This window comes from Clostridium magnum DSM 2767 (genome assembly GCF_001623875.1).
Taxonomy (GTDB): domain Bacteria; phylum Bacillota; class Clostridia; order Clostridiales; family Clostridiaceae; genus Clostridium_AM; species Clostridium_AM magnum.
This window is the reverse complement of record NZ_LWAE01000008.1, coordinates 230,687-288,357: the sequence shown is the minus strand read 5'-3', so window position 1 is coordinate 288,357 and position 57,671 is coordinate 230,687. Positions and strand designations below refer to the sequence as shown.

Annotated in this window: 50 protein-coding genes, 2 pseudogenes and 1 riboswitch (2 of these 53 running past the window's edge); of the genes and pseudogenes, 16 read left to right on the top strand and 36 right to left on the bottom strand. The window is 32.7% G+C overall.

Features of this window, described 5'->3' with window-relative positions; translation table 11 throughout:
• The 5 genes and pseudogenes from CLMAG_RS32010 to CLMAG_RS24785 form a co-directional block, all read left to right on the top strand.
• Positions 1-572, top strand: a pseudogene (locus CLMAG_RS32010) (tyrosine-type recombinase/integrase); its annotated part reaches 366 nt to the left of the window's first position; the annotation flags it as partial.
• A 1-nt stretch (position 573) separates the two neighbouring features.
• Complete coding sequence (locus tag CLMAG_RS24800) at positions 574-2,523, top strand: tyrosine-type recombinase/integrase (RefSeq protein WP_066622931.1); 1,950 nt, start codon at positions 574-576, stop codon at positions 2,521-2,523.
• The gene (locus CLMAG_RS24795) at positions 2,523-2,897 is read left to right on the top strand and encodes a DUF6262 family protein (RefSeq protein WP_066622928.1); all 375 of its coding nucleotides are present in this window, start codon (positions 2,523-2,525) and stop codon (positions 2,895-2,897) included. Before CLMAG_RS24800 ends, CLMAG_RS24795 begins: the two co-directional genes overlap by 1 nt.
• Positions 2,898-3,019: 122 nt before the next feature.
• A complete protein-coding gene (locus CLMAG_RS24790) occupies positions 3,020-3,394 on the top strand; it encodes a helix-turn-helix domain-containing protein (RefSeq protein ID WP_066629032.1) in 375 nt (124 codons plus the stop codon).
• Positions 3,395-3,417: 23 nt separating this feature from the next.
• A complete protein-coding gene (locus tag CLMAG_RS24785; protein ID WP_066629029.1) occupies positions 3,418-4,992 on the top strand; it encodes a recombinase family protein in 1,575 nt (524 codons plus the stop codon).
• A gap of 38 nt (positions 4,993-5,030) precedes the next feature.
• On the opposite strand, the pseudogene CLMAG_RS24780 reads toward CLMAG_RS24785, so the two are convergent.
• From CLMAG_RS24780 to CLMAG_RS24735, 11 genes and pseudogenes are all read right to left on the bottom strand, one after another.
• Positions 5,031-5,351: pseudogene (locus CLMAG_RS24780) on the bottom strand (hypothetical protein); the annotation flags it as partial.
• Between the two features lie 54 nt (positions 5,352-5,405).
• Positions 5,406-5,487, bottom strand: a riboswitch (ZMP/ZTP riboswitch).
• A 65-nt stretch (positions 5,488-5,552) separates the two neighbouring features.
• Positions 5,553-6,560: a hydrogenase expression/formation protein HypE gene (gene hypE / locus CLMAG_RS24775; protein WP_066629026.1), complete on the bottom strand. Its 1,008-nt coding sequence runs from the start codon at positions 6,558-6,560 to the stop codon at positions 5,553-5,555.
• A 110-nt stretch (positions 6,561-6,670) separates the two neighbouring features.
• Positions 6,671-7,792: a hydrogenase formation protein HypD gene (gene hypD, locus CLMAG_RS24770; RefSeq protein ID WP_066629023.1), complete on the bottom strand. Its 1,122-nt coding sequence runs from the start codon at positions 7,790-7,792 to the stop codon at positions 6,671-6,673.
• Entirely contained in the window at positions 7,779-8,003 is a 225-nt protein-coding gene (locus CLMAG_RS24765) for a HypC/HybG/HupF family hydrogenase formation chaperone (protein ID WP_066629020.1), read from the bottom strand. The genes hypD and CLMAG_RS24765 overlap by 14 nt, the downstream gene beginning before the upstream one ends.
• The gene (locus CLMAG_RS31130) at positions 7,994-8,305 is read right to left on the bottom strand and encodes a twin-arginine translocase subunit TatC (protein ID WP_278331611.1); all 312 of its coding nucleotides are present in this window, start codon (positions 8,303-8,305) and stop codon (positions 7,994-7,996) included. The genes CLMAG_RS24765 and CLMAG_RS31130 overlap by 10 nt, the downstream gene beginning before the upstream one ends.
• 16 nt (positions 8,306-8,321) lie before the next feature.
• Entirely contained in the window at positions 8,322-10,604 is a 2,283-nt protein-coding gene (gene hypF / locus CLMAG_RS24760; protein ID WP_066629017.1) for a carbamoyltransferase HypF, read from the bottom strand.
• 252 nt (positions 10,605-10,856) lie between these two features.
• Positions 10,857-12,851 carry a methyl-accepting chemotaxis protein gene (locus CLMAG_RS24755; RefSeq protein WP_066629014.1) on the bottom strand — a complete coding sequence of 665 codons (1,995 nt, stop codon included), beginning with the start codon at positions 12,849-12,851 and terminating at the stop codon, positions 10,857-10,859.
• A 583-nt stretch (positions 12,852-13,434) separates the two neighbouring features.
• A complete protein-coding gene (locus CLMAG_RS24750) occupies positions 13,435-15,432 on the bottom strand; it encodes a methyl-accepting chemotaxis protein (RefSeq protein ID WP_066629011.1) in 1,998 nt (665 codons plus the stop codon).
• Between the two features lie 303 nt (positions 15,433-15,735).
• On the bottom strand, positions 15,736-16,410 hold the full coding sequence (locus tag CLMAG_RS24745) for a nitrite/sulfite reductase domain-containing protein (protein ID WP_066629006.1): 675 nt from the start codon (positions 16,408-16,410) through the stop codon (positions 15,736-15,738).
• Between the two features lie 219 nt (positions 16,411-16,629).
• Positions 16,630-17,568: an AEC family transporter gene (locus CLMAG_RS24740; RefSeq protein ID WP_066629002.1), complete on the bottom strand. Its 939-nt coding sequence runs from the start codon at positions 17,566-17,568 to the stop codon at positions 16,630-16,632.
• A gap of 1,061 nt (positions 17,569-18,629) precedes the next feature.
• Complete coding sequence (locus CLMAG_RS24735) at positions 18,630-19,118, bottom strand: ketopantoate reductase family protein (protein ID WP_066629000.1); 489 nt, start codon at positions 19,116-19,118, stop codon at positions 18,630-18,632.
• A gap of 304 nt (positions 19,119-19,422) precedes the next feature.
• On the opposite strand from CLMAG_RS24735, the gene CLMAG_RS24730 reads away from it, so the two are divergent.
• Complete coding sequence (locus CLMAG_RS24730) at positions 19,423-19,890, top strand: MarR family winged helix-turn-helix transcriptional regulator (RefSeq protein ID WP_066628997.1); 468 nt, start codon at positions 19,423-19,425, stop codon at positions 19,888-19,890.
• 69 nt (positions 19,891-19,959) lie between these two features.
• Here CLMAG_RS24730 and CLMAG_RS24725 read toward each other — a convergent pair whose 3' ends face one another.
• The 4 genes from CLMAG_RS24725 to CLMAG_RS24710 all read right to left on the bottom strand — a co-directional run bounded on the left by CLMAG_RS24725 (position 19,960) and on the right by CLMAG_RS24710 (position 23,768).
• Entirely contained in the window at positions 19,960-20,448 is a 489-nt protein-coding gene (locus CLMAG_RS24725; protein WP_066628994.1) for a MarR family transcriptional regulator, read from the bottom strand.
• Positions 20,414-22,003 (bottom strand): DHA2 family efflux MFS transporter permease subunit, encoded by a 1,590-nt coding sequence (locus CLMAG_RS24720; protein ID WP_066629072.1) that lies wholly within the window; start codon positions 22,001-22,003, stop codon positions 20,414-20,416. Before CLMAG_RS24720 ends, CLMAG_RS24725 begins: the two co-directional genes overlap by 35 nt.
• 14 nt (positions 22,004-22,017) lie before the next feature.
• Positions 22,018-22,671, bottom strand: a complete 654-nt coding sequence (locus CLMAG_RS24715) for an HlyD family secretion protein (RefSeq protein ID WP_066628991.1) — start codon at positions 22,669-22,671, stop codon at positions 22,018-22,020.
• Positions 22,672-22,787: 116 nt separating this feature from the next.
• Positions 22,788-23,768 carry an efflux RND transporter periplasmic adaptor subunit gene (locus CLMAG_RS24710; RefSeq protein ID WP_066628989.1) on the bottom strand — a complete coding sequence of 327 codons (981 nt, stop codon included), beginning with the start codon at positions 23,766-23,768 and terminating at the stop codon, positions 22,788-22,790.
• 237 nt (positions 23,769-24,005) lie between these two features.
• On the opposite strand from CLMAG_RS24710, the gene CLMAG_RS24705 reads away from it, so the two are divergent.
• On the top strand, positions 24,006-24,440 hold the full coding sequence (locus CLMAG_RS24705; RefSeq protein WP_066628986.1) for a hypothetical protein: 435 nt from the start codon (positions 24,006-24,008) through the stop codon (positions 24,438-24,440).
• Between the two features lie 199 nt (positions 24,441-24,639).
• Here the strand turns inward: CLMAG_RS24705 and CLMAG_RS24700 are convergent, their stop codons facing one another.
• The 14 genes from CLMAG_RS24700 to CLMAG_RS24635 all read right to left on the bottom strand — a co-directional run bounded on the left by CLMAG_RS24700 (position 24,640) and on the right by CLMAG_RS24635 (position 40,045).
• The gene (locus CLMAG_RS24700; protein WP_066628983.1) at positions 24,640-25,713 is read right to left on the bottom strand and encodes a 2,3-butanediol dehydrogenase; all 1,074 of its coding nucleotides are present in this window, start codon (positions 25,711-25,713) and stop codon (positions 24,640-24,642) included.
• Positions 25,714-25,936: 223 nt separating this feature from the next.
• Positions 25,937-27,034 (bottom strand): glycerol dehydrogenase, encoded by a 1,098-nt coding sequence (locus CLMAG_RS24695; RefSeq protein WP_066628980.1) that lies wholly within the window; start codon positions 27,032-27,034, stop codon positions 25,937-25,939.
• 154 nt (positions 27,035-27,188) lie between these two features.
• Positions 27,189-28,076 carry a lipoyl synthase gene (gene lipA, locus CLMAG_RS24690; protein WP_066628977.1) on the bottom strand — a complete coding sequence of 296 codons (888 nt, stop codon included), beginning with the start codon at positions 28,074-28,076 and terminating at the stop codon, positions 27,189-27,191.
• On the bottom strand, positions 28,073-28,744 hold the full coding sequence (gene lipB / locus CLMAG_RS24685) for a lipoyl(octanoyl) transferase LipB (protein WP_066628974.1): 672 nt from the start codon (positions 28,742-28,744) through the stop codon (positions 28,073-28,075). Before lipB ends, lipA begins: the two co-directional genes overlap by 4 nt.
• Before the next feature lie 40 nt (positions 28,745-28,784).
• Positions 28,785-28,985 (bottom strand): hypothetical protein, encoded by a 201-nt coding sequence (locus CLMAG_RS24680; protein WP_066628971.1) that lies wholly within the window; start codon positions 28,983-28,985, stop codon positions 28,785-28,787.
• A gap of 68 nt (positions 28,986-29,053) precedes the next feature.
• A complete protein-coding gene (gene lpdA, locus CLMAG_RS24675) occupies positions 29,054-30,790 on the bottom strand; it encodes a dihydrolipoyl dehydrogenase (RefSeq protein WP_066628968.1) in 1,737 nt (578 codons plus the stop codon).
• Between the two features lie 15 nt (positions 30,791-30,805).
• A complete protein-coding gene (locus tag CLMAG_RS24670; protein ID WP_066628960.1) occupies positions 30,806-32,137 on the bottom strand; it encodes a dihydrolipoamide acetyltransferase family protein in 1,332 nt (443 codons plus the stop codon).
• A gap of 30 nt (positions 32,138-32,167) precedes the next feature.
• A complete protein-coding gene (locus CLMAG_RS24665) occupies positions 32,168-33,166 on the bottom strand; it encodes an ATP-NAD kinase family protein (protein ID WP_066628957.1) in 999 nt (332 codons plus the stop codon).
• 44 nt (positions 33,167-33,210) lie between these two features.
• Positions 33,211-34,182, bottom strand: a complete 972-nt coding sequence (locus CLMAG_RS24660) for an alpha-ketoacid dehydrogenase subunit beta (RefSeq protein ID WP_066628954.1) — start codon at positions 34,180-34,182, stop codon at positions 33,211-33,213.
• Position 34,183: 1 nt separating this feature from the next.
• A complete protein-coding gene (locus CLMAG_RS24655; RefSeq protein WP_066629070.1) occupies positions 34,184-35,134 on the bottom strand; it encodes a thiamine pyrophosphate-dependent dehydrogenase E1 component subunit alpha in 951 nt (316 codons plus the stop codon).
• 51 nt (positions 35,135-35,185) lie between these two features.
• Positions 35,186-35,551, bottom strand: coding sequence for a Lin0512 family protein (locus tag CLMAG_RS24650; protein WP_139264122.1), 366 nt, complete (start codon positions 35,549-35,551; stop codon positions 35,186-35,188).
• A 135-nt stretch (positions 35,552-35,686) separates the two neighbouring features.
• Positions 35,687-37,642, bottom strand: a complete 1,956-nt coding sequence (locus CLMAG_RS24645) for a sigma-54-dependent Fis family transcriptional regulator (RefSeq protein ID WP_066628952.1) — start codon at positions 37,640-37,642, stop codon at positions 35,687-35,689.
• 200 nt (positions 37,643-37,842) lie between these two features.
• Positions 37,843-38,376 (bottom strand): GNAT family N-acetyltransferase, encoded by a 534-nt coding sequence (locus CLMAG_RS24640; RefSeq protein WP_066628950.1) that lies wholly within the window; start codon positions 38,374-38,376, stop codon positions 37,843-37,845.
• A 472-nt stretch (positions 38,377-38,848) separates the two neighbouring features.
• Complete coding sequence (locus tag CLMAG_RS24635; protein ID WP_066628948.1) at positions 38,849-40,045, bottom strand: cation diffusion facilitator family transporter; 1,197 nt, start codon at positions 40,043-40,045, stop codon at positions 38,849-38,851.
• A 344-nt stretch (positions 40,046-40,389) separates the two neighbouring features.
• Here CLMAG_RS24635 and motA point away from each other — a divergent pair, with 344 nt between their 5' ends.
• The 7 genes from motA to CLMAG_RS33095 all read left to right on the top strand — a co-directional run bounded on the left by motA (position 40,390) and on the right by CLMAG_RS33095 (position 47,521).
• Positions 40,390-41,175, top strand: a complete 786-nt coding sequence (gene motA, locus CLMAG_RS24630) for a flagellar motor stator protein MotA (protein WP_066628946.1) — start codon at positions 40,390-40,392, stop codon at positions 41,173-41,175.
• A gap of 2 nt (positions 41,176-41,177) precedes the next feature.
• Positions 41,178-41,927 carry a flagellar motor protein MotB gene (locus CLMAG_RS24625; protein WP_066628943.1) on the top strand — a complete coding sequence of 250 codons (750 nt, stop codon included), beginning with the start codon at positions 41,178-41,180 and terminating at the stop codon, positions 41,925-41,927.
• 180 nt (positions 41,928-42,107) lie between these two features.
• On the top strand, positions 42,108-43,844 hold the full coding sequence (locus tag CLMAG_RS24620) for a spore germination protein (RefSeq protein WP_066628940.1): 1,737 nt from the start codon (positions 42,108-42,110) through the stop codon (positions 43,842-43,844).
• On the top strand, positions 43,837-44,937 hold the full coding sequence (locus tag CLMAG_RS24615) for a GerAB/ArcD/ProY family transporter (RefSeq protein WP_066628937.1): 1,101 nt from the start codon (positions 43,837-43,839) through the stop codon (positions 44,935-44,937). The genes CLMAG_RS24620 and CLMAG_RS24615 overlap by 8 nt, the downstream gene beginning before the upstream one ends.
• A 35-nt stretch (positions 44,938-44,972) precedes the next feature.
• Positions 44,973-46,073: a GerAB/ArcD/ProY family transporter gene (locus CLMAG_RS24610; RefSeq protein WP_066628934.1), complete on the top strand. Its 1,101-nt coding sequence runs from the start codon at positions 44,973-44,975 to the stop codon at positions 46,071-46,073.
• Positions 46,066-47,337, top strand: coding sequence for a Ger(x)C family spore germination protein (locus tag CLMAG_RS24605; RefSeq protein WP_066628930.1), 1,272 nt, complete (start codon positions 46,066-46,068; stop codon positions 47,335-47,337). Before CLMAG_RS24610 ends, CLMAG_RS24605 begins: the two co-directional genes overlap by 8 nt.
• Positions 47,338-47,353: 16 nt before the next feature.
• A complete protein-coding gene (locus CLMAG_RS33095) occupies positions 47,354-47,521 on the top strand; it encodes a hypothetical protein (RefSeq protein WP_169809818.1) in 168 nt (55 codons plus the stop codon).
• A 115-nt stretch (positions 47,522-47,636) separates the two neighbouring features.
• Here CLMAG_RS33095 and CLMAG_RS24600 read toward each other — a convergent pair whose 3' ends face one another.
• Together CLMAG_RS24600 and CLMAG_RS24595 are read right to left on the bottom strand one after the other, a co-directional pair.
• Positions 47,637-49,334 carry a methyl-accepting chemotaxis protein gene (locus CLMAG_RS24600; RefSeq protein WP_066628927.1) on the bottom strand — a complete coding sequence of 566 codons (1,698 nt, stop codon included), beginning with the start codon at positions 49,332-49,334 and terminating at the stop codon, positions 47,637-47,639.
• A gap of 225 nt (positions 49,335-49,559) precedes the next feature.
• Complete coding sequence (locus CLMAG_RS24595; protein WP_066628925.1) at positions 49,560-50,744, bottom strand: MFS transporter; 1,185 nt, start codon at positions 50,742-50,744, stop codon at positions 49,560-49,562.
• 279 nt (positions 50,745-51,023) lie between these two features.
• Here CLMAG_RS24595 and CLMAG_RS32665 point away from each other — a divergent pair, with 279 nt between their 5' ends.
• Both CLMAG_RS32665 and CLMAG_RS32005 read left to right on the top strand, forming a co-directional pair.
• Positions 51,024-51,272, top strand: coding sequence for a hypothetical protein (locus CLMAG_RS32665; RefSeq protein ID WP_066628923.1), 249 nt, complete (start codon positions 51,024-51,026; stop codon positions 51,270-51,272).
• Positions 51,273-51,567: 295 nt separating this feature from the next.
• On the top strand, positions 51,568-51,783 hold the full coding sequence (locus CLMAG_RS32005) for a hypothetical protein (RefSeq protein ID WP_139264120.1): 216 nt from the start codon (positions 51,568-51,570) through the stop codon (positions 51,781-51,783).
• A gap of 129 nt (positions 51,784-51,912) precedes the next feature.
• Here the strand turns inward: CLMAG_RS32005 and CLMAG_RS24580 are convergent, their stop codons facing one another.
• From CLMAG_RS24580 to CLMAG_RS24560, 5 genes are all read right to left on the bottom strand, one after another.
• The gene (locus CLMAG_RS24580; protein WP_066628917.1) at positions 51,913-52,632 is read right to left on the bottom strand and encodes a putative ABC transporter permease; all 720 of its coding nucleotides are present in this window, start codon (positions 52,630-52,632) and stop codon (positions 51,913-51,915) included.
• A gap of 431 nt (positions 52,633-53,063) precedes the next feature.
• Positions 53,064-54,929, bottom strand: a complete 1,866-nt coding sequence (locus CLMAG_RS24575; protein WP_066628914.1) for an APC family permease — start codon at positions 54,927-54,929, stop codon at positions 53,064-53,066.
• A gap of 596 nt (positions 54,930-55,525) precedes the next feature.
• The gene (locus CLMAG_RS24570; RefSeq protein WP_066628911.1) at positions 55,526-56,542 is read right to left on the bottom strand and encodes a bifunctional glycosyltransferase family 2/GtrA family protein; all 1,017 of its coding nucleotides are present in this window, start codon (positions 56,540-56,542) and stop codon (positions 55,526-55,528) included.
• Between the two features lie 33 nt (positions 56,543-56,575).
• Positions 56,576-57,271, bottom strand: coding sequence for a DUF4956 domain-containing protein (locus CLMAG_RS24565; protein ID WP_066628902.1), 696 nt, complete (start codon positions 57,269-57,271; stop codon positions 56,576-56,578).
• Positions 57,211-57,671, bottom strand: partial view of a polyphosphate polymerase domain-containing protein gene (locus CLMAG_RS24560; RefSeq protein WP_066628899.1) — the 3' portion only. The gene runs 337 nt beyond the window's last position; the window shows 461 of its 798 coding nt (coding positions 338-798); the start codon falls outside the window, past its right edge; its stop codon occupies positions 57,211-57,213. The genes CLMAG_RS24565 and CLMAG_RS24560 overlap by 61 nt, the downstream gene beginning before the upstream one ends.

Here is a 57,671-nt window from a genome sequence, read left to right as displayed (position 1 = left end):
GTAGCAATCTAAGAGATAAGTTTTTGTTATCGTTGCTTTATGAAACTGGAAATGAGAATAGGCGAAACCTTGTCATTGGTGGATCGAAGATATTGATATAAGCGATATGGTTATTGATTTAAAAGACAGAGGACAACTTGAAAATAATGCTGAGATTAAAAACGGTATCAAGTCCTAGAAGAATAGATATATCACAAAATTTGGCTGACATGTTTATGGAATATATAGCTGAATACCATAATGAAGAAGTTGAAACTAATCATATTTTCATAAAGATAAGTGGTAATAACAAAAACAAAGCTATGCACTATGTTGATGTAGATAATTTATTTAGAAGTCTTAAAAAGAAAACAGGAATATATGTTACACCACATATGTTCAGACATAGCTCATTAACAGTACTTAGAATGGCAGGATGGCAACCAGAACTTCTTAGAGTGAGAGCAGGTCATAAAAATATTTATACCACTATGAACACTTATATTCACCCCTCAGATGAAGATATAACAAGGGAGTTTGAGAAAACTCAACCTAATTTGGACTTGGATATTTATAACGAGGGGGAAGAATAAAGTGGATAATTTACAACTGATAAAAAGTAATCAACAAAGCAAGTATGAAGAAATAATTGAGTATCTTAGTCAGGATAATGGATATTGGTTAGAGAATGATATATGGGATGCTATAGAAACATTCTTTATAGGAGAAAAAATATCTAATATGCGATATATAGATTTTTCAAATATTAAAAATGATAATTTAAAAAATGAAATTAAATATTTTTTTCTTTACAAACATAAAGAAAAATTACTGACTAACAAAGGTATTCTTAGATTAAATGTGTCGCTAAAACATTTCTCTGAATTTTATACTGGAAAGTCTTTATTAGAATTAGATAGAGAAAAGACATTTATAAAATGGAAAATATTTTTAATAGATAGAGGTATTAAATTTGATATAAATGAAAAAAGTTATTTTTGGTTTTCAAATTACTTGTTAGATTTTATTAAAGATTTATATGATGATAGAGAAGAAACTGAAAAAGATATATGGTATTCAAAGAATATTAAAGGTGCTAAAAAGAGTGCTACATCAGATAGATTAGCTACATCTATAAATTTTTCAGATATCCCTATTTATTATAAAGATATGGTTAAAAGATATTTTAAAACTATTATAACTAAAAAAAGTTGGGGGCATTGTTTTAATATACTAAAACATTTAAAAGTGTTTTTTAACTATTTTTATAATAACGGATATAAAGACGGTTTTATTGAAAATTTAAACAGAGAAGATATTGAAAATTATTTGTTTTTTATAGGTAATGAAAGAAAAGATAAAAACCTTACAGAAACAAGTAAATATATATCTTATGTAAGAACATTCTTAGAGTATATTCAAATAGCTCAATATGATAAAGCTCCTAAAAAGGAAGTGTCATTTTTAATTTTCCAAGATGATATTCCGAGAAGAGAATTTGTGCAAGACGAAATGAGAAGGGTTAAATTTGTTCCAGAGCCTATATTGAAACAATTAGATAACAATATTATGGATTTAGATAGACCACAGTATATACCTATCTATATTCTCCTAAGAGAAACAGGATGGCGTGGTACTGATATATTAAATCTTAGATATGATAATTGCCTAGATCAGATATGGAATAGTAAAGAGGAAAGATATAATTATTACCTTTGTGGTGAAATAACTAAGACTGGCATTGCAGAACTTAAAATCCCGATTAGGGATAAGGCTGCTGAAATGGTTCAGAAAGCTATTGATAAAGCTAAAGAGTTAAGTACAGAGGAAAACAACCCTAAAAAGTATTTATTTAATACTTATGAAGGTAAATTAAAAGGAAGACCATTGAATAAAGCATCTTTATTATATACAATTCAAAGACTTATTGAACAAAAAGATATTAGAGATGTTAATAGTGAGTTATATCATTTTAGGCTTCATTCACTAAGGCATACAAGAGCTAAAGAATATGTAGAACAAGGTATGGGTATTAGCATTATACAACAGATATTAGGTCATCAGAGCCTTCAAATGACAGTCCATTATGCAACAGTAACAGAAAACACTCTCTACGAGAAATGGAAGAATACTGAGGATTTAGACTTATTTAGAGTTAATACTGAAACCAATAAACTTGAACAAATAGATCTAAATTCTGATGATGGTGAAAATCTTATACGATACGAATATGTTAAAAAGAATTTAGATGCTGTAAGAGTACCTTTCGGTGTATGTTTTAAACCTTCAAAACTACCATGTAAGCAACAAATGAACCATTGTTTAACTTGTGCAAGTTTCTGTACTACAGTTGAAAATATTCCTGAATATGAAGATGAAATTGAACATACTAAAAAACAAATTGATATTGCTGAAAGATGTGGAAGAGAATTGTGGGCAGAGAAGAATAAAACATACTTAAAATTGCTGGAAGATACGCTCGAAAGAGTTAGGGAACAAAAGATACTACATAAAAATGGAGCTTCAAGGGAGGATATTCAATAATGGCTGGAAGTACAAAGGGATTAAAGAAATATGCAGAGGAAAAAACAAAGATTACTTTAGAAAAGGTTGATAAAGCTATTAGAGAACTTTCTCTTAGTGAAGAAAAGATTAATTTCAATAGCGTGGCGATAGCCAGTGGAGTATCTAAAACTTTTCTTTATAATAATGAAGAAGTTAAAAATAGAATTGAAGAATTAAGACAGCAACAAGTAAGTATGGAAATGAATCAAAGAGCCAAATATGATAAGACAGCTAAATCTAAAGATATTATCATAATGGCTAAAGATAAAAAGATTAAAGAATTAGAAGAAGAAAATAAGAAACTAAAAGAGCAATTAGAAATTTTAAGGGGTAAATTATATGAGAAATTATAATTAATTTATCCACAATGATAACAAATCATAGACTACATTAATTATATGTAGTCTATGTGTAAAGTGAGTAAAATTAATCAGTGTATAGAGATATACACTAGATATTGAAAGGATTTGAAAAAATGAGTAATGTTAATGATTTTGGAATTAGAATGAAGTCAAGAAGACAACAACTTGATATGACTTTGAGAGAATTAGCTGCAAAATGTGGAACTACTGGACCATCTTATTTTAGTGAAGTAGAACAAGGCAAGACTATACCATCTATTCAAAAAGCTATGGATATAGCAAATGCTTTAAATGTATCTGTTTCTTGGCTATTAGGTGAAACTGAAGATTCTGAGGCTGATAAGGGTTTAGCTAATATCGGTGCCGATGGAATGTTTTATAACTTATTACTTACTACACATGTATTCCCAAATGGTTTAACCTATGCGCAAATGGAAGAAAAATTGAAAAAGCTAGACAAAATGGAAAAATTATTTAAAGAAGACTAAATAAACAAAAGGAGTATGGAAAGATGAGAATTGCCATATACAGCAGAAAAAGTAGATTTGTTGAAGGCTCCGAATCTATTGAAAATCAAATTGAAATGTGTAAGGAATATATAAAAAGAAATTTTAAAAATGTTGAAGATATTCTTGTTTATGAAGATGAAGGATTTTCCGGTAAAAATACGGACCGACCAAAATTTTTGCAAATGCTTGAAGATGCTGAAAATAGTTTGTTTAATGTGTTGATATGCTATAGATTAGATAGAATATCCCGTAACATAGGAGATTTTGCAAAAATCATAGATGAACTTCAAAATTTAAATATAGATTTTATATCTATTAAAGAACAATTTGACACATCTTCACCTATGGGCCGGGCAATGATGTACATATCCAGTGTGTTTGCTCAACTCGAAAGAGAAACTATTGCCGAAAGAATTAAAGATAATATGATGGAACTTGCTAAAACCGGGAAATGGCTTGGTGGGAAAGAACCTCTTGGATATGTAAAAACAGGCATAGGAAAAGATGCTTGTTTGAAATTAGATAAAAATTATAATGTAGTTGTAACAATATTTAAAAAATATATTGAACTTAATTCTTTGCGAAAACTACAAAGATATACAATTAAAGAAAAAATACTCAGTAAAAAGGGCGATTTTTTTAATATAAATTCTCTTAAGAAAATATTAAGTAACCCTTGTTATGTTATTGCTAATGAGGATTTTTATAATTATGCAAAAAATAAACGTATGATTATTTGTAATGCTATAGAAGAATTTAAAAACAACAAAGATCACTTGGGAATTATGAGTTATAACAAATATGACCAGACTAAAAAATTACGTGAAACTACAGAATGGATAATTACTATCGGAAAGCATAAAGGCATTATAGATTTTGACACTTGGATATATGTTCAAAATCTAATTCAAGAAAACTCCTTAAAAGCCCCAAACTCTGGAAAAGCAATGGATGCTTTACTGTCAGGAATTATAAAATGCGGTGATTGTGGCAGTAGTTTAAGAGTTGTCGCATCTTATTATAAAGGTAAAAGAAGTCATCACTATTACAAATGTAGTGCTAAGGCTACGTCTGGTTGCCTTTTATGCGATATCAAAAATGCGAATGGGTATGAAGCAGATAAAATAATTATGGATTATATAAAAAAACTAAACAGAGACAACGAATTGGTCGATGAATTATTTGAGAAAAATAAAAAAGAATTAGATATCGATGATTCAATGGAAGGATTAAAAAGCTTGGAAAAACTTGCTTCTAAATATGAAAATGATATAGAAAAATTAACTGAAAAATTAATTGAAGCTGAAGGTTCTGTAGCTAGTAAATACATTGTTACAAAAATAGAAAAATTAGATTTTGAATTAAAAGAAATTAATAAAAAAATAACTGATTTAAAGAGTAAGCAGAAACAAAATAGCATTAATAAGATTAATATAAAAATGTTTAAAGATCATTTGAATTACGCTGCAAATAATATAGATAAGCTAGAATTAGAAGAACAAAAGAAACTTGTAAAAAACATATTTAAAGAAGTTATTTGGGATGGTGAAAATATAAACGCAACTCCTAGAATATAAAAAGGGTAATCAATTCCTTTCTATAGCTGTTTGTAACACCTTGCTCTTGCATAAGCCGCTGCTACAGGTGTCAATTCTATATCTTCAACAGAATATGATTTCTTTAATACGTCACTTAAAGGAACTCCAACTGCTGCACCTGCTGGGCTCACATGTTTAAAGGAAGCTGCTGCTGGTAATCCTGTTACTTGTTTTAATTCCTTTACAAGCTGCCATGAATTGAAAGCATCCATAAAATTAATATAACCTGGAGTACCATTTAAAATTTTAAAAGGTATTGATTTATCTTTAGTATAAATCCTTGCTGGTTTTTGATGTGGGTTACATCCATACTTAAGTATAATTTCTGCATTTTCCATAAATAAAACCTCCAAATAATAAATTTTAAAGCAAAAAACCACCTGGATAAATATATTATTTACCCAGGCGGTCGATAGCATTCTTAAATCATGCTCCCTATGGTAATCTCCATTTCCGCCAGTTACATGATTATTTTTATTTACTTTTGTTAAAGTATAGCTTATTTGCAATGTTAAGTCAAGTATGGATAACTTTTTATATTAACATATTCTAGGCAATTGCTGTCCTGAAGGCATATCTACTATTCTTTTGCCACCTATAATAGTTTTTAAATAAACCTTCTGAGACACCTTTTCAACAACCCTGCCAATAATTGCAGCATTAGAGCCTAAGGGATGTTTTCTCATGGCTTCTAATACTTCAGCGGCATAATTTTCTGGCACAAAACAACACAACTTTCCTTCATTAGCAATATATAGAGGGTCTAAGCCTAAAAGCTCACAGCACCCTTTTACTTCTTCACTTATAGGAATTGAACTTTCTTCTAATTCAATAGACACTCCGCTTATATCTGCAATTTCATTTAAAACTGCTGCAACTCCTCCTCTTGTGGCATCTCTTAACACATGGATATCAGGGCACACTTCCAGCATAGAGTCTACAAGAGAATTTAAAGCTGCGCAATCGCTTTTCAACTCTCCCTCTATGTCTATTCCACTTCTTTGGCACATAATAGTCATACCATGGTCACCTAAGGTTCCATTTACAATAACCATATCACCAACCTGAGCATTATTTGCTTTAATATTTACATTTTCGTAAATGGTACCTACTCCAGAAGTATTAATAAATATTCCGTCCAATCCACCTTTTTCAACTACCTTTGTATCACCTGCTATAATTTGAACTCCTACTTCCTTGGCAGCATCAGCCATGGATTTTACAATAGTCTCCAGCTTTTCTACTGGAAAGCCTTCTTCTATAATAAACGCACTAGTCAGGTACCGCGGTTTAGCACCACTCATAGCTAAATCATTTACAGTACCGCAGACTGCTAACTTTCCAATATCCCCACCTTTGAAAAATATAGGATTAACTACAAAGGAATCTGTAGTTAAGGCAATTTTGCTGCTGTCTAATTTAAGTTGAGCTGAATCATTTAATTCATTTATTATTTCATTATTAAAATATTTTAGGAATAAATCACTTATTAAACTGTTTGTTTGTTTTCCACCGCTGCCATGACTTAGTAATATTTTTTCTTCCATATCTTACCTCCTATGTGTACTTTAAGAGTTATCCGATGACTACCCGCTCTAATACTCCCATCTTCTTCAAAGTGGGAGTAAAGAGCGGCTACATCCCTGGATTCGTTCAACTAAGAATCAGATGGAGTTGAAACTCCATCTGATTCAAGTTTCACTTCATACCTGTAATAAGCTGCACAAGTACCTTCCGAGGATACCATGCAGGAACCTACAGGATTTTCTGGTGTGCAGGCCTTTTTGAATAAAGGACATTCATATGGAGTTATCTTTCCTTTAAGTATGTCCCCGCATCTACATCCTGGACAGCCATCGTATTCTCTATAATCTATATTAAAATGCTTTATAGCGTCATAATTTTCATACTCTTTTTTAAGCTCATATCCACTATTTGGTACTGAGCCAATTCCACGCCAAGTACTAGCTGATATGTCAAAGACCTTATTTAGGTATTCTATTGCCTTTTCGTTACCGTTATCTCTTACTATTCTCTTATAATCATTGGCTATTGTAAAATCCTTATTATTTATCATATTAATAAGTGTATTAAACCCTTGAAGTAAATCTAAAGGCTCAAAACCAGTTACAACTCCAGGGATTTTATATTCAGAACTCAAAAATCCGTAAGCTTTTTCTCCTATTACAGCACTTACATGTCCTGGAAGCAGGAAACCATCAATGTTGACCTCCTCATCCTCCATAAGAGCACCCATAACTGGTGGAACAAGTTTATGAGCTGTAAGAAAAAACAAGTTATTCATATTTTGTTTTTTAGCCTCTAAAATTGTTACCGCAGTCATTGGAGCTGTAGTTTCAAAACCTACTGAAAGAAATACTACTTTTTTTGTAGGATTCTTCTGTGCAAGGATCATAGTATCCATGGGAGAATATACCATTCTAATATCAGCGCCCTCTGCCTTCCTTTTCATTAGAGATGACTTTCTGCCTGGCACTCTCATCATATCTCCGAAAGTTGTTATTATTACATTCTCAAGGCCAGATAGCTCCAAAGCAGTATCTATGTAACTTTGAGGAGTAACACAAACTGGACAACCAGGACCAGATATAAGCTTTATATTATCCGGAAGTATGTCCCTTATTCCATATCTAAATATAGCCATAGTATGAGAACCACATACCTCCATAATATTTATTTTTTTATCAGTAATATTCTGTATGGACTTTACAAGACCTTTTGCATAAGCTTCGTTTCTGAACTCATCAATGAATTTCATCCTCTGCTAACTCCTTTATCAGTTCTAATGTTATTTTAGCTTCTTCTTCATCAATGGTCTGCATTGCACAACCAGCATGAACAAGTACATAATCCCCTACCTTAGCATCTGGAAGAAGGTGCATAAATACTTCTCTTCTCATGTTTCCTATTTCTATAACACCCTTATTATTTTCTATACTCAAAACCTTTCCTGGCACTGCTAAACACATATAAAACCCTCCAAACTATATTTAGTGTATACACCTTTATACACTGATTTAAAAAATATAATACCTATAAAAAAGCAGAAAATTCCTATAAAACTGAAGTATATACTCCCCGAAAGCAATGGTGTCATATACTCTTGTCCATAGAATATAAGAAAACTTAAAACATAGGGTAATATTAATATATATCCAAAAATCATACCAAATAGAAACAATATGGATGAAATAAATATGTTCTTATAAAGAAACTTTTTTTCTTTATTATTTAATTCAGAATTAATAAAGGCTGCTGCTAGTACAGTAATTATAGATCATATATAACTACTTATTATCTAAGATTTCATTTGCTATAACGATTTGTCCTAAAGCTACTCCTCCATCATTTGTAGGTATTAATTTATTTGCATAAACAACAAAGTCTTCCCTCTTCAATTCATTAGTTAAGTTCTTTAGCAAATAGGAATTCTGAAATACTCCACCACTTAATGCCACTTCGTTAACACCTGTATCTTTTCTAATCAGTTTACATATGTCTTTAGAAAAGTTCACAATAGTATTGTGAAACTTATCTGAAATAACACTATCCTGTTCCTTTAAAAATTTATCTTTTAGGATACCAATAATAATTTTTTCTGGCTTCACAATATAGCCATCTGCCTGAACTATATCGTAATCATAGGAATCTAAACTTTTTTCACAAGCAATGGCCTCAAGTTCTATTGCAGCTTGACCTTCATAGGTAACACTATCTCTAAGTCCCATCAAACTAGCTGCGGCATCAAAAAATCGCCCCATGCTGGAGGTTTTATGGCAGTTGATATCTGACTCAATCATAGATACAATATTAATAGCTCTATTTCCATATAGTTTAATTAATATTTTTCTAAGCTGTCTTTCTGTGCTGCATTCCTTCCATTTATTTGACTTAAACACCTTGTAAATATAAGAAACAGCCATCCTCCAAGGTTCCTTAACAGCTTTTTCACCGCCAGGCATTTTTACATAATCTAATTGTCCCAGCCTTTCAAATTCCTTATTGTCACAAAGTAAAAACTCTCCACCCCATATCCTTCCGTCAGTTCCGTAACCTGTTCCATCATAAGCGATTCCAATAACTTTTCTAGTTACATTATTCTCTGCTAAACAACTCACAATATGGGCATGATGATGCTGAACCTCAATTCTAGGTAAGCTTGTATTATAGGCATATTCGCTGGAGACATAACCGGGATGCATATCACAAGCTATATACTTTGGTGTAAAATAGAATATCTTTTCATAATGCTCTATGTTATTTTTATAGTGTTCTATTGTTTCTATATTCTCCAAATCCCCATTATGCTGGCTTAAAAACAGGAAATTTTCCCTTGCTACACAAAAGGTATTCTTCATATTAGAACCACAGGCTAAAATTTCCTTTGTGTTTTCTTTCTTTATAGGCTCTGGAGCATATCCTCTTGCCCTTCTTACCATTCGAGCTTCACCATCTACTACTTTTACTACTGAATCATCTATTGGTACATAAATGTCTCTATTATGCTGTAAAAAGTAATCTGCCACATTTCTAAGGCTTTCAACAGCACTTTCATTTTTATATTCAAGCGGCAGTCCATGAACATTTGCACTGGTCATTATTAAAGCTTCTATATCATTTTCAAATAACAAGTAATGGAGAGGTGTATATGAAAGCATCACTCCTAAGGTTTTCTGCTTTGGAGCTATAGCTTGAGGTAAATCATATTGGCTAGATTGATTTAGTATTACTATAGGCTTCCTAGCTCCTGTCAATATCTCCTCTTCTTCCATATTTACGCTGCAGTATTTTCTAACAGTTTTTATGTCCTTCATCATAACAGCAAAGGGTTTATGTGGTCTATTTTTTCTGATTCTCAATAGTTCTACTGCTTCCTCATTTAGAGCATTACAAACTAAATGAAATCCTCCAAGGCCTTTAATTGCAAAAATTTTGCCTTCCTTAAGCTTTTGTCTTGTCCACTCTAATACGTCATTAACTTCTATTTTTACCCCTTTACAATCTTCAATCCAAATATGTGGTCCGCAATCACTGCAGGCATTAGGCTGTGCATGAAATCTTCTATCAGTTGGATCAGTATATTCTTCATTGCAATTTCTACACATCTTAAATTTCTTCATTGTTGTCTTTTCTCTATCGTATGGGATAGATTTTATTATTGAAAATCTAGGGCCACAGTTTGTACAATTGGTAAAGGGATATCTATATCTTTTATTTGATGGATCTGTAATATCCCCAGTACATTCTTCACAGGTAGCCATATCCGGAGAAATAAGGGTGATTTTTTTGTCTTTTCTTTTGCTCTCCTTAATTTGAAAAGTCTTATAATTTACAGATTCCTTTTCTTCTATAATTATGCTTTCTATTCTAGCTAAGGTCGGATGTTTATGTTTTAAACTATAGATAAAGCTATTTAACTCTTCTTCCTGTCCTTCAATATCAATATGTACTCCTTCTGAATTATTGTTAACCCACCCTTTTAGATTAAGAGAAACTGCTTGATTATAAACAAAAGGTCTAAAGCCTACCCCTTGTACAATTCCCTCTATCTTTAAAAACAATCTTTTCATAACAACACCTACCATTAATAAGCTTGAATACATAATATTATAAATCATACAATTGGACATACTTGATAATAATTATCATCATCAGATGTGTTATATACAATAATAAATAAAATTTCAATATTTTTATTTTATAACCATGTAAAAGTACTCTCTTAATTATTATGCCAACTAATTTGTTTAATATTAGTGTTTTTCATAAAAATTAATGGGACCCCTTTCAAAGAAGTCCCATTAAAAAAATATTATTATAAACTAAATTTTAAATTTATTTACTTCCTCAAGCATTTCCTTAGTCATAGTACTAAGTATTTGTGCTGATGATGATACTTCTTCTGTAGAAGCATTCATTTCTTCGGAAGATGCGGAAATTTCTTCAGAAGATGCTGAAACTTCAATTGAAACTGAGGATACATCATTTACTCTGGCTAAAATGGTATTCTTATCCCTATCTATACCTTCCGCAGAGTTTTTAACTGTTTCAATTTTAGGAATCACTTCATTTACTGCTTCTATAATTTTTTGGAAGGATGTTATTGAACTATTTATAATCTCAACTTGATTTATTAATTCATTATCCATATCAACAGAATCTTGAACTATAACATCAGTATTTTTAGATATTCCATTGATCAGTCTACTAATGTTTTCCGATGATACTTTTGATTGCTCAGCAAGTTTTCTTATTTCATCCGCCACTACTGCAAAGCCTTTGCCCAATTCTCCTGCTCTGGCAGCTTCAATAGCGGCATTTAATGCTAATAAATTTGTTTGCTCTGCAATGCTATTTATTATATTAGTAATTTCATTTATTTCATTTATGTCCTTTCCAAGTCCAACTATTTTCCCATTAAATGTTTTAAATGAATTGCTAACTTTTGTTACAGATCCATTTAATTCACTCATTTCACTACTGCTCTCTTCTGCCATTAAACTAATTTCCCTGGCATTTGAATCCATAACCTGTATTTCACTAACCATTTTAGATAAATTATTACTAAAATGATTAAGAATATCTGTTACATTTACTAAATCCTCCGATTGAGAACTGGTGCCTTTTGCAATCTCATTTATTGCCTCTGTAACATTTTGTGAGGAACTTGCTATTTCCTCTGCAACAGCGGATAAACTTTCTGATTGCATATCAATATTGGCAGAATTTTCTTTTATTCGATTAATCATTCCTCTTAATGATTCCTGCATCACTTTCATCGAATTGGTCATATGGCCAACTTCATCCCTTAGTTGCAGATATTTAGGAGAAACTTCTTCGGACAGATTTCCTTGTGCCAGTAATTCCAAATGTTTTGAAGTAGATTTTATTCCTTTAGATATACTATTAGCAATAATATAAACTATTGCGGCTCCAATTAATATAAATAATATAGAAAATCCTGCAACAGAAACCCTTAGACTATCCAATTCTGAAAGTATCTCACCTTTTAACACTATAACTCCCACAGACCATTCAGTCCCTTTCACGGGAGCATACCCTACATATTTATGTACTCCATTATAATAGTATTCACCTATTCCGATTTCCCCAGCACCCATTTTTTTCTCAATATCTGCTAAAGCCTGTAGTTTGGTATCTTTTTTTGCTTCTTCAATTGGATTATACATATTCATAACTAAATCCTTATTGATACTAGCTATGTTTGTCCCATCTTTTTTTATCATAAATGCATAACCTGTCTGCCCAACCTTAACTTGATTGGTTAATTCACTTAATTTATTACCATCTGCTGTTTCAATTAATACTCCTACAACTTCATTATTATGTTTAACAGGAACGGCATAAACAACTACTATAGTTCCTCCAGTTTTACTTACAAATGGGTCTGACACATTGCTTTTACCAGATAATGCATTTTGAAAGTATGTCCGCTCCTTAACATTAACAAGTGTTCCATCCGGCTTTCTAATATCTCCATTTTTTTCTACAAATTCCAGCCTAACGCTTCCAATTCTTTTACCTTCCTCTAAAAGGATTGACACTTTGTTTTCAGATGAATTATTAGGATCCATTACTTCAGGTCTTGCCGCAATATTCTCTAATGCAGTTAAATGTCCTTCAATTCTCCCTTGAACACTACTGGCTGTTTGCTCTGCAATTTTAGGAAGGGTTTTACTTAAATTTGATTCTAGTGCCTTTGATGAATTTATAAATGAAATTGTACCTAACCCTATACATATAGATCCTATTAACAAACCTAAAAACATTATCATTTTTGACTTTATACTCTTCATAATACCCCCCAATTTTAATTAAAATATATTCAGAACCTTGGACCTATACCTTAATTCTAGAAAGTTTTTGATGTTTCTCTTGTAAAATCTAAAATAGAATTACATATTTTATCAAAAATATTCAACAAAATTAATGATATTTGAAATTTTATAATAATTATATATAGAATATGTTCAGGACTATTAAATAAAAAATGAAAATCCAGTCATTTTTTAGTATATTTCGATTACATTATAATCCTTTCTTTTCCATAATTCTAATGAATTTTTTCCCTTTTATTTATAGTTTTTATCTATAGAAATCGAGAGCAATATCAATAGATTTTCTTTTATAGAAAAATTTTGAATGAAGTGTAAACTTGAATCAGATGGGGTTTCAGACCCCACCTGATTCTTAGTTGAACGAATCCAGGGACGTACCCGCTCTTTACTCCCACTTTGGAGAAGATGGGAGTATTAGAGCGGGTAGTCATCGGATAAAACTCAATGCCAGATTAAAAACCACATCACCAACAAGTGATTTTTGTAAAAAGAAATAGAGCCCTTAATTTAGGCTCTATTCTTGCATTCAAATTCTTTAACTTTAAATTTTAAACTTATTTACTTCCTCAAGCATTTCCTTAGTCATATTACTTAGTATTTGTGCTGATGACGATACTTCTTCTGTAGAAGCATTCATTTCTTCTGATGAAGCTGAAATTTCCTCTGAAGATGCTGAAACTTCCAGTGAAACTGAAGATACATCATTCACTCTAACTAAAATAGTATTCTTATCCTTTTCTATATTTTCCGCAGAATTTTTAACGATTTCAATTTTAGGAATTACTTCATTTACTGCTTCTATAATTTTTTCGAAGGATGCTATTGAACTATTTATAATCTTAACTTGATTTAGCAGTTCATCATCCATTTCAACAGAATCTTGGACTATGACATCAGTATTTTTAGCTATCTCATTAATTAACCTACTAATATCTTCTGATGACATTTGGGATTGCTCCGCAAGTTTTCTTATTTCATCTGCCACTACTGAAAATCCTCGACCAGCTTCACCTGCTCTAGCAGCTTCGATAGCAGCATTTAATGCTAATAGATTTGTTTGCTCTGCAATACTATTTATTATATTAGTAATTTCATTTATTTCATTTATATCTTTTCCAAGTCCAATAATTTTACCATTAAAGGTTTTGAATGAATTACTAACTCTTGTTACAGATTTATTTAATTCACTCATTTCATTACTGCTCTCTTTTGCCATCAAACTAATTTCCCTAGAATTTGAATCTACAACTTGTATTTCACCAACCATTCCAGATAACTTATTACCAAAGTCATTAAGAATATTTGTTACATTTATTAAATCCTCTGATTGGGAACTTGTTCCTTTTGCAATATCATTTATTGCTTCTGTAACATTTTGTGAGGAACTAGCTATTTCTTCTGCAACAGAAGATAAACTTTCTGATTGCATATCAATATTTGCACAATTTTCTTTTATTCGGTTAATCATTCCTCTTAGTGATTCCTGCATTGCTTTCATTGAATTGGTCATCACTCCAACTTCATCCTTTAGCTGCAGATATTTATAAGAAACTTCTTCACATAGATTTCCTTCTGCTAATAATTCTAAATGTTTTGAGGTTGATTTTATTCCTTTAGACATACTATTAGCAATTATGTAAACTATCAGAACCCCGATTAATAGAAATAACATAGATGATAATATAACGGAAATCTTTAAGCTGTCTAATTCTGACAATATTTCATTTTTAAATACATTAACTCCTACGGACCATTCGGTTCCTTTTACCGGAGCATAGCCTACATATTTATATACTCCATTATAGTAATACTCACCTATCCCTGTTTCTCCTGCAGCCATTTTTTTCTCAATATCCGCCAAAGCCTGTAGTTTAGTATCTTTCTTTGCCTCTTCTACTACATTATACCTTTTTACAACTAAACTTTTATCATTGCTGTTAGCAATGGTAGTCACATCTTTGTTTACCATAAATGCGTTTCCTGTTGCTCCAATTTTAATCTGGTTAGTTGTTTCACTTAATTTATTACCATCTATGGCTTCCAGTAATACTCCTATAACTTCATTATTGTCTTTAATAGGAACTGCATACACAACTACTAAAGCTCCATCTGTCTTACTTACCAATAGGTCAGATATATTGCTTTTACCAGATAAGGCCTTCTGAAAATATGGTCTATCTTTAATATTAGAAGTTTTTCCATCTGTATACTTAATATCTCCATTTTTATCTACAATAGCCATAGTAATGCTTCCGATTTTTTTACCTTCCTCTATAAGAATTGGCATTTTATTTTCCCAAGGATTGTTAGTATCCTTTATTTCAGGCCTTGCTGCGATAGCCTCTAATGTACTTAATTTCCCCTCAACTTGACTTTGAATATTACTTGCTGTTTGTTCTGCTATTTTTGGAAGAGTCTTACTTAAATTTGATTCTAGTGCCTTTGATGAATTTATAAATGAAACTGCACCCAACCCTATACATATAGCTCCTATTAAGAATCCTAAAAACATCACTAATTTTACTCTTATGCTTTTCATAATATCCCCCCAACTTTAACCAAGATGTACTAAAAAGGCTTTATTTGTAGATTTATATCAATTAATGGGTATAACATATATTATATCCTATTATTACCAAAAATCCAACACATTTTTTATTAATATCAACATTTTTTTACATTAAAAGAAAACTAATGTCATTTTTTCATGAATTTTTGAAATCTTCTATTTCAAGTCTTACTACAATAATCTCTAAATATATTTTAATTAAAAAAAGAGCATTTCTGCTCTTAATTTTAATAATAATATATTTGTGAATTATATACTGTTTATATTTTTATTTTATAAATAACTATCAAGACCTATTTGTTCTTTAAATGTATCCAATCCTACTCTATCTATGTAATCTCCTAATCTTTCTCTGTTAGTTGCATTTTCATCATATACTTGAATAACTTTTTCTACTAAATCGTATATTTTTTCTTGTGATACAGAAAGTGCTATTTTATCTGCTATTCTTGGCTTGGCTCCACCTTTACCACCAACATAGACCATCCATCCTTTTCCACCGCCTATTAATCCTAAATCTTTAAATGCACTATCTGAACAGCTATTAGGGCAGCCACTTACACCTATTTTAAATTTATTAGGTAATTTTTTTCCGTGATATAAACTATCTAATTTTGATCCAACTCCAACTGAATCTTGAAGACCTCTCTTACAAAGAGTAGTTCCTGGACAGACTTTTATGCTTCTTACACATAAACCTATTGCTGCACCTGGATCCATGCCTAAATCTTCCCAAGCATTATCTAAATCTTCTTCTTTTAATCCAACTATTGCAATTCTTTGAGCTCCCGTAACTTTAATAGCTGCTGCATTATATTTTTCAGCTACATCTGCAATAGTTCTTAAAACATCTGGGGTTACAATTCCAGCAGTTAAATGTGGTGCAATTCCGTATGTTTCCTTATCCCTTTGTAATATTGCGCCTTTTTCTAATAAATCAGTTTTCATCTAATAACCTCCCAAATTTTATTTAATAATACAGATTATTAATATTATTAAATAATTAATATCGATTTGATTATATCATATTTATATGGCAAAAGCTACTAAAACTATAACTAAAAAATCATTCCAAAAAATAAAAGAGGACTAACTTTTAGTAGCCCCCTATCATTATTGTGACAATATCAGTAAATTTGATGAGAAAACATTTTTAACACTAACAAACTACTTGTATATATAATTTAACAACCAATACAAGAGAGGGAGAGTAATAGGCAGCAGCAGCGTGGTTATACTTACCCCTACAGATGCATATGCAGCATCTGCCCCATACTTCTTTGCATAAAATGATGTAGTTGGTGCTGAAGGCATTGCCGCCACCAGAACCGCAACAGCCAATACAGTGAACTTAATCTTAAAAATCCCAAAAGGAATTAAAAATGTAGGTATCAGCAGCAGTTTTAAAAAAGCAGATATCCAAATATGCCTGTCTTTGGATAGTTCCCATACTTTTCTTATTTCAAGATCGGCAATAAAGCTTCCTATGAGCAGCATTGATAGAGGTGTAGTTGGAGCTCCAATACTTTGAAAAACCCTATAAATGATCTCAGGCCATTCAATAGGCAGAAAAAACATAATAATGCCTATAAAAGTAGCCAATGTGCCTGGATTTAAAATAAGCATCTTCCACGAAAAAGACATCATGTTTTTAGCAATAATATAAATACCATAAGTCCATATGAGCACAAGATAAAATAGATTAAACACTGCTGCGTACATGATGCCCTCTCTAGAAAACAGCACCTGACATATTGCATATCCTAAAAATCCCTGGTTTCCAAAAATGATAAGTCCTTGGTATACACCATTTCTTTCTACAGATAACCTGCTTTTTTTTCCAATATAGTAAGCTACTAAACAGGATAGACTTAGAGAAAACACCGATAGAAAAATAAGTATAGCAAAATCCTTAAGCAATGAACCGTTGAAAGGAAAATCTAGTGAAAATAAAATTAATGCCGGTAAGGTGATGTAAAGTATTAACTGAGTAAGAACCCTGTCTGCTTCTTTTGAAAATATACCGCTCCCCTTGGCTATGTAGCCTACTAAAGCAATTAAATAGAGTACAATAAGCTCTTGATAGAAAGATGTAAACTGCGGCACAAAAATTCCCCCTTTTTGCCAGTATATGAGTTATAGAAAATGTGGTTCTGGGTTATTTTTGCATGAAGTGAAACTGTTATTTACTATTATTCTACCTAAAAGGTTTTTTTAATTTTAAAAATAGTAACCCTCCTATTGCGGTGCCAAATACAATTCCGAGTAAAAAAACACCTAGTAATGTCTTAATCAACTGGGATAATGACATAAATATCTTTGCTTCCATATAAACACCTTCTAAGGAAAATTGATAACTATTAATATAATATTCAGAGTACAACCGATTTATTAATACCAATATATATATAGGTAAATTTGTTAAAAATATAGGGTTTGACTTACACATTTTATAGAATTTAATAAATTCAAGAGATTTGCTAATTGCATATGTCAAGTTATGGATTTGCTTATCTATATAGGGTTTCTAGGTCTAAACTTAGCTTATACATGCATTAGAACCGTTGAAATCGCTAAGTTTCAATCAATGTATAATTTAAGTTCTGAATCAGAACCCCTATATAGAGAACCACATCAGAAAGTAGACTTATACGTAGGAATATGTTCCCAAAGCTGAAAGCACATATAAAAACTTTTTTATCAGTCTTAGCGAAGTATTTTAGAAAATCCTAGGACCTTTGATATGTTTGAGGTATGAGTTTATGCAGAATTGCTTAGTAATTCAAATGCAGTGCTTAGCATCCCCCAAGACTACTTATTTATAATTAATAGTTTTATAGGCTGCTAGCTACTGCGCAAAGATTCTTAGATTTTCAAAATACTGAGCTTTAGATTGACTAAAAGCTTTTATAGTGCCGAAGCTTGGGAACATATTCCGGAGTGTAAGTCTACTTTCGGCCGTGTTTATCTATATAGATAAATCAACTGCATCATTGACTTATGCTAGGTATTACTATGGATGTATCTGACAGCACATTTAACAATTATTAGTTAACAGTGCAGAAGATATAACCATAGTAATACCGGGGCTAAGTCAAGTTTGGGTGTTGCTTATCTATAATGAACTGTTATTGTAATACTTTGCAATAACAGTCCACTTAACTTAATTATGAACATTTAAGACTTCTCGTTTTCTCCATCATAGAGATTAAGTGACTAATTAAGCTATTGTTTGGAACAGCTATATTATGCTTTTCTGCTATTTTTACAATTGCTCCATTAAGATATTCAATTTCTGTCTTTCGTCCATTCTGCATGTCTTGAAGCATAGATGGAAGGTGGTTTCCTGTTTTAGCTGGATCAAATAGCTGCTGCAGCATTTCCATTATTTTATCGTTATCTAGCTCAATTTTCTCTGCTGCTGCCACTTCAACAATCTCATTTACTATACCCTTCATTACTTCCTCAATACCACTATACTTTCCAATATGGATAATTGGACTTCCTGCTTCAGTAACAATTTCTAAGCCCTTTGTTTGTATATTTCGTACATGTTCTTTCCAATTATCTATTAAAAGTACTTCGTTTCCTGCTTCATGAAGCATTGATCCAAAACGACATCCTAATGCACCTGATCCTGCTATAGCTATTTTCATGTTATTTCCACACTCCCAATACCAATGATTTTACGTCAACTTTATTGACCTATGCATTGTACTACAATCAAATATATATATCAACATTATTGACCAATTTGTTCGATTAGTTGCTATTTTAAATCTTCCTACTGATTTAAGTTTCCATTTCATTCTATATTTTTAGATTACTATGGCAATATTCTTATATAGATGTTAAAATAAAAAAATAGAAAAAAATAAGTATACGATTCCACTTAAATTGGGTTATGTATACAGTTGCGGATTTACGTTTTAAACTACACTACTGAAAGGAAGAGCATATATGAACACACATAATGAAGAACAATTAGATGAAATACTAACTTTGTTTTATTTTGCCTATAAGACATTCACTGAAGAACCTGATCAAATTTTGGCTAAATACGGAATACAGCGTATGCATCACCGCATAATTTTTTTTGTAGGCCGCTTTCCAGGATTAAGTATTAACGAATTACTAACATTATTAGAAATAAGCAAACAAGCTCTCCATGCTCCCCTACGGAGTCTTATTGAAAAAGGACTTATTACAAGCAAGGCCTCCAAGCAGGATCTCCGCGTAAAGCAACTAACTCTCACAAAAGAAGGTAAAGAGCTTGAGAGAGAGCTTAGCCGTGTTCAAAAAAATAAAATAGAAGATATTTTTGGGGAACTTGGTGAAGAGCACCGCAGTTCATGGATAAAAGTTATGGAAAAACTTGCTTCATCAAGGGTTGGTCGTAATCTGTGGTGTACTAAAAAGAAAGGTTGATTAAGCCTTTTTTATTTTCAAATAAAAATAACCACCCATAAGTAGCTGCTTACAGGTGGTTATTTCAAGTTACTTAGAATTATCATCGTTTAATAATAAACTAAATTGTTTTAATCCATAAATTATTTTTTCAACTTCCATTGGATCCATATTCTTTATCCCATTAGATATTAAATCAGAAATAAATGTTTTTTTCATATTGCATATGTCATTATTTTTTTTAAACTCTTCTGAAATTGATAATTTTACAGTTCTGCGATTATCTTTAGGTATTTCTCTAACTACAACACCCTGCTTAGTCAAACGATCTACTATGCCTGAAACCGTACTTTTTGTTAACATCATATGCTCACTTAACTCATTAAGGGTTATGGATGGCATATGATGCAGATGAAATATTACTCCAAGCTGAGGTGCTGTAAATCCATATTGTTTTGCATTTTTTTCAAATTTACAACTAAGAGTTTTTTTAATACTTTTGAATATTTCAATTATTTCATCTGCTTGTTTTGATACTAATTCATCATTCTGATATGGCGAATCCTCCTTTAGGGCCATCTTCTTCACCTACCTTATCTTGTTTTTTCAGTGGTTTCTTATCTTTCATAAATAAAGTTAAAACTATTGCTGCTAGCACCATAACGGCAGTTACAATAACTGAATATGCCATAGCATCTAAAGTAGCCTGACCTTGAATCATTCTAAGTAATTGGGATAGAGCCATTCCCTTAGCTGTTCCTTGTGGTAAACCTGCATGGATATATGAGCTTGTTAGTATACTTAATGTATTATTAGAAGTTCCATTATAAACACTTATTTGCTCTGACATCTTTAAATAGTTATAATCAGTCTTCCATTGCATAATTGTAGACATTACAGTTACACTAAGTGCCCCTGCTATCTGCCTTATAGTATTTTGAAGGGCTGATGCCTTTCCAACCAGGTGCTTTGGCACAGCATTCATTCCTATAGTACTAATTGGCATCATACTAAGTCCTATTCCTATAGATCTTATGCAATTAATAAGTATTATTGTTTCTCTACTGGAATTCATATTTATTGCAGTTGCAAGTTCATAAGAGCTTACAGCTAAGAGTATAAGCCCAGGTATAACAACTGTTTTTACTCCAACTTTTTCAAATAGACTACCGCTTATTGGCATCATAACACCCATTACAAGTGCCCCTGGAAGCATAATTATCCCAGCCTCCATAGCTGTATATCCTCTTACATTTTGCAAGAATAAAGGTAATACATAAACCCCACCCATTAGTGCAAAGGTCAGAACACTGCTTATAATTTGACTTATACTAAAATCAAATAACTTTAGTATGCGTAAGTCTAATAAGGGATCTGGGTGGGTAAGTTCATTTACTATAAATAGAACAAGACTTAGACAACCAAGAGTCATTAGTATTGGATTTTCTATCTTTCCCCAATCGATTGAAGAACCTTCTCCAAGAACATATAGTACACTTACTATACCCACTGTTGAGGATAAAAATCCTATTATATCAAAAGATTTAAAGGACTTTCGTTCTGTTCCTTTTAATAGGATTCCTGCCAATATTACCCCTACAATACCTATTGGAACATTGATATTGAAAATAAGTCTCCAATCCATCTTTTCAATAATATATCCACCTAAAGTTGGTCCTATAGCAGGTGCTGCCATAGCGGCTATTCCCCAAAACCCGAGAGCTACACCTATCTTTTCTCTAGGAAACACCTGATAGATTATAGACATTCCTACAGGCATTATTATACCTCCGCCAATAGCTTGAACTATACGAAAAATTATCATAGAGGTATTACTCCATGAAAATCCACACAATAATGATCCTAGTGTAAACATCGCTAAGGCAAACATATATAGTCTCTTAGTTCCAAAAATCTCCTGCAAATATCCCGTTAAAGGTATTATGGCTCCAAGTACTAGTGCATAAGCCGTTATTATCCATTTTGCATCATCTAAGGATACACCAAAAACAGCCATCATCTTAGGAAGAGCAATATTAACTATACTACTATCTAGTATAGACATAAAGGTACCTATTATAACTACACATAGGGATAACCAAGCACTTAATAAATCATTGTTATTGTCTTCCATCATAAATCACCTCATTATTTAACGTGAATCTTAACAACAGCATTGGTTCCTGGAAGTATTTTGTTATTAAACTTATTAAGTTCAATTTTTATTGGTACTCTCTGAACTACCTTTGTAAAGGTACCGCTAGTTGATGATGGAAGAAGTGATAACGCTGAATTTGCTGCTTCACCTACTGATTTAACCTTGCCTGTAAACTTTTGAGAACCAAATTGATCTATAGTAATATCTACTGTTTGTCCAACTCTTACTTTGCCAAGCTTTGTTTCTTCAATATTTGCAGCTATATAAAGCTTATTTGGATCTATTAAAGTAGCTAAGGTTTGACTTGGTGACCAAACTTCTCCTATAGTCCCCTGTCTCTTAATAATTATACCATTAATAGGTGATCTTATTAAAGACTGGTCTACACTTGTATCTGGAAGATTATTCATTTCTTGACGAGCTAATATTTGATTCTTTGCAACTGTCTCTCCTTCTTCTACATTTAGTTCCAGTAATTTTCCTGTAATCTGTGGGGTTACACTAACTAAATCTGCACTGACTCTAGCATCATCAGTGGAAACATAATAAGTGTTTTCATACCAATAGTAAAATCCTATACCAGATAACGCTACTACAATTGCCACTAGTATTCCAATAATTAATACTTTACGCTTCTCTTTCATATCAAAAAAACCCTCCTGTATTTCTTATACTGCACTAAAAGATTATTAATCTTTTAGTCTCCTGTATTCCTTATACTGTGCTGAAAGATTATTAATCTTTCAGTCTCCTGTATTCCCTATTTCTTTAAGCCAACTTCTGCAAACATACCAGATTTTAATTGTGAGTTAGTATCTGCTACAGCTACTTTAACTAAAATATTTCTGCTTTGTGAATTTAATTTTGAGTTTATAACAATTATTGTACCTTCAAACTGTTTATCTGGTATTTCTGATACCTTAACAACTACACTTTGTCCTTCCTTTAGCTGATCTACAATATCTAAAGGTGCATAGGCATTTACAGATAAACCACTGGAATTAACTATAGATAAAAGTGTACCACTTGCTGAAGCCATTTCTCCCACATTAATATTTTTTGCACTTACTACCCCTGAAATTGGAGCCGTAATAGTGGCATTGCTTAATGCTGCCTGTGCTACCTTTAAAGCTGCTTCAGCTTGATTTACCTGAGCTTGATAAACATCTATACTAGACTTTGTAGCCCCATTTTGTAACATCTCTAGGTTTGCCTGTGCAGTTTTATATTGAGACTCTGCCACTGCAAGTTGTTGCTGAGCTGAATCCAATTGTTGTTGTGCTGCTGCTCCTGAATCTACTAGAGCTTTAGTACGATCATAATTCTTCTTAGTAACTTCATAGCCTTGAGAAGCACTATCTAAAGTAGCTTGAGCCTGGGCCAGCTGCTCAGGGCGTGTACCGCTAGTGGCATTAGCTAAATTTGCCTTAGCAGTGTTCACTGCTGCTTGAGCTTGATCTACCTGAGCCTGTAAGTCTTGTGTGTCTAATTTGATAATAGTATCTCCTTGATTAACCTTTGCCCCAACATCAACGGTTATTTCTGAAACTCTCGCTGAAATTTTTGAGCCTATGTTTGCTTCTTCGTTTGCCTGTATTTTTCCTCCCATTATGTATTGAGTTTTAGTACTTTGCTGAGCATTTTGAGTTGCTTGTACATTATTTTTTACACTTGTACTGCCATTAGAACTGCAACCACTTAAAAGTGCCACTGCAATTAAACAAAATAAAGTCTTTTTCATTTTAACCCTCCATAGACGAATTATTTTTATAGATATTATTCACATCAGCATTGTTCGTACAATAACAATTATTATAATACTTTTTATTTCCATATTCAATAATATTCTCTAATAATTTATGGGAAAAAATAAAATAACTTTAGTTAAATTTTTCTAAACATTCTGATAATTAATTGAAACCGTTTTTCAGAAATGCTATACTATAGTTAATATAAGATCAGTATGGGGGTTGATATTATGATCTCTTCTCTAATTAATAACACTAGCTTAAATGCCTATAAAGAATCTAGCGAGCAATTTATTTATGGTGTAAAAGGGATTGTTAGACTATCAATCGGAAGAGAAATTATGTACTGCATAGGACTTTCTTCTATGACCGATTATTTTATAGATATGCCTCGTGTTTTTAAAGTTGAATGTATTCTTGCAGTTACAGATAAGCGAATTGTTTTAATCCCTACGAATAACAAATATAAGCCAGTTTCTTTTAATTATGGCGATATAGATGTTGTTTACTGTAATCAATTATTTGATAAGGTATTTTTACTAAATATAAAGGATAAAGAATTCTTAAACTTCTCTGAAAAAAGACTTGTATTTAGAGTATACGGAAAACAAAGTTCTGAACTTAATAAAATTAACTGTGTGTTGCAAGAACATGCTTGTGTATAAAAATATATTAAAGTAAAAAACTTAAGATCATCTTCAAAATTTTAAGACGATCAAAACTTTACTAATTTCCAAGTAAAAACCCTAGCAATATCAACTATACAATGATACTGCTAGGGTTTTTTCATTAATTTAAATTATAATTTTAAATTTTTAATTATTGAAAAAGATAAAAAGATATTTTTTAATATGGGGAAATATATTATAAAAGAGATTTATCCGGTGTTACAAGTATTTTTACATGAGTTTTCTTTTCTGGTCCAGTTAAAGCTCCGAATCCTTCTTTTACAATATCATCAAGAGCTATTTTTTTTGTAATATACCCTTCAGCTTTTATTCTTCCTTCACCCATTTGAGCAATTGTAGCTGGAAATTCGTGTCTATAAACTAATGATCCCATTACTTTCTTTTCTGAAAATACCAAAACATTAGGATTAAAACTTACTTCATTTTCCCAAATACTTGTTATTACTAGAGTTCCTTCAAATTTTATACTGTTAAGTCCTGCCTCTAAACCTACCTTAGAACCTGTAGTTTCAAAAGCTTTATCTACTCCAACTCCACCTGTAAGCTTTTTAACCTCTTCTGCTATATCCACCTCATTCGGATCAAGAACTACATCAGCACCCATTCTTTTAGCATATTCCTGTCTTACTGATTTTCTTTGAAGAACTATTACAAGTTTAGCTCCAGCTGCTTTAAGGCACTCTATGGTAGCAAGGCCTATTGGACCGGAACCTAATACAAGGGCTGTATCTCCAATTTTGAAGTTTGAAATTCTGAGTGAATGTAAAGCTACTGACATTGGCTCTATTAATGCAGCTTGCTCATAGGACATGTTATCTGGAATTTTATGAACGAATTCCTCTGGGAATACAGTATATTCTGCAAATCCACCACCAGTACCACAAAGTCCGTGAAATCCTAAGGATGAACAAAGATTATACTTTCCTTCTTTACAAGCCGGACACTTCCCGCATACTACAACTGGTTCCACAGTGACTCTATCTCCAACTTTAAGCTTTGTTACATTTTGTCCCACTTCTACAACTTCTCCTGAAAACTCATGCCCTAAAACCACAGGAGCCGTATTACCGCTTAGTGGATGAGGTTGTTCAACAGGAATAAATATAGGTCCTCCTAAATATTCATGCAAATCTGAACCACAAATACCACACCATTTAACCTTAATTTTTACTGAACCTTTTAATACACTTGGTTCCTCAATGTCTTCAACCCTTACATCATTTTTTTTATACCATAATGCAGCCTTCATCAAAATTCCCCCTACCATGTTAATTAATAGTATATATTTTTTAAAACAAACCTTATCTATTCTAGGCATCTGAAAGAAAATAACAAGTCAAAGATGCGACGGATATTTTGTGTCAGACAAGGAGACAGGTTCCTCAGATAGCCGACTCTATCTAAGGGTTCTGTCGACGCAGTATGACGCAAAATAGAATAGCAAGTTGACTAGTTATTTCTTTGAAGATGCCCTATTGCCTTTTGTATTGCGATCCCATGTTATCTGCAACGATAAAGGCATCATATAGTTCTTCTGGAGTGACATCTCCAACCATATTATGAATTGACTCCCCTGGAGCACAGGCTGCTTTTGCTACCTTCATTAATTTCTCAGGATCTACCTGTTTAACTCCGATATCTTCAAGAGTTATAGGTAGTCCAACACTTAGACAGAAATCCATAACTTCTTTGATTTCCTCTATTGGGCTATCTTCAAGAAGTAACTGAACTAATGTTCCAAATGCCACAATTTCTCCATGCATAGTTCCTTCACATTCTTCAAGTACAGTAAATCCATTATAAATTGAGTGTGCTGCTGCCAACCCTGCGCCACTAGCTCCAACCCCACTTAAATAAGTAGTTGCCTCGATAGCTTTTTCAACTGCTGGTACTACAACACCTTTTTCAATGGCAAGTTTTGCTTTATAACCATCAGCTACTATTGTTTTATAGCACAATTCAGCAAGACAATATCCTGATTGGGTAATGTGCTCTCCGTCAAGATCTAATGATTCTGTACGAAGACATGCTCTTCCCTCAAAGAATGTTCCAAGTGCGTCTCCAAGTCCTGCTACAAAGAATCTAACAGGTGCTTTTGCAATAATACCAGTGTCAACAACAACAACATCAGGATTCTTTGGATAGAAAAGATATTGATCAAATTCACCTTGTTCAGTATAAATTACTGAAAGTGCAGTACATGGCGCATCTGTTGCAGCAACTGTTGGTATTATTACCAGTGGTAGTTTTTCGTAATGTGCAGCTACCTTTGCAGTATCTAAAGCTCTTCCTCCACCAATGCCAACGATTACATTTGAGTTACTTTTCCTAATAAGATCTCTTACTCTGTTTACCTCAGCCATTGAACATTGACCATTGAATAGTTCAAAAGTAATGCTCATATCGCTGCCTTCAAAACTTTTTTCAATAGCTGCTTTTGTAGATTTCAACGCGGATTTACTTCCTATTGCATAGAAAGTATTCCCAAGTGATTCTACATGACGCTTCAAGTCTAGAAGCGCATCTTTTCCTTGAACGTACCTTGATGGTGCTCTCATAACTCTTATCATAACAAAAACCCCCAACTCATAATATTATTTATTAAACTTCAATTCGGCAAGTAAATCTGCAAACCATTGATAACACTTAATTTCTTCGCAAAAAATTTTTTATACTAAAATATAGCCATATCAATGCTTGTAAAGATCACTTGCCGAATCCAAGTTAAATACTTTTTAAAACTTTATTAGTATTGTTTATCTTATCCATTCCTAATACTGCATTATAAGAACTTCTGACAAAGGGTCCTGCTGCAACATATTTAAATCCTTTTTTCATAGCAGTAATTCTGTATACTTCAAAATCATTTGGATGAATATATTCAAATACTTCAAGATGATTTTCTGATGGTCTCAGATATTGGCCAATAGTGATAATATCACAACAAGCAGCTTTTAAATCATCCATCAAAGCGTTAACTTCCTCAACCTTTTCACCTAGTCCCACCATAATTCCGGATTTCGTATATGTTTTAGGATCTATTTCCTTAGATTTTCTTAAAAGTTCTAAGGAACGTTCATAATCCGCCTGAGGCCTAACAGTTTTATATAATGATGCTACCGTCTCAAGATTATGATTCAAAATATCAGGTTTAGCATCTAAAATTCTTTTTAAGGCTTTCCAATTGCCTTTTAAATCCGGTATTAAAAGTTCAATGGTTGCAGAAGGATTTAATGACTTTATTGCTTTAACTGTTTTAAAATAATGTTCAGCCCCGCCATCAAGTAAGTCATCTCTTGTTACAGACGTAATTACCACATGCCTTAGACCTAATGCTTTACTAGCCTCTGCAACATGCATCGGTTCATCAGGATCTAGCTTTTTTGCTATACCTTTTTCAACTGCACAAAAACGGCAGCCTCTTGTACAGATATTACCTAAAATCATAAAAGTTGTTGTTTTACGCCCAAAACATTCATCTATATTAGGACACTGTGCACCCTCACATACTGTATTAATTTTCAAGCTTCTTAAAATTCCTTCTGTCTTATCAATATTTCCATAAGAAATTCTTTTTCTAATCCACTCAGGCTTTCTTATAGTTGCACTCATTTTATCCACCAACTTTCTGCAACCTCATCTTTAATTAAGTTGATTTTAAATATTTTTTCAAAGCTTCCAATTAATTTATGCTTTACATCAGATATTTTGATGTTATCCTGATAGTCAACAATTGAAATAATTCCAAATTCTGTAATACCACAAGGATTAATCATCTCAAAATATGTTTTATCTACATTAACATTCAAAGATAACCCATGAGTTGAAATCCATTTTTTCAAATGTACTCCAACTGCTGAAATCTTATTTTCATTTACCCATACACCTCTAAATTTACTTTTTTTATATCCTGAGATATTATACTGTGACAATGTATCTATAACAACATTTTCCAATGAACCTACATACCAATGAACATCCTTGTAAAACTTATTTAAATTTAGTATAGGATACACAACAATCTGTCCTGGTCCATGAAATGTAATATTTCCCCCTCTATTAACCTTCACGACATCGATATCTTTATTCTTTAATTCCCGATCAGTAACAAGGAGATTCTCAAATCCACCATTAGTACCAACTGTAAATACTGGCTTATGTTCCAGAATAAAAATAACTCCATCATATTCACCAGCAGCAACCAATTCATATGCTTTTTTCTGCATTTTCAACCCTTCATCATAGCTTACATTAGATTCTGGCATTATCAATCTGTACATTTTAGCTTTCTCCCTCCTTTACTTAACGTAGGGACATTTGTTATATCTTCATAATTCTTGTATAAATATTCCTAAATAATAACGTATTGATATTATTGTGATTTGAAAATTTCTTTATCCACCGACTAAACTCTATAATAAGATCATTAGTAGCTTTAAAGCTATCTATAAAGTTCCAGTTTTTCTTTGCCCTAACTCCATATCCATAGGTTAAGCTGTCTCCAATACATACTTGTCTCATATTACACCTCTAAATTAATAGTTTAATTAGGTACCCTTGCAAATATGCACGGGTACCTGATTATTCAACTACTTGTTCATCATATGAATAGCTTGATTATTTACTGCTAGAGCTGCTTCCTTCATCGCTTCTCCTACAGTTGGATGGGCATGTACTGTTGTGATTATTTCTTCTAAAGTAGCTTCTAACCTTAAAGCTAAGGCTGCTTCCGTTATCAAATCTGTAGCTCTAGGTCCAAGTATATGAACACCTAAAATCTCCTCGTACTTTTTGTCTGTGATAATTTTAATAACTCCTCCAGTTTCATTCATTATAAGAGATTTTCCATTAGCTGCTAATTGGAATTTACCTACTTTATAATCAATTCCCTTTTCTTTTGCCTGTTCTTCAGTTAGACCAACAGAAGCTAACTCTGGCTTAGTATATACACAGGCAGGTACAGTTTTATAATCCATTTTTTTATTTTGGCCCATTATATTCTCCGCTGCCACAACACCTTGATCTGAGGCTACATGAGCTAGCATAATCTTGCCGGTACAATCACCTATTGCATAAATCCCTTCAACATTGGTTTCCATTTTATCATTGACTATGATAGATCCTCCCTCAGTCTTTACTCCAATCTTTTCTACATCTAGACCTTCGATATTTGAACGTCGCCCTACTGCAATGAGTACTTTTTCAACATCTATGCTTTCTTCACCTTTATCACCTATAAATGACACTTTTAGTCCATCTTCACCCTGTTCAATTCTAGTAACCTTACAATTATTATTAATATTAATTCCATCCCTGATTAGCTTTGCCTTAGCTATTTCTGAAATTTCCCTGTCCATTGGCGGTAAAATATGTGGAAGCATCTCAATGATACTTACTTTACAGCCTAAAGAGTTGAAAATACTTGCAAATTCTACCCCTATTACTCCTCCACCGATAATTGCAATACTTTCAGGGTTACTCTCTAAACTTAATGCTCCTGTACTATCAATTACCCCTGACAGCTTATTGCCTTCTATTTCTGGTATAAAGGGCATTGAACCGGTTGCAATTATGGCATTGTCAAAGTTAACTTTCTCCGCTACCCCATCTTCTTTTGTCACTAAAATAGTATCCTTTGATTCAAATTTCGCTGTTCCTTTAATTACTTTGACTTTATTACAAGTTAACAATCCAGAAACCCCTGAAACTAATTTTTTTATAACAATCTTCTTTCTTTTTTGAATATGTTTCCAATTAACTACTATGCTTCCCTCAATATCAATTCCAAGTTTGTCCCCTTCCTTCATTTCTGTAAGCAGCTGTGAAGAATGTAATAAAACCTTAGTAGGTATGCAGCCTACATTTAAACATGTTCCTCCAAGGGATTCCTTCTCAATTAATGTAACTTTTGCTCCCAATTGAGCAGCACGAATAGCTGCAACATATCCCCCTGGACCCCCGCCTATAACTACTAAATTGTCTCCACCTTTAACAGCTTCAACTTCTTTTTTAGGTGCTTTTGTATCACTTTGCTCTGCTGATCCACTTCCTTCAGATGAACCATTTAATAAAGAAGATATATCTTCATCAGCACTACCAATAATTGCAACTGGGTTCAGGCACTCAACTACATCTCCTTCATTTACAAGCAATTTTCTTACTATTCCTTCATCACTTGATTCAACTTCATTAGTCAGCTTATCTGTTGATACCTCAAATAAAATTTCTCCGACTTTAACTTGATCTCCTTCAGCCTTTTTCCATGTCACCAATGTACCTTCTGTCATTGTCAACCCTAGTTTCGGCATAACTACAATCTTTGCCATATATAATCCTCCTCCCTATAACATCAATAGCTCTGGTTTTTCCATGTATTCTTTTACCTTTGACAAGAATTGAGCAGCAACAGAACCATCCACTGCCCTATGGTCCGCAGTAAGGGATAAATTCATAAGTGGTTTTATTACTATTTCACCATTTTGTACAACTGGAGTCTCCGTAATTTTATTTACTCCCAAAATAGCCACTTCAGGTTGATTTATAATTGGTGAAAAATACTCTATTCCAAACATTCCAAGGTTAGTTATTGTAAATGTACCTCCGGTCATATTCTCAGGTTTAAGTTGATTACTTTTGGCTTTCTTAGCTAAATCTTTAACCTCAGTAGATATTTCCTTTAAGCCCTTTTCATTTGCATACTTAACAACTGGCACTACTAATCCTCCATCTATAGCAACTGCTACACCCATATTAACATAATTTCTGGTAATTAATTCATTTCCATTGATAGAACAGTTAAGAAGAGGGAATTGAAGTAATACTTTTGAAACTATTTTTACAATTAAATCTGTATAAGTTACTTTACACACATCTTTAAGTGCATCCTTAAATCTCTTTAGGCTAGTCATATCAACCTTTATATCATAAGTTACTGTTGGAGAAGTAATCCAGCTTTCATGCATTCTAGCGGAAATTATCTTTCTAATTTGAGTCATTGGTACTATCTTTTCAGTATATTTATCTTCTGAAGCATTAACCTTGCACTCCTCTGGAGCATTACCCTTGCAAAGAGATAAAACATCCTCTTTCATTATTCTTCCATCTTTTTCAATTGTTGATAAATCAACATTTAATTCCGCTGCTACTTTACTTGCCATCGGAGATGCTTTTGATGCATTTTTACTGTCTTCAATATACTTTTCCACATCTTCAGTTGTTATTCTTCCCTGTGGACCTGTACCTTCAACTAATGTGATATCTATATTATTTTCTGCAGCTAGCTTCTTAGCAGCCGGAGAAGCTTTTACTTTTCCTTGTTGTTTTTCTACTGCACCTTTAGGAGCTTCAGCTTCTTTTTTAGGTGCTTTTGTATCATTTTGCTCTGCTGATTCACTTCCTTCAGATGAACCATTTAATAAAGAAGATATATCCTCATCAGCACTGCCAATAATTGCAACTGGCTTTAAGCACTCAACTGTATCTCCTTCATTTACAAGCAATTTTCTTACTATTCCTTCATCACTTGCTTCAACTTCATTAGTCAGTTTATCTGTTGATACCTCAAAAAAAATCTCTCCGACTTTAACTTGATCTCCTTCAGCCTTTTTCCAAGTCACCAATGTACCTTCTGTCATTGTCAATCCTAGCTTCGGCATAACTACAATCTTTGCCATATTTAATCCTCCTCGTTTCATACTTTTTAATTAAACTATTTTAAAGAATCCCTTTTTTTGAGCTATTTCTAAAGTTTTTATAATATCCACATGTAAAGGACCATTCCTTGTTATTTTAAAAACGAATCTTTCCCCAGCCTTGAAAGCGATTTCTCTTTCTCCGTCTAAAGCAATGGTCCCGCCTTCTTTACTAATAAATTCATAGGTCGCATTAAGATTAATTATCTCAGCATCTTCCATATGAATAGGTGTTATAATTCCAGCTGCAACTGGTGCAGTAATTTTTTGTTTATTACTAGTTAAGTCAACAGCTGCTCCAAAATCATCATTCTTACTGACAATCATTCTGCATCCAACAATAGCCGAAAAGCCTATTGATGCAGGATGTGCTCTTGAAACAATAATCTTTAGTATATCTTCAACATTCCATATGGCTTTACTACCAACATACAAATTTTTTGAAATTACTGCATCTATTAAAGCAATATCTATTAATTTTTCATTTCTACAAATTTCAATTCTCTTATCTTTAAAACATATTTCATTTATATCAAATTTTTTGCTGGCAACTGCTGCTGCTGCCATCCCTGCTACAGTTCCTTCTATCATCTCGGGATAAACATTGTTGGTGCCTGTTGATACAGCTATTATTGGTATATTTTTTATTATTTTTGCAACGGCCCTACTGGTTCCATCTCCTCCTAAGATAACTATACAATCTACTTCCAGCTCTTCCATCTTTTCAGCTGCATTCATAGTATCATAGAGTGTACCACTGATCTCCATGTCCAGTACATTTATTTCAGCTGTTAATTCACCTAAAGTTGATAGATTATCTTCAACCTTATATCCGATTTGATAGGTATCAGCCATAATATACACTTTTGTTACACCAAAAGCTTGAGCAGAAAGAACTATTCTTTCAACTATATTTACCTTTTCATTGTTATCAACTGTTGTAGCATGAGATACCAGTCGTCTAATATCTTTACCAGATGATGGATTGGCTATAATCCCAATTTTATTCATATACAACCGCCTCTAAATTTGGGGGAAATATCCCCCAAATAACATTAAAATAAACCTTTTACCCAATTAACTATATCCTTTGAAGCAGGAATTACATAACTCTCGAGGTTTGGTGCAAATGGTATTGGAGTATTAAGTGCTCCAATTCTAACTACAGGTGCATCAAGAGAATCAAAAATTTCTTCACTTATCATAGCAGAAATTTCTCCACCATATCCTCCTCTTTTATTTTCTTCTGTAACAACTACCACTTTTCCAGTTTTATTTACAGAATTAAATATAGTTTCTTTATCTAGAGGGAATAATGTTCTAGGATCTACTACTTCTACTTCAATTCCATCCTTTGAAAGCTGCTCAGCAGCTTTTAAAGCTTCATGAACCATTTTACCTGTAGCTATAATAGTAACATCGTTTCCTTCTCTCTTTATATCAGCAACTCCAAATGGTATTGGCTTTATATCATCTGGCACTTCACCTTTTAAGCCGTACATTGCTTTATGCTCTATAAATGCAACAGGATTGTCGTCATCTATAGCTGTAAGCAGTAATCCTGCTGCATCAGCTGGAGTTGATGGATAAACAACTTTAATTCCAGGTACATGTGTAAGCCAAGCCTCTAAAGATTGTGAATGTTGAGCAGCAGCTGATAGTCCAGCACCGCCTGGCAATCTAACAACCATTGGAAGACTTATTTTTCCTCCAAACATATATCTGAGCTTTGCAGCCTGATTAACTAGCATGTCCATTGCAACTGTAACAAAATCTCCCATCATTATCTCTGCAATTGGCTTTAATCCTGTAGCTGCTGCTCCTATAGCACACCCAACTATTGCTCCTTCAGATATTGGAGTATCTTTTACTCTTTTGTCACCAAACTCATCAAAAAGTCCTGCTGTTAATCCAAAACATCCTCCAAAGGCTCCTACATCTTCTCCTAATATTAAAACCTTTTCATCTTCCTTCATTTTAATTCTCATTGCTTCTCTCAAAGCTTCCATATAAGTCATAGTTTTCATATTATCTTCCCTCCTCTTTTATGTCACTATAGACATCTTCAAGTGCTGTCTCTACATTAGGTATTGGACTGTTATCTGCGAATGCTACAGCTTCCTTGATTTGGTTCTCAATATCATCTTGTACTTCTTTTATTCCTTCTTCGCTTAAAACTTCATTATTAAGTATATGTTTTTCAAATCTTGGTATAGGATCCTTTTTCAACCACATATCTTGCTCTTCCTTTGGCTTATAAGTCATTGGATCTCCCTCAAAGTGTCCTCTGTGTCTATAAGTCTTGCATTCTAATAATGTTGGTCCTTTGCCTTCTCTTGCTCTTTTTATAGCCTCACCTGCTGCTTCGTAAACTGCAAAAACGTCATTTCCGTCAACTACAACTCCAGGAACGTTATAACCTACTCCTCTATCTGCTACATCCTTAATAGCCATATGCCTCTTCTGGCTTGTTGATATACCATATCCATTATTTTCACATACAAATACAATTGGTAGTTTCCATACGCTAGCCATATTTAATGCTTCATGGAATGTACCTTGATTTGTTGATGCATCTCCAAAGAAACATATGCAAACCTCATTCGTTCCTCTGTATTGTGCACTTAAACCTGCTCCTAAAGCTAAATCGTGACCAGCCCCTACTATACCATTTGCCCCTAAAATACCTTTTGTAGCATCTGCTATATGCATTGAGCCGCCTCTTCCTTTACAATATCCTGTTGCTTTTCCAAAAAGCTCTGCCATCATTAATTTTAAATCTCCACCCTTTGCAACTATGTGGCCATGTCCTCTATGAGTACTTGTTATATAATCCTTATCATTTAAATTAGCACAAACACCTGTAGCCACTGCTTCTTCACCTATATAAAGATGAATAAATCCAGGAATTCTTCCTTCCGCAGAGGCATTCATAGCAACTTCCTCAAATTTTCTTATTTTTAACATGGTTTTATACATATCAATAATTTTACTGTTTGATATACTCAAAATTATTCCCTCCCATTGATTTTATTTAATTCCCACTTCAATACAAGCTATTGCAACTTCTATGCTGTCATCAAGATCTCCAAAAACTGGATAGTACAATCCTGAAACTTTTAATCCTCCCTTAACTGCAATTACATTTTTTCTTCCTATTGGCAAACACTTTTTAATCCTTTCTGCATCAATTTTTTCCGGATTTGAAACTGCCAGGGTGACGTTTACAAGAACTTCGTTATCCATATCCCTCAGTTCTAAAATTTCTTTTAGACCGCAAAGACAACTTCTTGATACAGCGTCTGTAACAGCTTTTTCTGCTGCCCTGTTAACATCCTGACCATGAAAATCTGCTCCTAATCCGAATTCTATTACATATCTCTTAATAAAACACACCCCCTTCCTTTTACTAATATTAATTAGCAAGATACGTGCCAACTTTTAACCCATGGAAAATCCTTTAATTGCAAGCAATTATTTAATCTAAAGTTCATTATGGGAAAAAGAAAGTGCCAAAGTGGGAATTTTCAGTTACTTTTCCCACTTTGGCACTGTGCTTAATTCATATTTCTTTATTTTTCTGTAAAGTGTAGACTTTCCAATACCGATAAGTTTGCTTGCTTTGACAACATTACCACCAGAATATTCCAAGGCTTTAACGATTAAACTCTTTTCAGTTTCTTCTAACTTATCAGGTCTAGTACTGTTGAAATTAGTTGTGCTTATAGTATCTTCCTCATTCTCATTAATATATTCAGGTATGGACAAATAAGAAATCATATCATTTTTTGAAAGGTAATATGCTCTTTGAATAATATTTTCTAATTCTCTAACATTTCCCGGCCAATTGTGTTTTTTAATCGCATTAATAAATTCTTTATCAAAGAATTTTTTTGTTCTCAGATTTTTATCATTTAGCCTCTGTAAGAAAAACTCTGCACAAAGTTCAATATCTTCTGGTCGTTCTCTAAGTGGAACCAATTTTATATTAAATACATTTATCCTATAGTACAAATCACCTCTAAAATTATTTCCTTGAATTTCATTGTATAAATTTCTGTTTGTTGCAGCTATAACCCTTACATCTAAGTTTCTTTCGTACTTTCCGCCAATTCTTGTTATAGTGTGGTTATCTAAAACTCTAAGGAGCTTAGATTGAATTTCTAACGGTAATTCTCCAATTTCATCTAAAAAAATTGTTCCTCCGTTGGCCAATTCAAACTTTCCAGGACAGCCTTCCTTAGAAGCACCGGTAAATGAGCCTTTTTCATATCCAAAGAGCTCACTTTCCACCAGATCCTTCGGTAAAGCAGCACAATTAATTGCCACAAAGGGTCCATTGCGTCTGTTACTGGCATTATGAATAGAGTGTGCAAATAGCTCCTTACCGGTTCCGCTTTCCCCTGTAATTAACACAGTACAATCATATGCTGCAATACTTTTGGCTTCTTGAATAACGGATAACATTTTCGGACTATTAGTTATTATGTTCTCAAAGGAATATTTTGAGGAAAATCCTGCTATTTTGTTAACCACATTTCGTAGGCTATCAACTTTTTTAACCACAATTACATGACCTATATGTTTCTGTTCCTTTTGTACTAGTGTAACACTTATATTACATTCTACTCTGCGATTATCTAAGTATAAACTAACTTCTCTATAACTAATTTTATTATTCTGACTAAAGTTATCCATATCTTTAATTATATCTTTCAGTAGGACTTTTATATTGATTTTATGAAACTCTTGCTGAGACACCTTTAATATTTCACAAATTTTTAAATTAAAATCCTTTACATAAAAATCATTATCTATAACCAAAATTCCTTCATCGATAGAATTAATAGCCGTTTCTGCCCACTTTCTATGCTCAATTATTGAAAATTGTTTTTCTATAGCATTTGCAGCTTCAGCAACTATTCCAAGGGTATGTGTATGAAAATCATAAAAATGTCCGGATAAATCAATAATGCCTATAATCTTTCCTTTATCATCATGTATCGGTGCAGCGGAGCAAGTCCATCCATGTTGTTTTTTACAATAATGCTCTGCACCTAAAGTATGAATAGGTTTATCTAAATAAAGACATGTTCCAATAGCATTAGTACCTACACATTCTTCTGTCCACTTACATCCTTTTAAAAAATTTAACTCTCTATTCTTTTCCATTATTTTTTCATTTCCAATAACCTCAAGAATCACTGCATTCTCATCGGTTAACACAATTGAGTAATCTGTGTCCTTTAAAAGTTTAAATATATCCAGCATTATAGGTATTGCTATTTCAATGAGTTCCTTGTGTTCAATTAGTGCTTTTTCAAATTCTTCTTTACTTATTTCCTTTCCTATACGGTAATAAGTATCAACTTTATATTTTCTGCATCTTAGCCAAGAGTCCAATATATCAGTTCTTATGTTTTTAGGCATTTCATTGTTTTTAATAAACTTCTCCCATTGATCGTATATTTCTGAAATATTAATCATAGTTCCCCCCCACCTATCATTAAGTTTAGTTCATAATATATTCTATATATAAATTATACATCATTTTACTAATATTTATTAATTTACTTCCATGAATAAAAAAATAAAATCCACAAGACATTATCATACTAATAAAGTCTGTGGATTTTACACATAAATACTTTTCATCCTATAATTATAAAATAAAACAATTCACCTCTTTAACCTATTGCAACATGTTCATACCCAGCTGTTATTGTCTCTTCAATAGCCGTATTTTTGTACTCTTTACACAATAGTGCTCTAATATACCCTCGATCCTTAGTGGTTGATTCAATATAAAAGCCTCTGCCATAATAGAATCTAACAAGTGATAACATTCTAGAAGCGGTATGCAGATATAAATTTGTAACGCCTTCTTCTTTCATAGCAATATCAACTGCATTCATTAATATTTTTCCTATTCCTCTGTTTTGAAACTCTTCTCTAACAGCAAATCTGCTTAAATAAGCAGTTTTATCTGGTTTTACTTCAACTCTTACACTTCCGACAAGGACTCCATCTACAAGCCCTACAAGAACCACCTTGTTTTCTATTTCTTTTTCTACATCCTGATTACTTTCATTAAGAGGACTAACAAATTCCGTTATTTCTGCTCTCTCTGCATATATTCTAAAAGCATCCTTAGATATCTCTTTTATTTGAGGCACGTCCTCACAAGTAGCTCTTCTAACCACAAAGACCATATTTTCCATCGATCTACCCCCAATTTATATTAATATTTATTAAAATAAAAAAGCAGCCACCATATGTGTCCATGCTTACTTATCATCTTATGTATAATTATACAATTATACGTTTAAAAATTCAATACTTATTTATTAAATTAATATATTATTTTATAAAAAATATAGTTCTAATTCTATCCTAGGTGTACCCGCTGGCGGCGTACTCCTCCTAACTATGGATTATAGATAAGTTTTCTATCCGATGACTCCCTGCCCTAATACTCCCATCTCCTCCAAAGTGCACGTTCCGGGCGGCTACGCCCCTGGATTCGTTCAACTAAGAATCAGGTGGGGGTTAAATGCCTAAATGGCATTTAACGGGCAAAGCCCTGGGTCGTAGACGAAACCCAATCTGATTCAAATTTACACTTCACATTTAACTATTCATTTTTGCATAGTAATGAATATTTCAAGTATTCTATCTACTAAGAAATTATATTTATTTATTTAATTTCATATCTAAATAATCTTTATCTACAGTTATAATTGCATTATAATTGGGATGTACTTTCTTTAATTGAAAATCTATTTCCTTTTGTAATTTGATCTCCTCATCTTTTTTTAGTATATGCTCACTGCCAACTACAACATCAAAAATCAAATTTTTGTTTTCTCCCTCACCTACTACCCTAAAGTCATGAAAGGACTTTACAACATTAACAGCTTTTAAAGCCTCTGTAAGATCATCTTTAGCCGCTAATATTTCCTTGTCATTAGTGGTGATAGGATCCATATGTATTACTAAGTAGATATCCAGCTCTGCTGATATTTCCTTCTCTGCTCTATCTATAATTTCATGAATCTTAACTACAGAAATATCCAAAGGAACCTCAGCATGGATAGAAGCGATAATTCTTCCAGGGCCATAATTATGAACTATCAAATCATGAACTCCACCTATGTGTTCATAATCTAGAAGCATCTTTTCTATACTTTCTACAAGTTCCTCATCCGGTGGAGAACCAAGAAGAGGATTTAGCGTATCCTTTATTAAGTTATATCCAGCATAAAGAATAACTGCAGAAACAACCATACCTATGTATCCATCTATAGGCAGTGTAGTAAATCTAGAAATTAACAGTGAAAATGCTACCGTTGCGGAAGAAACTACATCGCTAAGAGCATCTACCCCTGAAGCTTTAAGTGCAGAGGAATTTATCCTTTCACCTACATTTTTGTAAAACCTGCTAAGCCATACTTTAAATAATATAGAAACCAATAGCAAGATAAAAGGTACAAATGAAAATTCTACAGGTGTAGGATTTTTGATTCTATCAAAGGAACTTTGAACAAATTCAAATCCTACTAATAGTACCAAAAATGCTACTATTAATCCAGATATATATTCAATTCTACCATGTCCAAAGGGATGTTCCTTATCTGCTGGCTTGCCTGACAGCTTAAATCCAAAAATTGTTACAACTGAAGATCCTACATCAGATAGGTTATTAAAGGCATCTGCTGTTACCGCGATACTATTTACAGTGATTCCCACGGTAAACTTAATGCCAAATAGAATTAGGTTTACCAATCCTCCCACTATTCCACCAAGATATCCGTACCGTTCCCTCACCTTCTTGCTTTTAGTGTCTGAAGAATTCTTTATAAACTTTTTTATTAATAGATTAGAAATCATTGCTACACCTCATTTAAAACTAATTAATTACTCTATTATTCTTTCCAAAATAAAAAAAATCACACATATTATTAATCGGACTTATATTATCTAACTATTTAGGAATAAATGCAAGTTTATTATACAAAATAAGTATTTTTTCGATTATATATTCAAAGCGTAGAAGTGCAATGCCAAATCTACTACTATTTACACCTCAAAATAGCTTGACTATGTTTTGTATTGTCGATATACTTGAAATATATATGATAATTTTCGACTTTTTTATAATTTTAAAACTAACGAATTAAATTTAGTTTCAATTTTTTCAACATAAATCATAAAATATTTTACGAGGTGCAAAAATGGATATCTTTTTAATTATAGGTGTTATTACCGGTCTTCTTTCTGTAATTGTCGGAATGATTGTAAAAGGCGCTAATGTTGCAGTACTATTAAACCCTGCGGCGGCAATTATCATTCTTATAGGTACTGCGGCTGCAGTAATGAACTCTTTCCCCAAAAAAGAATTTCTAAATATTCCAAAAATAATCTCAGTCCTTTTTAAGGAGAGAGAGAATGATGACCCTGTGGATATAATAGAGCAAATCGCTGATTTATCAAAAACAGCTCGAAAAGATGGTCTCCTATCCCTTGAACACGTTATGCAGGGCATGGAAAACAAATTTTTAAAGAATGGCCTACGTATGGTTATAGACGGTATGGAACGAGATCATATAGATGAAATTTTAAACACAGAATTAGATAACATGGAAGAAAGACACCGCCTTGGTGCTAGTGTATTTACAGCAGCAGGGGGTGCTGCTCCAACTCTTGGGGTTTTAGGGGCAGTTATAGGACTAATCGGTGCTCTTGGAAACTTAAATGATACTGAAAAGCTAGGTCATATGATTGCGGCTGCCTTCGTTGCCACACTTTATGGAATTTTCGTTGGATATGTAGTTTGTCATCCTTTTGCATCAAGATTGAAAAGAAAATCTCATGAAGAGATTAGTAATATGCGAATTATTCTCGAAGGTGTTTTATCCATTCAAGCTGGAGAAAACCCAACAAGTATTAAAATGAAGCTATCATCTATGTTAAAACCTAATGATAGAGCTAAACTTGAGGGAAATAGTAAAGGAGAATAAGGATGTCTAAGAAAAAACAACATCACGAAGAACATGTTGATGAATCATGGCTGATTCCTTATGCTGACATGCTCACACTTCTCTTGGCACTTTTTATCGTTATGTTTGCAATGAGCCAAACCGATAAAGCAAAACTTCAAAAGATGAGTGAGCAGTTTAATATTATTTTTTCTGGCGGTACTGCAGTTCTCAATGAATCTGGTCAATCCAGCGAAACATCAAATACTGCTATGACTATTACCCCTAGTAATAGTGAAGTCGAAGAAGGTAAAATGAATGAAGTCAAGCAGCTGTTAGATAAGGAAATTGCAAAGAGCGGTTATTCCGATAAGGTTAAAACCTCATTAAATGCTGAAGGACTTGAGATTTATATTCAGGATGCTGTGCTTTTTAATTCAGGTGATGACAAGGTCTTAACTAATATTTCACCACTGCTTTTAGACGTTTCTAAAATGCTTAAAAGCTTAGATAATAACATCAAGGTTGTTGGACATACCGATACAGTACCTATTAGTACTGGAAGATTCCGTTCTAACTGGGACTTAAGTGCTATGCGTGCTATAAACGTAATGAGCTTCCTTGTTGATACCGGAGGTTTAAGTGCAAGTAGATTTTCTATCCAGGGCTACGGAGAACAAATGCCTAAATTTAGCAACTCTACTGAGGAAGGTAGAACTAAAAATAGAAGAGTAGAGATCGTTGTGGTTCGTAAATATCCATCCGCTGCAGGAAAAACCATTAAAACAAATTAATGAACAAATTAAACCATTGACTTAGGTTAGGTAGAAACTAAGTCGATGGTTTAATTTGTTTATGTCTAATCTTAATTGTCCTAGTATTTTTTCTTCAGAATAATTTCATCTAGTCAGTGCATATTAAGACCTACTATACAAATAATAAATTATAACCATCAAATTATTGTAGGTGATTAAATGAAAAATAAGAAAAGTAAGTTTTGGGCTGCATTACATAAAATTACATATAAAAAACCGGAGACTCCATGGGAGTTTTATATACCTGAAATTACCCCGGAAAATGACATACAAAGTGGCAAGGAGCAAGATACTAACGGACAAAAAAATGCCACACCTCAAAATGCTGCTGAAGAAAGCCAGAATAGCTGCCAAACTAATGGAGCAACTGCTATTCCAAATAATATTGATGCTAACTTGGAGTATATGAAAAAAAGCTTTAATCATCCTTTGAATAAAGATATAAAAATCCGTGAATTTAGGATACTTGGCAATGTAAGGGCATTTATTATATATATTGATGGAATGGTGGATAGAAATATTGTTAATAGAGATATCCTGAGACCCTTACTAAAGCATAAGGAATCTGTTGCTGAAGGAACACAGTGTGCCGTTGAATACATATTAGACAATGTTATAGAAACAAATGAAGCAGAAAAGGTAAGCACACTGGACGGTGCCCTATTTGGAGTACTTATGGGTGATACAGGTATATATATTGATGGCTGTAATTACTATATTTTCTGTGAGACAAAGGGCTATGAAAAAAGAGCAGTAGATAAACCACAGGTGGAAGCAGTAATAAGTGGATCTCAGGAGGCTTTTAATGAAAACCTAAGAACAAATACTGTTTTGATTAGAAGAATCATAAAGAACAATAACCTTACCACAGAATATTTAAGAGTTGGTGAAAGAAGTAATAAGCTTTGCGCCATAATGTATATAAATGGCCTAGTCAATCCTGCTTTACTAAATGAAGTAAAAAGAAGAATAAATAGTATCCGCACAGATTTTATTAGTGGTGATGGTATGCTTGCGCAGTTTATCGAATTGGAGGCAAATTCACTACTTCCTACTACACTCAGTACTGAGAGACCTGACAGAACTGCTGCTAATATAGTTGAGGGGAAAATAGCTATACTTGTTGATGGTGAACCCTTTGCATTAGTGGTTCCTGTCACTATAACTGAACTACTTCATTCCCCTGAGGATATAGCTGTAAGACCGGCTTATGGAATGCTGTTAAGAATAATAAGGCTTTTTGCTCTTTTTGTAGCTACCTTTTTACCTGGTCTTTATATTGCAATTACAAACTTCCATCAGGAAATGATACCTACTGAGCTTTTAATTGCCATAGGAAGTGCTAGGGAAACTGTGCCCTTTCCAACAATAGTTGAGGTTTTACTTATGGAAACTTCCTTCGAGCTTATAAGGGAAGCTGGAGTTAGAGTTCCTGGTACCCTTGGTACCACCATTGGCATAATCGGAGCACTGATACTTGGTCAGGCTGCAGTTCAAGCCAGCCTAATAAGCCCAATACTCATAATTATCGTTGCTATAACGGGCCTCGGCAACTTCGCCATACCAAATATTACCTTCGCCTTTGGCATAAGAATAATGAGAATGTTATTTATAGCCGCTGGTGCAACCTTAGGCTTTTATGGAATATCACTTCTAATTGTAGTTTTTACAATTTTGATGGTAGATATGAACTCCTTTGGAGTGCCATTTCTCACACTTATTGCACCTAAAGCAAGAAAAAGCCATGATCTTCTAATGAGAAAGCCTGTTTGGCAACAAGAATTTCGTCCTGACTACCTTAATGCCTTAGATGTAAGAAGACAACCAGATGTTTCAGGACAATGGACTACTCAAAAGCCGGAACCTAGCCACGAGAAAGGCGATAGTAATGAGTAAGGGTGGAAAATTTAGTGTATACGAAGGAGTATTGTTTACCACTGTTATAATAGTATCTAAAACACTGTATACCAGTCCTTCTATAGTTGTTAAACTGACAGGCACTGCCAGCTGGTATGTAACACTAATTTCCTGTGTAACAGCGGTTATTCTCTTTTCAATTATCTGTATACTACTAAATAGATTTCCCGGTAAGAATTTAATTGAAATATATGAAGGGGTGTTAGGGAATTTAGTAGGTAAGATTGTTGGATTCTCTTTTTCAGCTCATTTGCTTTATTATGCAGCTTCTGTACTAAGAGAGTTTCTTGAGATGATAAAAGTATATAACCTGCCACATACTCCTCCTAGCGTTATAATAATAACCTATTTATCTGTTTGTACATTGATTAACTATAAAGGAATAGAGAGTATGTTAAGAATTGCAACCATTAGTTTTTACCCTATAATCTTTGGAATATTCATTATTCTGGCTCTGGCATTGCCATATTACCACATTGACTATATCAAACCTTACTTAGGCTACGGTTTTAAAAAAACCTTATATGTAGGATTTTTTAGAAGCTCAGCTTATGCTGAAGTTCTAATTCTACCAACAATAATTACATCACTTTATAGTGTTAAGGACTGTAAACGGATAGGAGTTATAAGTATCCTGTTATCAGGATTCATTTTCAGCGTTACTTCCTTATGCTACTTAATGACTTATCAATATACTATGGGCGTGGAAAATCTATCTGGTATATTTGAACTATCTAGAATGATATACTACAGCAGATATGCACAAAGAATGGAATCCATATTCCTTTTCGCATGGGTTATATTCTCTCTTTTAACCGTATCTAGTGGATTTTATTTATCAATAAGGATTTACTGCCAAAACTTTCATATAACAGATCCTAGGCCTTTGCTTCTTCCCTTTGCCCTTTTAACTTATGTAGTAGCACTGCAACCTAAGAGCATTTCAGAATTAATAGACGTAAACTTGAAATTTATCCGTCAGCAAAGTTTTTTTGCTGCCTATGGCGTACCTATATTTGTATTAATTATTGCATTAATATTTAGAAAGAAGGATCAAAATAGCAGTACATAGAAAATCTAATCCAAGACATGTGAAAGGAGATAACAATGAGTAAGGGTGGAAAATTTAGTGTATACGAAGGTATATTGTTTACTACTGTTATTATAGTGTCTAAGATACTATATACAGCTCCTACTGCGGTTATCAGACATACAGGTACTGCCTCCTGGTACACCACTTTAATCTCCTGTTTCATAGCTATTATTTTCTTTTTATTAGTTTGTATGCTGTTAAATAGATTCCCTGGAAAGGGGCTAGCAAAGGTTTTTGAAGCTGTTTTAGGAAAGATCCTTGGCAAGACCTCAAGCTTATTTTTTTCAGGTTATATACTTTATTACGCTGCTTCTTCATTACGAGAGTTTCTAGAAATGATAAAAGTATATAATCTACCTAACACGCCACCTAGTGTTATATTAATAACCTTCTTGGCTGTTTCCGTACTATTTGCCTATAAAGGAATTGAGAGTATTGTGAGAGTTGCATCAATTAATTGTTATATGATACTTTTGGGATTATTTATCGTTTTAGTCATGGCTTCTCCTTATTATGATATTGATTACTTAAAACCTTACTGGGGTTATGGTTTTAAGAAAAGCTTATACTTAGGATTTCTTAGAAGTTCAGCTTATGAGGAGGTTTTAACTCTTGCAATAATAGTTACATCATTACACAGTGTTAAAGACTTCCAAAAAATAGGAATTATAAGTCTGTTGCTATCAGGTTTCGTTATCAGTATCTCTATTTTATGCTACTTAATGGCCGATCAATATACTATGGGGAAAGAAAATTTATCGGGAATATTTCAGTTATCAAGAATAATATACTACAACCGGTATATACAAAGGGTGGAGTCCGTATTTCTTTTTATCTGGGTAATATCTTCCCTTATAACCGTCTCTACTGCATTTTACTTATCAGTAAGAATTTACTGCGAAAGTTTTGACATAGCTGATCATAAACCTATACTCCTTCCCTTTGCTCTTTTAACCTATGTAGTGTCACTTCAACCTAAAAATATTTCGGAAGTGGTGGATATAAACCTAAAATTTGTTCGTCAATATAGTCTTTATCTTAACTTTGGTGTGCCTATTCTAGTATTGATTATTGCTTTGATATTTAGAAAAAAGGAGGGAAGTGGCAATGTTTAAAAGGTACTCTGTTTTTATTATAATTGTAACACTGCTAAGTCTTCTGCTAACAGGATGCAGGGATTCATCTGAAGTTGACGACAATATATATGCTATAGTAATTGGACTGGATAAAGGTGTTAATAACAAGGTAATAGTAACAATACAATATCCAAAATACAGATCAATAAGAGGTGGAGAAGGTGGTGCCACAGGCTCTGGAGAAGACACTAGTACCGTACACTCTGTGGAAGCTCCTTCCCTTCTTGAAGCTATAGATTTATTGAATATGGCAATATCCCGTCGTGTATCATTGATTCATACAAAGATGCTTGTAGTTTCAGAGGACTTTGCCAAGGAAGGAATAGGTGATTTTCTTGCTCCCCTCTCAAGATTTAGAGAAGCCAGAAGAACTATGTTTGTTGTAGTTACTAAGGGAACAGCTGAAGGCTTTTTACAAGAGAATAAAACAACTATAGGACCAAGTATTACAAAAGCCATAGAACTGATGATGGCACAAACTAAAAACAATAGTTTTTTTCCTCCATCAAATTTTCATGACTTTTATAAAGATATTATATCTACTTATGGCAATGCTACTGCAATTCATGCCGGTATAAACGATTTGCAAGAGCTAAAAACAGAAGGTGGAAAACGAGAAGCTCCTTTAGCTACACAGAGAGAGCTGAAACCAGGAGAATTGCCAAGACGTGGTCCTGCTAAGCGAGAATTTGTAGGAACTGCCGTATTCAACGGAGACAAAATGGTTGGAAGTCTCAATCCCTATGAGACAAGATATATGTTAATGTTACAGGGTAAATTTAGAAAATGTATTATGACAATTGAAGATAAAAGGTCCCCTGGTGACGGAATAATCGTAAGTATCCGAAACGGAAGACCTACTAAAATTAAAGGTTGGTTTGATAATTCTATGCCAGTTATTGACATAGACCTAAATATCGAAGCTGATATTGGAGCAATTCACAGCAGAATTAACTATGAAAGTTCAAAGCTTGTTGAAGATTTAAATAAGCAGCTTGAACAGGAGATAAAAAAAGGAGTAGAGAAAACCATCGAAAAAACAAAAAAAGAATTTAAGACAGATATCTTTGAATTTGGAAAAAAGTTTGCAGGCTATTTCCCAACTATACAAGAATGGGAAAAGTACAACTGGCTTTCTCACTACCCTGAGACAAAAGTTAACGTAAATGTTGAAGTTAACGTAAGACGAACTGGCCTTATGCTCGAATCTAGTCCTATTATGGAAAGTCCTGAGGCTAAATAGTTTGGAGGTGAGCTTTTTGAAGATTTTATTATCTTTAATTATTATTACTGCTAATTATTATAGTTTTACCTATGGAATTTACTTATGGAAAAGAGAAAATAATAGGCTGGCAGCCTTTGGAGTTCTTTTAATAACCTTTATGGGAATTATAGTTCCTATTGTAGATTTATATATTAAAATGTAGAAAATTACAGTTATTATGTCATGGACCTTACTGCTAACTTAAACTGTAAAAATAGTCTTTAGTTACACAAAAGCTGTATGACAACAGTCATACAGCTTTATTTAGGTTTGAATAATTATAGCTTGAATTTACTAACTTCACCAATCATTTCTTCAGTTAAAATATTAAGAGAATGCGCTGCATTAGCTACTTCTTGTGAAGATGCATTTATTTCCTCAGTAGAAGCAGCGATTTCTTCTGTTGAGGCAGACACTTCCTCTGCTATAGAGGATGAATTATGAATTTTCTGCAAAATAACATCTTTATCATTATTAATATTTGATGAAGATAAATTAATAATTTGTATTTTAGGAATGACCTTTTCCACTGCATCTATAATCTTTTTAAAGGATTCTATAGAAGTATTTATAACAGTAACCTGACTATCCAATTCCCCACTCATAACATCTGTGCTTTTCAACATATCACTAGATTCCTGTGATATGCTAGATATGAGATTAGTTATATTCTTAGAGGAAACCTTTGACTCTTCTGCAAGCTTTCTAATCTCTTCAGCAACTACAGAAAAGCCTCTTCCTGACTCCCCAGCTCTTGCAGCCTCAATAGCTGCATTTAATGCTAGTAGATTAGTCTGCTCTGCAATACCATTTATAACATTTGTTATTTGATTTATTTCAGTGATATTTTGACCCATCCGTGAGATTTTTACAGCAAAATCTTCAAAAGAACTATTTATTCTAGTTACTGACTCTACAAGAGCCTGTAAACCTCTATGATTTTCCTTGGCCATGGAGCTTATACCATTAGAATTAGAATGTATGTCCTCTATAGATTTAACCATAGTACCAAGTTCTGAGCTAAATTTATTTAATACATTTGTGATATTTACCAAATCATCAGCTTGAGATACTACACCAACAGAAGTCTGCTGTATTGCTGCGGAAACATTGTCTGAAGAGCTAGCCATTTCTTCAGACACCGCCGATAAGGAAACAGTTTTTTCTTCAATAGTTTTAGATTTTTCATGGATATTTTTTATCAACAAGGAAATATTTTCTATTGTTTTAGATAAAGAAGCTTTCATAATTCCAAATTCACTTTTTGAATCCACTTCTATCTTCTCAGTGAAGTCCCCTGTTGAAATCTTTGTTAGATAATCAATGATTTCTTTTGAGGAACGCCTAATAAATAAAATTATTAAAACTGAAATTAATGAGAATGTTATTATTACCGATAAGTTCATAATAATAAATGTTCTTTCACTACTGTCATAAATAGTATCATTTTGTGAATCAGTGTTTGCAGCCCAATCAACATTGTAATCTTTCAACTCTTTAAGTGTAGTTTCAATAGATTCACCTATAGTCTCAAAGCTTTTTGCATCTTCAGGAGAAGTTTTTTCACCTTTTGCCAACAAAGTTTGATATTTCTTCCACAAATTCATATAATCATCATAGTCTTTTTGAAACTTATCAAGTCCTTCTTTTTCAGCACGGTCTAATTCAGTAGCTAAATAGCTTTTTAATGATTTTTTAATGCTACTATCTAGTTCATTAATTTTAGCATCATTGTCACTACTATAGCTAATAATTGATTTATTAATATAAATTCTAATACTCAAAAGGTCTGCTCTCATTGATCCTATATAAGATATTGGCATAGTTATATTGTGATACATATCCTTTGAGTTATCATTAACTTTTTTCATATTAAAATAGCCTAGACAACCTATTGCTGATGAAAAAATAATGGCTAAAATTGCCATAGATATTATTATTGTAGATATCTTTAATCTCTTTAGGATTTTATTCATTGGATACTTCCTTTCTATATAAACATTTAAAATTATCATGATATAAACTCGATTTACCGACATACAAAGATAAATCTCTATTAATAGAATTGCTTGATTTTAAAAAAGCTGTTTTTTATTAATAATGCCTCCATACTTATTTTTAAATTTAAATACTATATACATTATACAAGAGATTATAGAGATAAACTATAAACTTTTTCTTAATTATTTCTAAATAGATATCTACTCACAACTTCCCTCTAGAACTGTTTTAAGCTTTCTAAGAAAGTATCCAGACACTATAGGTGCCAATCCTATAAATACTAAGTAGAACTTTAATATTGAAGGATTTTTAAAAACTGTTAACAATGTAATTAATATAATTAGACTTATTACTCTTCCACTATTAAGCATTAAGTCTTTATTAATCATATATTCTATTCTCATGTTCTCTTCATGGGCTCTGTTTATAACATTGAAAGTAGAAGAAGATAACTGTATTGTAAAAAACGGAAGAAAAAATGCATCCATAGTTATATAGGTAAAGAGCGTATTATGTGATATTTTTATTACTAATGCACAAATAGCCAAAAACGAACCTATTGTTCCAATAGATATAGAAAGTATTCTACGAGATGGTTTAATTATTTTTTGTACCAACATATAGGATGCTGAGGATATTAGTGAAGCAATCAAAGCAAATTTACCTAAAGAAAGTTCACTTTTAGTAGTTTCAATAATCAATATATTTACTAAAAAAACTATTATCACATCTCTAAAACCCCAGAAAATCACAGCTTTCCTAATAATGCCCCACTCTTTGCAATTACTTGAAAATACCCTTTTAAAATCAATTTTGCTGGAGCAATTTTCACATCTTAGAACTATGCTTATTAAACTTAAAAGCAAAAATATTGCAAGGGTCATAAGAAAGACTACTCTATATCCGCTTATTCCACTAAACCTGCTAATTATATAAGCAGAGATTACTGGTGCAACAGCTGCTGTTATCCCTGAAAAACTTCCATTAAAACCATTAAAGGTATCTCTATTACTTATATCTGTAAAATCAAAGCTTAAGGTATTGAAGGCAAGCCAGTAAAATCCTGTTGCCATTCCATGCACAACTCCAAGAAAACAAATGTAGGCTATTTCTCTGCTGCCTATTAATAGTATTAGTGCATAAAACAAAGCATATATTAGCAACCCTATTCTCAGCGATCCTATTCCATTTTTCCTCTTCGCAAGTATCCCTGCTAAAATAAATGTTATTGGAACAAATATATAATTAACTAAATTATATATTGCTATAACAATAAAACTATTAGTTTCTTTCCAAATGAACACATTCACAAAAATTCCAGAAAGCCCTATAGCAAAGGTAAATAAGGCACTCATAGTCAATAGTATTTTAGCGTTTCTACACATAGTCTCCTCCTCTTGCGTATAGATAATTCCTTTTTATTATGTGCATAATACTAGCCTTATCATACTAAAAGTCTTTTATATTTTTATTGAAAGACTCACCGTTTAAATATTGCATTTTTAATAATGAAAATGGGAATAATGCTCACGAGGTGATTATAATGGATACGAAAATGCCTACTAATATTACTATGAACTCTATAGATCAAGCACTTACAGATTGCCCTGACATTGTTCGTAAGAATATATATATATATTGACAATCAATATGAAGCTTTCTTTTTGTTTATTAGTGGGCTTAGTAATCTTGACATTGTTCAGAGAGATTTCATTGGTCCACTGTCTAGCATGTCTCTCGAACAATTATCTAATGAAAACAATATCCACAATCTGCCTTGTAGTGAAATAGTGATATCAAAGCATAATAATCACTGGAACTCTGTTAAGTGGAAAGATGAATATAAATATGCTTCTTTTAATGTTGATACGAAGATCAGCTTTGATTTTTACGGAGCAGTAAATAATCCATAAGTTTTACAAAAAATTCACTGTAATTTCCACATTATTGCAGGACATACATACTGAATTTGTAGTAAACTTAGCTAGAGTTTTATAATATGAAAGAGCTATTATAAATTAAAAGTAAAATTGAAGGGAAAGATAAATGATAAGAAATCGGAAAAAAATATATGTAATTTTACTAGCCACCTTTCTTTGCTTACTTTTATTTAAAGCTATACAGTACAATACAATATATAGGAGTAGACTTGCTGTTTATCATACTGGTATAGGAGCATTTAAAGCGAGGATGGACTACATAAAAAAATTGAATAAATTATTACCAGAGAGGGATCAAGAAAACAATTTAATAGAACTACATAGGATAGTTTCTGAAAGCGATGTAGAAGAACTACTTAATGCTAGAACTACGCTGGATACTTGGAATGTTAATGTAGTAAATGATAAAATAGAGGAAATAAAGAATGTGTTAGCTAGATTAGATATTGAGTATGCTAATATATATAAAGCTCTGTCACATTAATCTTATTAAACTAATTGCGTATTTAGATAAAGTTATCAAAAAAACGCTATGTGTTGGCAATTGTATCTAAACACATAGCATTCTCCTTTTCTCTAAGAAAAATATCTTTTTCCATACTCATTTTCATATTTAAAATTTGTTTTTGACCACAATTTTAATTTTATCAATTTTGCCATTTAGTATTCTCCTTATATCTCTGTTTATTACCCCTGCATTTAAAAACAGTAAACGAGGAAATGCTATAAAAAATCTTTTATATTGCAGTATTTTTTCACAATACATCTTTACAGAAAAATTAGAATAATTGATAATTACATTCCTTAGGTTTAATGCATCGGTTACAGACCTTATGGTATCTCCAATGAAATAGATTCCGAGAATTATTGCATAATAAATCTTTATTCTAAATGGAATATTTAAAACTATTTTTAAAATCAATGGATGGACCATCTGAACTAAAAAAAATGCAAGCACTCCCCATAAAAGTGAATATTTGAAGCAGACATACCCCTTAATATTTGCATGGTTATCACTATAGTCCCACCACTTACAATTAAAAAGTCTTTCTAGAATAAATCCTGTTATATATTCCAGAGCAGTGACTAAAATAATAGAAAATAACACACTTATCAGTACTCCTGTATAATAATATTCAATATAAATATCTATTCCTGAGGATGCTTTAATAATAAGAATAGCTCCCAAGCCATATATAGGACAGAAGGAACCGGTTAAAAACCCCCTATTTATAAACTTTCCTGCATTTATGCTTGCAAAAGTTGTTTCTAGTACCCATCCTAAAAAAGAGTAAACTGTAAAGAGTACTAATAAAATAATATAATTTTCCACTAACTTTACACTCCTTTCTGAATTATTAGCACAATACCCTACTCCAAAGCTATGAAGTGAAAACTTGAATCAGATGGGATTTCGTCTACGACCCGGAGCTTTGCCCGTTAAATGCCATTTAGGCATTTAACCCCCACCTGATTCTTAGTTGAACGAATCCAGAGATGTAGCCGCTCGCAACGTACGCTTTGAGAAGCGTACGTTGCGAGCGGGTAGTCATCGGATAAATTTATTCTTATATCATACTTTATATTACTAATAAATTCGTTATTTGTTGCACTTTTTATAGACATGGTTTAACTTTTTGGAGGCTTTCATGTAGTTCCGTCCTTTCTTTTATCAATTTTACATGCTCAACAAAAAACGTGCTGTATTTTAGTTATAATAACTAATACAGCACGTTAATTACTTTATTATACATAATTAATAAATTATTTCTTTGATTCACAAACATCTTCGTCTGCTAAATGATAAGGAAAGGTAGATACGATTATATTATTATTTCTAAGTAAAGTTTCTCGAATAAAGAAACTTGTGTGGTTATGCAAAACCTCTCCCCAATGTTCATGAGTAACAAACTCTGGTACAATTACTGTTACTTTTTCATTTTCCCCTGCTGCATCTGAAATTTGTACGATATATTTTAGCAGAGGAGTAACCACAGCTCTAAAAGGTGAGTATTTTGCAACAAGTAGAATATCTGTATCTAATTCATTCCATCTATTTTTTAATTTCTCCATTGCTTCCATATCTGTTGAAATATTAAGAGCAATAACATTATCACTTATACTCTGGGCATATTGAAGAGCGCCTATAGTAGCTTTGTTTAAGCTGGCAATTGGAACTACTACGATATGAGTGTACTTTCTTCTCAAATCTACCTTCTTTAAATTTAGTTGACTAATACTTAAACTACAAGCAACTTTATCATAGTGATTTTTAATTTTCACCTGTATTAAGATTATGATTGGAATTAAAATCGCAACTATAAAGGCGCCTTCACTAAATTTCTCTACTAAAATTATTATTGTTGTTATTAAAGTTACCAAAGCACCTACGCCATTAATAATAGCACGCTTTACCCAACCCTGTTCTCCTTCTTTTCTCCAATGATTTACCATACCAAACTGACCTAAGGTAAAGGATATAAATACGCCAATTGCGTATAGCGGTATCAACCTATGGGTATCTGCTTTGAATACAATAACTAAAACACAAGCTATAAATGATAAAGCAACGATTCCAAAGGAAAAGCTGAGTCGTTTACCTCTTATAGTAAATTGTCTAGGAGCAAAACCATCCTTTCCCACTATGTACATAAGCATTGGGAAACCTGTATACGCTGTATTGCATGCCATAAGCAAAATTACAGCAGTACTAAACTGTATTATATAATACATTATTCCCTTATTGAAAATACCAAATGCAATTTGTGAAACAACAGTAGGGCCATTTGCAATGGGAACAGCTGTATAGAATATAGCAAGTACTGAAGTACCACCAAATATGAAAAATATTAAAGCTGCTAATAATATCATAACAGTCTTTGCACTTTTTTGACTTGGTTCCTCAAAATTCGGAACAGAATTACTTACTGCTTCTACACCAGTTAATGCAGAACATCCAGAGGAAAAAGCTCTCAAAATAAGAACTATTGACAAACTTTCAGCAGCCTTTGTGGGAATAGAATACATAGGCTTCGGATGAATATTTAGTACAAAATACTTAAACAAACCATAAAGAATCATAAAAATCATACTGAAAATAAAAATATAAGTAGGTATAGCAAAAATTTTTGAAGATTCACTTATGCCTCTTAAATTTAAAATAGTCAAAACTATGATTATAATCAAAACGAAGATAACTTTATATCTTGTTAAATTGGTAAATGCAGAAGTAATTGCATCTGCACCAGCACTAGCGCTAACTGCAACTGTAAGTATGTAACTGATTATTAATCCTGCACCAGCGGCCAAACCAGCCCTAGTACCTAAATTTTCCTTTGCTACCTTATAGGCTCCTCCTCCCTGTGGATAAGCTCTAATAATTTGAATATAGGAGATTGTTAATATAATTAATAATCCTATAATCATAAAAGAAGTCCATGTTAACCATTGATATGCCAATGGGCCTAGAACTATTAAAACAAAAAGAATTTCCTGAGCAGCATAGGCCACAGAGGATATCGCATCACTGGCCATAATCGCAAGCCCAAAAGGAATATTATACTTTTCATGACTACCTTGCTCATTAGCCAAAGGTTCTCCAAGTAAAACATCTGAAAATTTCTTACTCACTTACTCGCCCCCCTATATTATTTCTTAAAAATATTGTATAGTAATACTGGAATAAAAACAATATTATAGCAATATATTGAAGAAAAATGTAGAAACCTAATATAAATATGAAGACATTCCTAGTATATCTCATTTTTTATTAGTTATGCTTTTTTTGTTACGCTACTAAAAATTCTTAAATATAAGCAAAAATATATGCTATTTCAGTATATGATTTACCACAAATAGCACTAAAATTATACGCATGAAAAAACCTACCAAGTTCAGCACACTTTGGTAGGTTTTGTATGAAGTGTAAACTTGAATCAAATGGGGTTTCGTCTACGACCCGGGGCTTTGCCCGTTAAATGCCATTTAGGCATTTAACCCCCACTTGATTCTTAGCTGAACGAATCCAGGGACGTAGCCGCTCGGAATGTACACTTTGGAGAAAAGCAGCGAACCAAAATCTCTGATTTTGTGTGAGTCGCTTTCACAGAGTGCGTATGGGAGTATTAGAGCGGGTAGTCATCGGATAAACTACGGAATTTCTATAAATTAGTAGGAGTTCTGTTCCAACCTACTTTTAGGCACCTTCATTGTGAGCATAAAAGTGTCTATTTAGCAAAAACAAATTTCCTTTGTGACCAAAAGCTAAAAAAGAAAATTGTTATTTCAGTGAAGATTTTAGCGAAAAATAAGGATAATCCTATTATGCTGTAATATATGTCGATTATACCGTAGTTTGCAAGCATTACGAAGGCTGCAAGGATAAAATATCTTGGCAAAGAAGTCTTAACTGCGGCATACTTAAACTTTGAAAATACATAAAGCCTATTTACTGTATAGTTAAACACTGAACTGCAGACCCTTGCACCTACTACTGCTAGAAATAAATTTGAAGTAAAAAGCTGTATTATTCCTAAAAGTAAGAAATCAAGCACTCCAGATAAAAGAGACGACATGCTGAATTTTAGAATAGGCATATATACCCTGAGAGAATCCTTTAAAGGATGAAAGTGAGAGGACTTATTTTGTTCTAGATATACAGTTTCCATATCTACCTCTTGAAAGCTGTAACCTGCTGGAACAGCCTCCAAAAGCATATTCATCTCATATTCAAATCTGTCACCGGGAACTTCGCAAAGCCAATTAAGCATCTCCAGCGAAAACCCTCGGAGGCCAGTTTGAGTATCATAGATCTTGGCACCACTTGCAAAGGAGAAAATAGTTCTAGTTAGGCTGTTGCCAAAGCGGCTTCGGAAAGGAACTTTCCCTACAAACCTTCTGGTTCCAAGTACTATGGTATTATTATGCTCTTTTATGGACTCAGCAATTTTGACAATGTCTTTTGGCAAATGCTGTCCATCGCAGTCTGCGGTAACCACTCCTTCATCCTCTTTAGTATCTTTTATATACTTGAATCCAGTTTTTAAAGCTGCTCCTTTACCTTTATTTTTCTCATGTTTTAGGACAGTACATCCAAGACTTAAAGCAGTATCAAAAATATATTTAAACTCTTCTCCGCTTCCATCATCAACAATTACAATGTGGTAATCACATATATCTATCAAATCATATATCAAGTTAATTAGTCTTTTACTAGGTTCATAAGCGGGAATCAAAATTGTCATAAATTGCACCTCCTTTTATAATTTGAACATTTTTTAATATCCTGACATATCTTCAGTCATAGACAAAACAATATTTAAGTTACCATTTCTACACCTTAAGGCATCTAAAAATTCCTTTTCACTTTTTTTATTATCCATTGTCACAGTGAAAACAAGCTGAAATAGACTGCCTAAATCCATTGTTTTTACTCTTATTAATTCATGTCTAGTTGTATATGTTGCAAATATGTCTTCAAAAACACCCTCATACTCTAAATCTTCTGGTATTGTAATCTTTAAAAGTTTATTTGAAACTTTTTTTGCACCAAAGTTTATAACACTAAGAACATACATTAGCACACAAAGAAAAACTGTGAACATCCCCGCATAGCTATAAGCCCCTACACCACAAGCAAGACCTGCTGCCATAGTAAATAGTACAAAAGCTATATCCTTTGGATCTCCAGGTGCACTTCTAAATTTTATTATTGAAAAGGCTCCAGCTAAGCTAAAAGCTCTAGCTATGTTATTTCCTATTAGAAGTACTATAATAGCTATTACCGTTGGTATTATTATCAATGTTAAAGAAAAGTTTTGTGAGTAACCTCCTTTATTTGAGGTCTTCATATAAGTAATACTAATAACTGCCCCTAATATAAAAGATATAAGGATAGTTAAAACAGAATCCGTTAAGGAAATTGGGTTACTAGCTGCTGCATTTGATATTGAGCTGAATACTGAGTCAAACATTTATTCATTTCTCCCTTCATATTTTTATTATTTATAAGCATTTTTTTATATTCATTACCATACTTTGAAAAGCTTGCTTTATAGATCTTGTATTCTGATAGAAGCCTAGCCAACCATATTGGAATATTTTTTTCAACTTTAACTTCCATAAGGCACTTGCCTTTTTCCAACAGAGGTTCTCCATAATCTCCTGCTTCAAGTTTCAAATCATATCTTCTAGTTCGAATATTTGTATCAAAGGTTATTCTTACTTCCCTGTTATCTTTGCCAAACATAGCCTTTCTGTCATAAGCTATATAGGCCTTTGGTTCAAGATTATAAAGCTTTAACATATATTGAATTTCATTAATAACCTGTTTATTCATATAGCTTTCAAGCTTAGGTTTTTCACCTGTACTTA

Coding starts and splice junctions, on each gene's coding strand:
- CLMAG_RS24705 (WP_066628986.1), top strand. CDS start 24,006: ATGATCTCTTCTCTAATTAATAACACTAGCTTAAATGCCTATAAAGAA.
- hypE (WP_066629026.1), bottom strand. CDS start 6,560: ATGGAAGAAAAAATATTACTAAGTCATGGCAGCGGTGGAAAACAAACA.
- CLMAG_RS24680 (WP_066628971.1), bottom strand. CDS start 28,985: ATGAGACAAGTATGTATTGGAGACAGCTTAACCTATGGATATGGAGTT.
- CLMAG_RS24710 (WP_066628989.1), bottom strand. CDS start 23,768: ATGAAAAAGACTTTATTTTGTTTAATTGCAGTGGCACTTTTAAGTGGT.
- hypD (WP_066629023.1), bottom strand. CDS start 7,792: ATGAAATTCATTGATGAGTTCAGAAACGAAGCTTATGCAAAAGGTCTT.
- CLMAG_RS24730 (WP_066628997.1), top strand. CDS start 19,423: ATGAACACACATAATGAAGAACAATTAGATGAAATACTAACTTTGTTT.
- CLMAG_RS24625 (WP_066628943.1), top strand. CDS start 41,178: ATGTCTAAGAAAAAACAACATCACGAAGAACATGTTGATGAATCATGG.
- lipA (WP_066628977.1), bottom strand. CDS start 28,076: ATGAGTGCAACTATAAGAAAGCCTGAGTGGATTAGAAAAAGAATTTCT.
- CLMAG_RS24610 (WP_066628934.1), top strand. CDS start 44,973: ATGAGTAAGGGTGGAAAATTTAGTGTATACGAAGGTATATTGTTTACT.
- CLMAG_RS24750 (WP_066629011.1), bottom strand. CDS start 15,432: ATGAAAAGCATAAGAGTAAAATTAGTGATGTTTTTAGGATTCTTAATA.
- hypF (WP_066629017.1), bottom strand. CDS start 10,604: ATGAAAAGATTGTTTTTAAAGATAGAGGGAATTGTACAAGGGGTAGGC.
- CLMAG_RS24695 (WP_066628980.1), bottom strand. CDS start 27,034: ATGATAAGAGTTATGAGAGCACCATCAAGGTACGTTCAAGGAAAAGAT.
- CLMAG_RS24700 (WP_066628983.1), bottom strand. CDS start 25,713: ATGAAGGCTGCATTATGGTATAAAAAAAATGATGTAAGGGTTGAAGAC.
- CLMAG_RS24765 (WP_066629020.1), bottom strand. CDS start 8,003: ATGTGTTTAGCAGTGCCAGGAAAGGTTTTGAGTATAGAAAATAATAAG.
- CLMAG_RS24755 (WP_066629014.1), bottom strand. CDS start 12,851: ATGAAGAGTATAAAGTCAAAAATGATAATGTTTTTAGGTTTGTTAATA.
- CLMAG_RS24745 (WP_066629006.1), bottom strand. CDS start 16,410: ATGAAAACTGATTTATTAGAAAAAGGCGCAATATTACAAAGGGATAAG.
- CLMAG_RS24620 (WP_066628940.1), top strand. CDS start 42,108: ATGAAAAATAAGAAAAGTAAGTTTTGGGCTGCATTACATAAAATTACA.
- lpdA (WP_066628968.1), bottom strand. CDS start 30,790: ATGGCAAAGATTGTAGTTATGCCGAAACTAGGGTTGACAATGACAGAA.
- CLMAG_RS24715 (WP_066628991.1), bottom strand. CDS start 22,671: ATGAAAGAGAAGCGTAAAGTATTAATTATTGGAATACTAGTGGCAATT.
- CLMAG_RS24795 (WP_066622928.1), top strand. CDS start 2,523: ATGGCTGGAAGTACAAAGGGATTAAAGAAATATGCAGAGGAAAAAACA.
- CLMAG_RS24615 (WP_066628937.1), top strand. CDS start 43,837: ATGAGTAAGGGTGGAAAATTTAGTGTATACGAAGGAGTATTGTTTACC.
- CLMAG_RS24735 (WP_066629000.1), bottom strand. CDS start 19,118: ATGAAAATAGCTATAGCAGGATCAGGTGCATTAGGATGTCGTTTTGGA.
- CLMAG_RS24645 (WP_066628952.1), bottom strand. CDS start 37,642: ATGATTAATATTTCAGAAATATACGATCAATGGGAGAAGTTTATTAAA.
- CLMAG_RS24605 (WP_066628930.1), top strand. CDS start 46,066: ATGTTTAAAAGGTACTCTGTTTTTATTATAATTGTAACACTGCTAAGT.
- CLMAG_RS24655 (WP_066629070.1), bottom strand. CDS start 35,134: ATGTATAAAACCATGTTAAAAATAAGAAAATTTGAGGAAGTTGCTATG.
- CLMAG_RS24570 (WP_066628911.1), bottom strand. CDS start 56,542: ATGACAATTTTGATTCCCGCTTATGAACCTAGTAAAAGACTAATTAAC.
- CLMAG_RS24665 (WP_066628957.1), bottom strand. CDS start 33,166: ATGAATAAAATTGGGATTATAGCCAATCCATCATCTGGTAAAGATATT.
- CLMAG_RS24785 (WP_066629029.1), top strand. CDS start 3,418: ATGAGAATTGCCATATACAGCAGAAAAAGTAGATTTGTTGAAGGCTCC.
- CLMAG_RS24725 (WP_066628994.1), bottom strand. CDS start 20,448: ATGGCCCTAAAGGAGGATTCGCCATATCAGAATGATGAATTAGTATCA.
- lipB (WP_066628974.1), bottom strand. CDS start 28,744: ATGTACAGATTGATAATGCCAGAATCTAATGTAAGCTATGATGAAGGG.
- CLMAG_RS24660 (WP_066628954.1), bottom strand. CDS start 34,182: ATGAAAACTATGACTTATATGGAAGCTTTGAGAGAAGCAATGAGAATT.
- CLMAG_RS24600 (WP_066628927.1), bottom strand. CDS start 49,334: ATGAATAAAATCCTAAAGAGATTAAAGATATCTACAATAATAATATCT.
- CLMAG_RS24640 (WP_066628950.1), bottom strand. CDS start 38,376: ATGGAAAATATGGTCTTTGTGGTTAGAAGAGCTACTTGTGAGGACGTG.
- CLMAG_RS24790 (WP_066629032.1), top strand. CDS start 3,020: ATGAGTAATGTTAATGATTTTGGAATTAGAATGAAGTCAAGAAGACAA.
- CLMAG_RS24670 (WP_066628960.1), bottom strand. CDS start 32,137: ATGGCAAAGATTGTAGTTATGCCGAAGCTAGGATTGACAATGACAGAA.
- CLMAG_RS24565 (WP_066628902.1), bottom strand. CDS start 57,271: ATGTTTGACTCAGTATTCAGCTCAATATCAAATGCAGCAGCTAGTAAC.
- CLMAG_RS24720 (WP_066629072.1), bottom strand. CDS start 22,003: ATGGAAGACAATAACAATGATTTATTAAGTGCTTGGTTATCCCTATGT.
- motA (WP_066628946.1), top strand. CDS start 40,390: ATGGATATCTTTTTAATTATAGGTGTTATTACCGGTCTTCTTTCTGTA.
- CLMAG_RS24595 (WP_066628925.1), bottom strand. CDS start 50,744: ATGTGTAGAAACGCTAAAATACTATTGACTATGAGTGCCTTATTTACC.
- CLMAG_RS24635 (WP_066628948.1), bottom strand. CDS start 40,045: ATGATTTCTAATCTATTAATAAAAAAGTTTATAAAGAATTCTTCAGAC.